Origin of the sequence: Actinophytocola sp. (assembly GCF_009379765.1) — a bacterium.
In the GTDB taxonomy this organism is placed as follows: domain Bacteria; phylum Actinomycetota; class Actinomycetes; order Mycobacteriales; family Pseudonocardiaceae; genus Actinophytocola.
On record NZ_WHTD01000030.1, the window covers coordinates 1 to 57451 of the forward strand.

Annotated in this window: 53 protein-coding genes and 4 pseudogenes (1 of these 57 cut by a window edge); 36 read left to right on the forward strand and 21 right to left on the reverse strand. The window is 69.4% G+C overall.

Annotated elements, in window-relative coordinates:
* Positions 1-14 precede the first annotated feature (14 nt).
* From GEV28_RS42250 to GEV28_RS11875, 9 genes are all read left to right on the forward strand, one after another.
* On the forward strand, positions 15-119 hold the full coding sequence (locus GEV28_RS42250; protein ID WP_367115091.1) for a hypothetical protein: 105 nt from the start codon (positions 15-17) through the stop codon (positions 117-119).
* A gap of 107 nt (positions 120-226) precedes the next feature.
* A complete protein-coding gene (locus GEV28_RS11840; RefSeq protein WP_291411632.1) occupies positions 227-970 on the forward strand; it encodes a hypothetical protein in 744 nt (247 codons plus the stop codon).
* A gap of 1084 nt (positions 971-2054) precedes the next feature.
* Positions 2055-2627 carry a nucleotide exchange factor GrpE gene (gene grpE, locus GEV28_RS11845; protein WP_291411634.1) on the forward strand — a complete coding sequence of 191 codons (573 nt, stop codon included), beginning with the start codon at positions 2055-2057 and terminating at the stop codon, positions 2625-2627.
* Positions 2628-2643: 16 nt separating this feature from the next.
* Positions 2644-4230 (forward strand): Hsp70 family protein, encoded by a 1587-nt coding sequence (locus GEV28_RS11850; RefSeq protein WP_291411636.1) that lies wholly within the window; start codon positions 2644-2646, stop codon positions 4228-4230.
* Between the two features lie 21 nt (positions 4231-4251).
* Positions 4252-6927 (forward strand): hypothetical protein, encoded by a 2676-nt coding sequence (locus GEV28_RS11855; RefSeq protein ID WP_291411637.1) that lies wholly within the window; start codon positions 4252-4254, stop codon positions 6925-6927.
* Between the two features lie 4 nt (positions 6928-6931).
* Positions 6932-8086 carry a hypothetical protein gene (locus GEV28_RS11860; protein ID WP_291411640.1) on the forward strand — a complete coding sequence of 385 codons (1155 nt, stop codon included), beginning with the start codon at positions 6932-6934 and terminating at the stop codon, positions 8084-8086.
* A 2-nt stretch (positions 8087-8088) separates the two neighbouring features.
* A complete protein-coding gene (locus GEV28_RS11865; protein ID WP_291411642.1) occupies positions 8089-10335 on the forward strand; it encodes a hypothetical protein in 2247 nt (748 codons plus the stop codon).
* Between the two features lie 14 nt (positions 10336-10349).
* The gene (locus GEV28_RS11870) at positions 10350-12143 is read left to right on the forward strand and encodes a hypothetical protein (RefSeq protein ID WP_291411644.1); all 1794 of its coding nucleotides are present in this window, start codon (positions 10350-10352) and stop codon (positions 12141-12143) included.
* Complete coding sequence (locus GEV28_RS11875) at positions 12143-13576, forward strand: toll/interleukin-1 receptor domain-containing protein (RefSeq protein WP_291411646.1); 1434 nt, start codon at positions 12143-12145, stop codon at positions 13574-13576. Before GEV28_RS11870 ends, GEV28_RS11875 begins: the two co-directional genes overlap by 1 nt.
* A 278-nt stretch (positions 13577-13854) precedes the next feature.
* On the opposite strand, the gene GEV28_RS11880 is transcribed toward GEV28_RS11875, so the two are convergent.
* Together GEV28_RS11880 and GEV28_RS11885 are read right to left on the reverse strand one after the other, a co-directional pair.
* The gene (locus GEV28_RS11880) at positions 13855-14232 is read right to left on the reverse strand and encodes a zinc-binding dehydrogenase (RefSeq protein ID WP_291411647.1); all 378 of its coding nucleotides are present in this window, start codon (positions 14230-14232) and stop codon (positions 13855-13857) included.
* The gene (locus GEV28_RS11885) at positions 14229-14768 is read right to left on the reverse strand and encodes an alcohol dehydrogenase catalytic domain-containing protein (RefSeq protein ID WP_291411649.1); all 540 of its coding nucleotides are present in this window, start codon (positions 14766-14768) and stop codon (positions 14229-14231) included. The genes GEV28_RS11880 and GEV28_RS11885 overlap by 4 nt, the downstream gene beginning before the upstream one ends.
* Before the next feature lie 408 nt (positions 14769-15176).
* Here GEV28_RS11885 and GEV28_RS11890 point away from each other — a divergent pair, with 408 nt between their 5' ends.
* The 6 genes from GEV28_RS11890 to GEV28_RS11915 all read left to right on the forward strand — a co-directional run bounded on the left by GEV28_RS11890 (position 15177) and on the right by GEV28_RS11915 (position 19589).
* Positions 15177-15824, forward strand: coding sequence for an ABC transporter permease (locus tag GEV28_RS11890; protein ID WP_291411651.1), 648 nt, complete (start codon positions 15177-15179; stop codon positions 15822-15824).
* Positions 15817-16818 (forward strand): ABC transporter ATP-binding protein, encoded by a 1002-nt coding sequence (locus GEV28_RS11895; protein ID WP_291411653.1) that lies wholly within the window; start codon positions 15817-15819, stop codon positions 16816-16818. The genes GEV28_RS11890 and GEV28_RS11895 overlap by 8 nt, the downstream gene beginning before the upstream one ends.
* Positions 16815-17591 (forward strand): ABC transporter permease, encoded by a 777-nt coding sequence (locus tag GEV28_RS11900; protein ID WP_291411655.1) that lies wholly within the window; start codon positions 16815-16817, stop codon positions 17589-17591. The genes GEV28_RS11895 and GEV28_RS11900 overlap by 4 nt, the downstream gene beginning before the upstream one ends.
* Before the next feature lie 57 nt (positions 17592-17648).
* Positions 17649-18611 carry a glycine betaine ABC transporter substrate-binding protein gene (locus tag GEV28_RS11905; RefSeq protein ID WP_291411656.1) on the forward strand — a complete coding sequence of 321 codons (963 nt, stop codon included), beginning with the start codon at positions 17649-17651 and terminating at the stop codon, positions 18609-18611.
* Between the two features lie 56 nt (positions 18612-18667).
* On the forward strand, positions 18668-18910 hold the full coding sequence (locus GEV28_RS11910) for a response regulator transcription factor (RefSeq protein ID WP_291411734.1): 243 nt from the start codon (positions 18668-18670) through the stop codon (positions 18908-18910).
* Between the two features lie 76 nt (positions 18911-18986).
* A complete protein-coding gene (locus GEV28_RS11915; RefSeq protein ID WP_291411658.1) occupies positions 18987-19589 on the forward strand; it encodes an FAD-binding protein in 603 nt (200 codons plus the stop codon).
* Between the two features lie 237 nt (positions 19590-19826).
* On the opposite strand, the gene GEV28_RS11920 is transcribed toward GEV28_RS11915, so the two are convergent.
* The 3 genes from GEV28_RS11920 to GEV28_RS11930 form a co-directional block, all read right to left on the reverse strand.
* Positions 19827-20681 (reverse strand): alpha/beta hydrolase, encoded by an 855-nt coding sequence (locus GEV28_RS11920; protein ID WP_291411660.1) that lies wholly within the window; start codon positions 20679-20681, stop codon positions 19827-19829.
* Between the two features lie 406 nt (positions 20682-21087).
* A complete protein-coding gene (locus tag GEV28_RS11925; protein ID WP_291411662.1) occupies positions 21088-21459 on the reverse strand; it encodes a hypothetical protein in 372 nt (123 codons plus the stop codon).
* Positions 21447-21656 (reverse strand): hypothetical protein, encoded by a 210-nt coding sequence (locus GEV28_RS11930; protein WP_291411663.1) that lies wholly within the window; start codon positions 21654-21656, stop codon positions 21447-21449. The genes GEV28_RS11925 and GEV28_RS11930 overlap by 13 nt, the downstream gene beginning before the upstream one ends.
* Before the next feature lie 315 nt (positions 21657-21971).
* Between GEV28_RS11930 and GEV28_RS42255 the strand changes: the two are divergent.
* A pseudogene (locus GEV28_RS42255) lies at positions 21972-22106 on the forward strand (transposase); the annotation flags it as partial.
* Between the two features lie 171 nt (positions 22107-22277).
* Positions 22278-22730, forward strand: coding sequence for a hypothetical protein (locus tag GEV28_RS11935; RefSeq protein ID WP_291411665.1), 453 nt, complete (start codon positions 22278-22280; stop codon positions 22728-22730).
* Here GEV28_RS11935 and GEV28_RS11940 read toward each other — a convergent pair.
* Positions 22634-23176, reverse strand: a complete 543-nt coding sequence (locus GEV28_RS11940) for a hypothetical protein (RefSeq protein WP_291411667.1) — start codon at positions 23174-23176, stop codon at positions 22634-22636. The genes GEV28_RS11935 and GEV28_RS11940 overlap by 97 nt on opposite strands.
* 52 nt (positions 23177-23228) lie before the next feature.
* On the opposite strand from GEV28_RS11940, the gene GEV28_RS11945 reads away from it, so the two are divergent.
* Together GEV28_RS11945 and GEV28_RS11950 are read left to right on the forward strand one after the other, a co-directional pair.
* The gene (locus GEV28_RS11945; protein ID WP_291411669.1) at positions 23229-23501 is read left to right on the forward strand and encodes a hypothetical protein; all 273 of its coding nucleotides are present in this window, start codon (positions 23229-23231) and stop codon (positions 23499-23501) included.
* A gap of 763 nt (positions 23502-24264) precedes the next feature.
* Entirely contained in the window at positions 24265-25644 is a 1380-nt protein-coding gene (locus GEV28_RS11950; protein ID WP_291411671.1) for an alkaline phosphatase PhoX, read from the forward strand.
* A gap of 276 nt (positions 25645-25920) precedes the next feature.
* Here GEV28_RS11950 and GEV28_RS11955 read toward each other — a convergent pair whose 3' ends face one another.
* A complete protein-coding gene (locus tag GEV28_RS11955; protein WP_133804965.1) occupies positions 25921-26190 on the reverse strand; it encodes a helix-turn-helix transcriptional regulator in 270 nt (89 codons plus the stop codon).
* Between the two features lie 88 nt (positions 26191-26278).
* Between GEV28_RS11955 and map the strand changes: the two genes are divergently transcribed.
* A complete protein-coding gene (gene map / locus GEV28_RS11960) occupies positions 26279-27103 on the forward strand; it encodes a type I methionyl aminopeptidase (protein WP_291411676.1) in 825 nt (274 codons plus the stop codon).
* Between the two features lie 318 nt (positions 27104-27421).
* Here map and GEV28_RS11965 read toward each other — a convergent pair whose 3' ends face one another.
* The 4 genes and pseudogenes from GEV28_RS11965 to GEV28_RS11980 form a co-directional block, all read right to left on the reverse strand.
* The gene (locus tag GEV28_RS11965) at positions 27422-28276 is read right to left on the reverse strand and encodes an enoyl-CoA hydratase-related protein (RefSeq protein WP_367115089.1); all 855 of its coding nucleotides are present in this window, start codon (positions 28274-28276) and stop codon (positions 27422-27424) included.
* Between the two features lie 2 nt (positions 28277-28278).
* A complete protein-coding gene (locus tag GEV28_RS11970) occupies positions 28279-28605 on the reverse strand; it encodes an acyl-CoA dehydrogenase family protein (RefSeq protein WP_291411678.1) in 327 nt (108 codons plus the stop codon).
* Positions 28606-28832: 227 nt separating this feature from the next.
* A pseudogene (locus GEV28_RS42260) lies at positions 28833-29165 on the reverse strand (acyl-CoA dehydrogenase family protein); the annotation flags it as partial.
* Positions 29062-29481 carry a hypothetical protein gene (locus tag GEV28_RS11980; RefSeq protein ID WP_291411683.1) on the reverse strand — a complete coding sequence of 140 codons (420 nt, stop codon included), beginning with the start codon at positions 29479-29481 and terminating at the stop codon, positions 29062-29064. The gene GEV28_RS11980 and the pseudogene GEV28_RS42260, both read right to left, overlap by 104 nt.
* A 124-nt stretch (positions 29482-29605) precedes the next feature.
* On the opposite strand from GEV28_RS11980, the gene GEV28_RS11985 reads away from it, so the two are divergent.
* The 8 genes from GEV28_RS11985 to GEV28_RS12020 all read left to right on the forward strand — a co-directional run bounded on the left by GEV28_RS11985 (position 29606) and on the right by GEV28_RS12020 (position 37350).
* Positions 29606-30754: an FAD-binding oxidoreductase gene (locus GEV28_RS11985; protein ID WP_291411685.1), complete on the forward strand. Its 1149-nt coding sequence runs from the start codon at positions 29606-29608 to the stop codon at positions 30752-30754.
* Positions 30755-30974: 220 nt separating this feature from the next.
* A complete protein-coding gene (locus tag GEV28_RS11990; protein ID WP_291411687.1) occupies positions 30975-31235 on the forward strand; it encodes a (2Fe-2S)-binding protein in 261 nt (86 codons plus the stop codon).
* On the forward strand, positions 31225-32586 hold the full coding sequence (locus tag GEV28_RS11995) for an FAD-dependent oxidoreductase (RefSeq protein ID WP_291411689.1): 1362 nt from the start codon (positions 31225-31227) through the stop codon (positions 32584-32586). Before GEV28_RS11990 ends, GEV28_RS11995 begins: the two co-directional genes overlap by 11 nt.
* Positions 32583-33557 (forward strand): dihydrodipicolinate synthase family protein, encoded by a 975-nt coding sequence (locus GEV28_RS12000; protein WP_291411691.1) that lies wholly within the window; start codon positions 32583-32585, stop codon positions 33555-33557. The genes GEV28_RS11995 and GEV28_RS12000 overlap by 4 nt, the downstream gene beginning before the upstream one ends.
* Positions 33558-33600: 43 nt before the next feature.
* The gene (locus GEV28_RS12005) at positions 33601-34602 is read left to right on the forward strand and encodes a proline racemase family protein (protein WP_291411693.1); all 1002 of its coding nucleotides are present in this window, start codon (positions 33601-33603) and stop codon (positions 34600-34602) included.
* Positions 34599-35474 (forward strand): ornithine cyclodeaminase family protein, encoded by an 876-nt coding sequence (locus GEV28_RS12010; RefSeq protein ID WP_291411695.1) that lies wholly within the window; start codon positions 34599-34601, stop codon positions 35472-35474. Before GEV28_RS12005 ends, GEV28_RS12010 begins: the two co-directional genes overlap by 4 nt.
* Positions 35471-36160, forward strand: a complete 690-nt coding sequence (locus GEV28_RS12015) for a GntR family transcriptional regulator (RefSeq protein ID WP_291411696.1) — start codon at positions 35471-35473, stop codon at positions 36158-36160. The genes GEV28_RS12010 and GEV28_RS12015 overlap by 4 nt, the downstream gene beginning before the upstream one ends.
* Entirely contained in the window at positions 36157-37350 is a 1194-nt protein-coding gene (locus GEV28_RS12020) for an amidohydrolase family protein (protein ID WP_291411698.1), read from the forward strand. Before GEV28_RS12015 ends, GEV28_RS12020 begins: the two co-directional genes overlap by 4 nt.
* Before the next feature lie 314 nt (positions 37351-37664).
* Here the strand turns inward: GEV28_RS12020 and GEV28_RS12025 are convergent, their stop codons facing one another.
* Positions 37665-38588, reverse strand: a complete 924-nt coding sequence (locus tag GEV28_RS12025; protein ID WP_291411743.1) for a hypothetical protein — start codon at positions 38586-38588, stop codon at positions 37665-37667.
* Here GEV28_RS12025 and GEV28_RS12030 point away from each other — a divergent pair.
* Positions 38589-38750, forward strand: a pseudogene (locus GEV28_RS12030) (glyoxalase); the annotation flags it as partial. It abuts the gene before it with no gap.
* A 43-nt stretch (positions 38751-38793) separates the two neighbouring features.
* Here GEV28_RS12030 and GEV28_RS12035 read toward each other — a convergent pair.
* Entirely contained in the window at positions 38794-39546 is a 753-nt protein-coding gene (locus GEV28_RS12035; protein ID WP_367115090.1) for a Clp protease N-terminal domain-containing protein, read from the reverse strand.
* 407 nt (positions 39547-39953) lie between these two features.
* Positions 39954-40472: a hypothetical protein gene (locus GEV28_RS12040; protein ID WP_291411700.1), complete on the reverse strand. Its 519-nt coding sequence runs from the start codon at positions 40470-40472 to the stop codon at positions 39954-39956.
* 236 nt (positions 40473-40708) lie between these two features.
* Between GEV28_RS12040 and GEV28_RS12045 the strand changes: the two genes are divergently transcribed.
* On the forward strand, positions 40709-41626 hold the full coding sequence (locus GEV28_RS12045; RefSeq protein ID WP_291411701.1) for a nuclear transport factor 2 family protein: 918 nt from the start codon (positions 40709-40711) through the stop codon (positions 41624-41626).
* Positions 41627-41663: 37 nt separating this feature from the next.
* Here the strand turns inward: GEV28_RS12045 and GEV28_RS12050 are convergent.
* Positions 41664-41860, reverse strand: a pseudogene (locus GEV28_RS12050) (transposase family protein); the annotation flags it as partial.
* Between the two features lie 83 nt (positions 41861-41943).
* The gene (gene ligA / locus GEV28_RS12055) at positions 41944-43932 is read right to left on the reverse strand and encodes an NAD-dependent DNA ligase LigA (RefSeq protein WP_291411703.1); all 1989 of its coding nucleotides are present in this window, start codon (positions 43930-43932) and stop codon (positions 41944-41946) included.
* A 759-nt stretch (positions 43933-44691) separates the two neighbouring features.
* Between ligA and GEV28_RS12060 the strand changes: the two genes are divergently transcribed.
* The 3 genes from GEV28_RS12060 (at position 44692) to GEV28_RS12070 (ending at position 50414) form a co-directional block, all read left to right on the forward strand.
* The gene (locus GEV28_RS12060; RefSeq protein WP_291411705.1) at positions 44692-49224 is read left to right on the forward strand and encodes a TIR domain-containing protein; all 4533 of its coding nucleotides are present in this window, start codon (positions 44692-44694) and stop codon (positions 49222-49224) included.
* A 195-nt stretch (positions 49225-49419) separates the two neighbouring features.
* Entirely contained in the window at positions 49420-50154 is a 735-nt protein-coding gene (locus tag GEV28_RS12065) for a terminase TerL endonuclease subunit (RefSeq protein ID WP_291411707.1), read from the forward strand.
* Positions 50151-50414 carry a hypothetical protein gene (locus tag GEV28_RS12070; protein ID WP_291411709.1) on the forward strand — a complete coding sequence of 88 codons (264 nt, stop codon included), beginning with the start codon at positions 50151-50153 and terminating at the stop codon, positions 50412-50414. The genes GEV28_RS12065 and GEV28_RS12070 overlap by 4 nt, the downstream gene beginning before the upstream one ends.
* Before the next feature lie 199 nt (positions 50415-50613).
* Here the strand turns inward: GEV28_RS12070 and GEV28_RS12075 are convergent, their stop codons facing one another.
* A complete protein-coding gene (locus tag GEV28_RS12075; RefSeq protein ID WP_291411711.1) occupies positions 50614-51054 on the reverse strand; it encodes a hypothetical protein in 441 nt (146 codons plus the stop codon).
* 279 nt (positions 51055-51333) lie between these two features.
* Positions 51334-51897 carry a dihydrofolate reductase family protein gene (locus GEV28_RS12080; protein ID WP_291411713.1) on the reverse strand — a complete coding sequence of 188 codons (564 nt, stop codon included), beginning with the start codon at positions 51895-51897 and terminating at the stop codon, positions 51334-51336.
* Between the two features lie 593 nt (positions 51898-52490).
* Here GEV28_RS12080 and GEV28_RS12085 point away from each other — a divergent pair.
* Positions 52491-53783 (forward strand): tyrosine-type recombinase/integrase, encoded by a 1293-nt coding sequence (locus GEV28_RS12085; RefSeq protein ID WP_291411715.1) that lies wholly within the window; start codon positions 52491-52493, stop codon positions 53781-53783.
* 363 nt (positions 53784-54146) lie between these two features.
* Positions 54147-54383, forward strand: coding sequence for a hypothetical protein (locus tag GEV28_RS12090; protein ID WP_291411717.1), 237 nt, complete (start codon positions 54147-54149; stop codon positions 54381-54383).
* A 59-nt stretch (positions 54384-54442) separates the two neighbouring features.
* On the opposite strand, the gene GEV28_RS12095 is transcribed toward GEV28_RS12090, so the two are convergent.
* From GEV28_RS12095 to GEV28_RS12105, 3 genes are all read right to left on the reverse strand, one after another.
* A complete protein-coding gene (locus GEV28_RS12095) occupies positions 54443-54889 on the reverse strand; it encodes a nitroreductase family deazaflavin-dependent oxidoreductase (protein ID WP_291411718.1) in 447 nt (148 codons plus the stop codon).
* 60 nt (positions 54890-54949) lie between these two features.
* Complete coding sequence (locus tag GEV28_RS12100; RefSeq protein WP_291411739.1) at positions 54950-55387, reverse strand: VOC family protein; 438 nt, start codon at positions 55385-55387, stop codon at positions 54950-54952.
* 657 nt (positions 55388-56044) lie between these two features.
* Positions 56045-56983 carry a helix-turn-helix domain-containing protein gene (locus tag GEV28_RS12105; RefSeq protein ID WP_291411720.1) on the reverse strand — a complete coding sequence of 313 codons (939 nt, stop codon included), beginning with the start codon at positions 56981-56983 and terminating at the stop codon, positions 56045-56047.
* 173 nt (positions 56984-57156) lie between these two features.
* Between GEV28_RS12105 and GEV28_RS12110 the strand changes: the two genes are divergently transcribed.
* Positions 57157-57451, forward strand: the 5' portion of a protein-coding gene (locus tag GEV28_RS12110; protein ID WP_291411722.1) for a hypothetical protein. The gene runs 125 nt beyond the window's last position; 295 of the gene's 420 nt are visible here — the first part of the coding sequence; it begins with the start codon at positions 57157-57159; its stop codon lies off the right edge, out of view.

Here is a 57451-nt window from a genome sequence, read left to right on the forward strand (position 1 = left end):
CCACCGGCATCGAGATCAGCAACAAAGAAATGAAAGAACTCCCGATCACCCGCGACCCCTGGCATGGCGACTGGAACTACACCCTGCACCCGACGCACGACACGCCCGAGCCGCACTGACTTGATTCGCTACGAGCCCTTAGCTGAAATGGTTCACACCATTCTGCCGCAAGTTCTACGCTTGGCTAATGATCCAGTTGCGACTGGCTGCCGGCGACCTGGAACGGATGCGGTTCGACGTCTCGCCGATGGTCGAGGTGGTCCAGAGCGGTCGCATGCTGAACTCGGGCAGGTGGCGTCCGCCCTATCGGGAGTGGTATGCCGAGGCGCGTGCCCGGGTCCGCGCGCTTGACACGCAGCTGCTGGCCTTGCTGCTGCCGGACCGTCCGTTCATCGCCGACTTCCTGGTCGCGCGGCCGGGCCATGCGTCCACGATCGACGAGCACCTGCGAGCGATCGCCGAGTACCCCGCGGATCGTCTTCGGGACGACCTGCTGGTGGTGTGGCCCGACCGGCGGCCACCGCGGCTGGTCGAGTTGCTGGCCGACCCGGTCGGCGCTTCTCGGCGGATTGCCGACCTGCTGCATGGGTACTGGACGCTGCTCATCGAGCCGCACTGGCGGCGGATCCACGCTGTGCTGCGCGACGACGTGGCCTATCGCGCGACGCGGCTGGCGTCCGACGGCGTCGACGGCATGCTTGCCGACCTGCACCAGGAGCTCAGCGTTGCCGACGGCACGTTGTTGATCGACAAACCGCGGCACAAGGGGGCGCTGACCGCGAACGGACGATTCCAGGTGGACAAAATCGTCATATCGGGCGGTCGTTTAAGTCTCCGTCGAACAGAACCAACGGCCTCCAAGATCACCGGGGTGGTCCAGCTGCTGCGATCTGGGTTTTGGTGTTGTGTTGGGCGCTGCCGTGCGGGGTCGGGTCGTAGGTGGTGTCGTCCTGCCAGCAGCGCCAGATGACGCGGACCCAGGCTCGGGCGAGGATGCGGACGGCGTGGGCGTGGTCCTTGCCGGAGGCTCGGGCTCGGTTGTAGATGTCGGCGACCCAGGGCCGGGTCGGTGACCCCGGCCGGTGCCGTGCGCAGTCGGGTGAGCAGGACCGCGCCCTTCGGCAACGTCTGTTCGATCTCCCGAGGGAGCCTGGGTTTCCTGGCTGTGCGGGCGATCTTCCGGCGCGTCGGTGGTCGGCGTTCGTAAACGGGCCTGCTTGATGCGCCGCCATATCGCGGCGATCTTCCCGGGAAGCAACGTCATCACGCCGGTCGGCCGGCGGACATATCCCTTTTCGTAGAGCAACGTCGCACCTGCTGGACGAAGTCGCAGGGCGCCGACACCGCGCTCGGGTCGGTCAATGATCTCGTCGTGGGCGTTGAATGTCTGCCATCGCTCTATCTTCACCACTTTGTGTCCGTATTTGTAGCGCCTCGAACGGTTGTGGTGCCGGCACCGGGCCCACTCGCCAGGAACCCAGTTGCGACACGGCCAACCTTTGCTCGTCCGGGGGTACAAGCACTGCGCCGGCCACACGCGGCCTCGGAGCATCCACCGGATGACGGATACCGAGGCGACGTAGAAAGGAAACACGCCGCCGATCCACAACGGCCATGGGACGCTGGAGATGGAAGCGAGCCAGTCGAGATCCACTGCAGCGTCGCCGGAAGCAGCGACAAGTAGTCGTTCACCGGAACCCCCGCCCAGAGCGCGACCGACAGTATGGGAAGCATGCTGTCATCTGGGCAAGTCCATGTCCGCAGGGTGCGCCGTGGACATCCATAACTGAAGCGGTCGTAATGCAGATGCGGTGCCACACCTGGCCAGGTGTGACCGACGCGGGCCGAGCTGGCTCGACGAACCAGGTCAGAAACACCTACAGGCCCGCCGAGTTCGATTAATCCGGCCACGCGTGGCCCGGAGTTTGATTACGCTTCGGACGTTCGCGGCGGGCGCCGCTGGACGGTCCGGTACTGTTGGCCGCCCGGTGTCCAGGGGCGACCTAGGACGAACGTGACCGGGATTGTGACGCATTTCCGATCTGGGCTGGTGGATGGTGGTCGAGCTGCGGGAAGGTGAGGCGCCGGCGTTGAACACGGCGGAATCTGGGGCAGACGACGAAGGCGGCTCGCCCTCTGCCGACATCGAGGGAGCGTTGCGACAGCTCGCCGACCGGATTGGGCGGGAGCATGAGCGGGCAGCGTTTCGAGAGTCGATTATCGATCGGCTTCACGAGGAGAACCAGGAACTGCGGCGGGACCAGCTCACGACGGCGATGGAGCCGGTGAGGGCTCGCCTGTACCAGTTGCACGAGACGCTGCGGCGGGAGGCCCGGCGGTGGGCGTCCGGCGAGGCGCCGGGTGTGGAGCACGTCGCCCCGTTGCTGGACGCGCTCGCCGATGACGTCGTGGACACGTTGGGCCGCACCGGTGTTGAGCCGCTGGACGTCGAGGTGGGGGAGCGTTTCGACCCGAGCCGGCACCGGCCGCGTGAGGCGGCGGGCGACGCGGACACCGTGGTTGAGGTACTGACGATGGGATTCGCCAGCGGGGAACGGGTGGTCAGGCGTGCCGATGTCGCGGTCGGCCGTGCCGCGGAAGCGGACCCGGACACTGAGACGATCTGATAGGAGACACCCTTTCATGGCTGTGTTTGGCATCGACCTCGGGACGACCTACTCGTGTGTCGCGCATCTCGACGATGTCGGCCGTCCGGCCGTTGTGCGCAACGCCGAGGGCGCCGACACCACGCCGTCGGTCGTCTACCTCGAGTCCGTGGACAACATCGTGGTCGGATCCGTCGCGAAGAACACCGCGGTCATCCACCCGGATCTCGTGGTCAGCCTGATCAAACGGGAAATGGGGCAGGACTACGTCACGCCGGAGATCCACGGGCGGACATACGTGCCGGAGGAGGTGTCTGCCCTCATTCTGCGCAAGCTCACCGCGGACGCGGAACTGTTCACCGGCGACTCCGCCAACGACGTGGTGATCACCGTTCCGGCCTATTTCGGCATCGCCGAACGCGAGGCGACCAGGAGGGCCGGGGAGATCGCCGGGCTGAACGTCATCGACATCGTCAGCGAGCCCATCGCGGCGGCCATCGACTACGGCGTTCTCCGGCCGGACGAGGACCGCAGCATCCTGGTGTACGACCTGGGCGGCGGGACGTTCGACACCACGGTGATCACCATCCGCGGCGGTGACATCGAAGTGGTGTGCACCGACGGCGACCACAACCTCGGCGGTGCCGACTGGGACCTGCGGCTCGTCGAGCACCTCGCCAAGGACTTCACCGCGCAGCATCCGGATGCCACGGATCCGTTGGAGGACCGGGAGACCGAACAGGAGCTGCGCACCCTCGCCGAGGACATGAAGAAGGACCTCTCCTCGGCGACGCAGCGCACGGTGCGGGTCGTGCACGACGGCCGCCGGGCCACCGTCGAGGTCAGCCGTGACGTGTTCGAGGAGATCACCCACGACCTCGTCGACCGGACCGTCGACATCACCCGCCGCATCGTGGAGGAGGCCGGCCGGCGTGGTGTGACCACGTTCGACGACGTCCTGCTGGTCGGCGGCGCGACCCGGATGCCCGTGGTGCGCGCGCGGTTGGTGGCGGAATTCGGCTTCGACCCCAAGCTGCACGACCCGGACCTGTCGGTGGCCAAGGGCGCCGCCCGCTACGCGTTCGAGGAGACCTACCGGCGGCTGCTGTCCTCCGGGGAGACCGGCAAGGCGAACGAGATGGCCGACCGGGCCGGCCTGTCCGACAAGGCGCAGGAGGCGATGTCCAACCGGCAGATCCGCACGGTCGCCTCGCGCAGCTTCGGCATCAAGGCGGTACGCCGTGACAACCGCACCGACTTCGTCGCGCACCTGATCCACGCCAACGACCAGCTTCCCGCCGACGTCACCGAGGAGTTCGGCACCATCGACGACGACCAGCGGGCCATCCTGGTCGAGGTCATGGAACAGGCCGGGCCGAGGGAGTCGGACCTGGTGGAGAACAACAACCGGATCGCCGAGGGCGAGATCGAGATCCCGCCGCGGAAGCCGGCCGGCTGGCCCATCGACGTCACGTTCCGGCTTAGCACGAGTGGTCTGCTGCGGGTGGCCGCCGTGGAGAAGGAGACCGGCGTCCGTCTCGAGTTGTCCGTCCAGGTCGGCGGGATGACCGACGAGCAGGTGGAGAGCGCGCGGAAGTCCATCGCGCTGACCCGGGTGAGCTGACCGTGTCCAAGGTGCACCCGAATGGCCTTTGACGACAAACGTTACGTCGCCGAGGTTCTCGAACCCGCCAGAAGGGCGGGTACTCTGCCGGAGCTCGCGCAGCGGTACCAGATCGACGAGACCATGCCACCCGCCGAGGTGGTCGCACGCGTCGACGAGGTTCGCCGTGCCTGGCGCCGGGCCCGGCAGCAGGCCAGGTTCACTACGCTGGTCAACCGGCTGACCGCCGAGCACAGTGAGCTGGAGAAGCTGTTTGAGGCGGCCCGCCGCGATGACGCCGGACCGCTGCGCAAGGAGTTGCGCAACCGCAGGAAGCACGCCGCAGGGCGGGTGGCCGAGCTCGTCGCCGAGGTGGTCGCGATCGCCGGTGAGCTCGGGCGGATCACGCCGCAGGTGCTCGACGACGCGGCCACCCGGCACGGCATCCCGCTCGACGATCTGGAAGCGCTCACCCGCGCCGGTATCGACGGGGTCGAGATTTGCGAGCCGGACGAGCTGCCGGCGAGCGCGCCCATTCGCGCCTTCGAGGCCTATCGCGCTTCCCTGCAGGTGCTCGGACACCGCCACGCCTCGGACTTCCTCGCCGAGAAACGGGTTTCCGGAGCCTCGATCTTCGATCGGTTCGCCGTCGCCGGCGAACCTCGGCTCCGGTTCGACCGTCCTACGCTCGCGGCGCTGCGTGACCGGTGGGCCGAGCGGCCCCGCAACGAGCGCTCCACCAGCGCGGACACAATTCGAACGGCGCTGCAGGGCGTAGTCGGTACTGGCCAGGACGCGGTCCTTCGGCTGCTGCAGTACGAGATCGCCGAACAGCTGAGGGATCGCCGGCGCGGCGGCGTTCCGGACGGCATGCTGGTCACGCACGCGGTCTCGCTGGGGATCGCGCCCGAGGGCGCACGCCGGCTGGTGTTCGCCATCCGCCACGAGGATCTCAGCACCGGCGCCAGCTCGCTGCACCGGCAGCTGAGCGCGCTGCGCGAGGCCGGCCAGATCTACGAGGCCGGCCAACTCGTCGACACGGTGTCGCTCCCGGAGGACACGAAGGAACTGGCCGCCGAAATCGGGCGCCTGGTGGCGGCCGCCGTGGACCTGAGGAACCAGGCCACGGACGGCCCGACGCGGAACCTGGGGCCGGCCGAAGTGGACCGTCGGTGGCGCTCGCTGAGCGAGGCCCGTCGGCTGGTGCCCGACCTGCCGTCGGTCGGCGAGGCGATGCGTCGCCTGGTACCTGCCCCGCCGACGGACGTCCGAGTGGCCGTCAGCGCGGGCGTCGTGTCGGTGAGTTGGCAGGCATCCCGGTCGAATGCCGGAGACCTGACGTACCAGGTGATCCGCCAGCGGGACCGACCGCCGGCGAACGCGCTGGACGCCGAGCTGACGGTGGCGCGGACGGACGGGCTCGCGGCGCGGGACCAGACGCCGAGGGTCAACGAGACGCTCTACTACGCCGTGTTGACCCAGCGGGACGGCACGGCTTCCGCCACGCTGGCGGTCAGTGGGCCGGTACTGGTCCGGCCCGAGCCCGAGGGGATTCGGCTGCACGCCGGCGACGGCGTCGTCGAGGGGCGTTGGCGACTACCCGCCAAGGCCGAGCGGGTCCTGGTCCGTCGGGTCGCGGAGGGCTCGCCCACGGCCACGGCCACGGTCGGTGTGGAGATCGCCGCGGACGCCAACGGTTTCCGGGATCTCGGCGTGCGGAACAACACCACGTACCGGTACTGGATCGGCGCCGTCTACCTGGACCGGTTGGGCTCGGCGGCCACCACGGTCGGGACGGTGCTCTCGGCGACCCCGACCAGGAAGCCCGAACCGGTTCGGTCGTTGCGGGTCCTGCTGGACTCGGGCGACGCCGAACGCCTTCGGCTCGAGTTCGCCGCGCCCGAGCACGGCACGGTGGAGATCGTGGAGCTCGCCGATCGTCCACAATGGCCGATGGGCAAGGAGCTGGAGCTGGCGGCCGCCCGCAAGGCCGGTACGCCGGTCGCCGGTATGCCGACGCCGACCGGGCTGACCGTCCGCCGGCCCGCGCACCCGGTGTTCTACCTGGCGCTCACGGTGGCCGGCGACATGGCGGTGGTCGGCGCGGTCACCGAGTTCGTCTGGGTCGCCCCGCTGACGGGACTGACCGCGCGACGGATGGGAACCGAGGTCACGCTCGGCTGGCAGTGGCCGACCGGTCTCGGCACCGTGGAGGTCGGCTGGTCGCAGGCGGGCGAGGAGCCTCGCCAGCAGCGCGTGACCAAGGCGAGCTACCAGGCCGACGGCGGCGTGCGCCTGCCGGCGGACCCGGCCATCGCGGTGGCGATCGTCGTCCGGCCCGTGGTCCGGGTCGGCGCCGAGGACCGAGCCGGCGTGGAACAGCGGATCAGCGTGCCCGGCCGGCTGTTGGCCCGGTACGGGATCACCTGGCGCGGTCCGCCCTGGCGCCGGTGGGTTCTGGTGGAGGTGTCGGCCGAGCAGTCCGTTCGGATCGAGCGGCTGGTGCTGGGCCTGCGGCCCGGCCGGGTGCTCCCGCTCCGGCTCGACCAGTGCACGCGGCTGGGCGAGCTGTCCGATGTGGAGCTCGCGCCCGACCGGCCCGCCCGGATGGAGATCGCGGCGCCGAGCCAGGCCCGGCCGTACTGGCTGCGCTGTTTCGTCGAGGGCGACGGCGTCGAGTTGCTCGATCCGCCGACGGACCAGTTACGAAGGGACTGAGTGCATGACGGTGGCGGGAATCGCCGGTCGCGGGAAGGACCTCACCTGCCCGTACTGCTTCGAACGGGTGCCGCGGCGGCGCGTGGAGTTCCGTTGCCGCGGCCGGGTCGCCGGCCAGTCGGGATGCCAGGAGGTCCCCGACGAACGACACGCGGCGTTCACCCGGCAACCGCCCGAGCCGCGACCGCCGGTGTTCGCCGCGGACGGCCGGCAACCGAGGGCGACCTGCCCGAAGTGCGAGCTGGAGTCCGCCCAGCGGGTCTGCCCGGCGTGTCACACCCACCTGCCCGGCTCGTACCTCGACGCGACCAGCCGGATCGTCGCCCTGGTCGGCGCCAAGGGCGCCGGCAAGAGCACCTACATCGCCGTGCTCATCCACGAGCTGCAGAACCGGGTCGGCGAAGAGCTGCAAGCCTCCCTCGTCGAGTGCGACGACCGCACCCGTCGCCGCTACCGCGAGGAGTTCCACGCGCCGTTGTTCGGCTCCCACCGGCTGCTGCCGGTCACCCAGTCTGCGGCCACCCGGCTCAACGACCCGCTGATCTACACGCTGACCCTCGGCCGGTCCGGGTTGCTGCGGCGCGGGAACCCGGCGCTCACCCTGGTGCTGTTCGACAACGCGGGCGAGGACTTCACCAGCGACGAGTCAGTGGACCGACACCTCCGCTACCTCGGTGCGGCCGACACGGTGATCTTCCTGGTGGACGCCGACGACCTGCCGGGAGACGCCCCGCAGGACGTGATCGGCCGGGTCACCGAGATGCTCCGCACGCAGCACGGCATCCCGGCCGGCCGCCCGCTTCCGGTGCCGGTCGGGGTGGCGCTGACCAAGATCGATGCCATCGCCGACCAGCTGTCCCCGGCGTCGGCGCTGCGGCGCCCCCGGCCCGCCTCGGGTTCGTTCGACCCGGCCGACCGGGAGGCGGTGCACGAGGAGGTTCGGGCACTGCTGGACAGCTGGCAGTCCCGCGGGCTGGACCTGTTCCTGGAGCACAACTTCCGCACGTACAACCTGTTCGGCCTGTCGGCGCTCGGCAACACACCGCAGGGCGAGGTGGTGGACCCGCGCGGCATCCAGCCGTACCGGGTGGAGGATCTGCTCCTCTGGCTGCTGCATCGGTTCGGGATGTTGCCCACGCGGCGGCGAGGGAGGAGCTGACCGTGGCCCAGCAACTGCACTACACCTCGGCCGAGCGAGGGCTGGCGGGGCACGCCGGGTTCCAGTTCGTGGCGGAGAGCTCGACGGTGACGCCGGACGTGCGGCATGTGGTGATGCCGTTCATGTCCTACCGGCCGCCACCGGACACGCCGCCGCAACCCGACTCCCGACAGTGCGCGGACCTTCCGGTCTCGCTGTGCTACCAGCGGGTCGCCGGGCACGCGATGCTGGTGCGGTGCCGTTACCTCGGCCAGGACTACTCCGGCCGGTACGGCAACTTCTTCGGCCACGCCGTCGTCGCAGGGGACGAGGAGCTCGAGGGGATCCGCCCGATCGAGCTGTGGGGTGCCGCGTTCTGGGCCGAGCGGCCGGCACCGACCGACACGCTCGCGGAGCTGGGTGAGGTCACGCCCGGCCCGGAGATCAGCCCAGACCTCGTGACGCGCCATCTCAGTTCGTTGGGGGAGTGCGGATACGCGCAGCTCGGTGCGTTGCTGGACGCGGTGCTGGACTGCCTGGCCGGCCGCACCGGCCGGGTCATCCTGTCGACCGAGCGGGCCGGCGACGTTGCCGTGTGGATCGCCGCACTGTCCTACTCGCTGCCCTTCGAGGTGGCCGCCGACCTGAGCTTCACCACGTACACCGCGGATCCGGAGTCCGCCCAGCAGCGGCTGGTCGGTACCACCCCGACCGTGCTGTCCGCGATCGCCCGGCCCGGACGGGCGTTCCGGCTGGACGGGGCGGACGGGATCGTCGACCCGCCGGGCCGGTTCGCCGAGATCGTGGTGGGCGCGTGGCGAACGGCGAACCTGGAGACCATCGACGCGCTGAGCGACCTGGCCGGGCGTCTCGACGACGACCTGGCTCTCGCCGGCACGGTGACGGCCTTCTCGCTGGGCAGCGAGCTGCGGCCGGACGAGTCGGTCGCGATGGTCGAGGCGCTGCGTCGGGCGGGGCGCGGGCTGCCCGAATGGCTCTGGCGGAATCTCGCGATGGTGCTACCGAGGGTCGGCGCCGACCTCGCGGCGGCCATCTACCAGGCGGCGGACGAGCCGCGTCGCCCGGAGCTCGCCGGCCCGGCCGGTGAGCCGTTCGCGGCCGCGCTGCTCGCCGCGGACGAGCTGACCGAGGTCGTGCGGTTGCTGCGGCTGGCCGCGACCGCCGGCCTGAGCATCCCCGACGGTGACGTGGTGGGAGCGGCCTCCGGCTGCACCAGAAGGGGCCGCGGCGATGTGCTGGCCGCGCACGGGGCCTGCCCGCGCAGGTACCGGCAGGCCCTGTTGACCGGCATGTTGAGTGGCCTGGCCGCTACCGACGAGGCGATCCGCCGGACCATGCTCACCCCCGCGGTCTGCGACTGGCTCGTCGACGTCCAGTGGCCGGCCGGGCACGAGCTGGTCCCCGCCGTGTGGGTGTCCGTCGGCACCAGGAACCCCGGCCGGCGGGACGAGCTGACGGCTCGGATCGCCCGGGAGGCCGACCGGCCGCCGGTCGAGCGAGCCGAGCTGGTCGTGGCGATGTGGGGCCGCGAGGTGCCGTCACCCAGCCAGGGGTTGGCCGTCGTCGAGACCGTCGGCCGCGCCGTCGCGGCTCAGCCGGCACTGCTCGGGCTGGTCGGCCGGGCCCTGGCGACAGGTCGGCTGGAGGCCCAGGGCACGGCCAAGCTCGCCGTGGCCGTCGCCGAGTTGTCTCCTGTGGACGGTTCGTACGGCGTGGCCGAGACCGGGCGGGCCGCTGCCCGGGCGGTCGCCGACGCGCATCTCGTGATGGACCTCAAGGCCCTGCACGAAGCGCTCACCAACGACCGGGACCTGGCGACACCCTTGGCGCGGCTGCAGCGGAGCCGCACGTCGGGCACTGCCGCCCTCGTCGACACGGTCACCCGGGCCGTTGCGGAGGAGCTGCTGGGAGTGCACCTGAGACTCCTGGTGGGCCTGTACCGCAGGCTCTCGCCCGAGCTGCGGTCGGCGATCGGACTGGCCTGGGCGGACCTGGACTACCGGACGCCGTCCGACGTGACCGTGCTGGCCGAGCTGGTCCTGGCCCTGCGCCGCGATCGGCTGGGCGTACCGGAGCTCGACAGGCGGTTGGTGCGGCTGCTGGACCGCAAGTCGACCCGGCAGCGCGTCGAGCAGGGGCTGCGCCGCCGGGACTCGAAGCTGCTGGACGAGCTCGCCGAACTGACCAAAGCGGCCGGGTCCGAGAAGCGCGGCGTCCTCGGCATGTTCACCCGTAAGCGCGACAGCTGAAGGAGGGTCTCGGTATGCCACTCCTGTGGTTGTTGGGCTTCGGCGCGTGGGCTTTCGGTCTGTATATCCAGATCACGTACGTGGTCCTGCCTGCGGCGGTGGCGTCCGTGGTCGTCTTCGCACTCGTGGTCGTGTGGTTCTACCTGCGCGCGGTCTGGGATGTGCTGACGGACCGGACGCGTAGCGGGATCGCGACGCCGCCGTTCCGGCAGCAGGACGACAGGTCGGGCCCCGAGCCGGCGTTCCTCGCCTACCCGCTCCGCCAGATCTGGATCGACCTGTGGCAGATCGTCCGGGATGCGCTGGAGAGCACCCGCGACGGTGCGAGGAGCGCCATCGGGTGGGTCAGGCAAACCGTCGACATATCGGTCGGCGGGTGGTCGACGATCGGCATCGTCGCGCTGGTCCTCCTGCCGACGTCGGCGGCGCTGGTGTTCGGTGCTGCCGCCGGGGTGCTCGCCGGCCTGGCCGCCTATGTCGGTATCGTCCTCGCCACGGCCGCGCTGATGCTGGTGCTGGCCGTGGTGTGGGCACTCGTCTGGCTCGCGTTGGCCGCGGTCGAAGGCCTGTTTCGGCTGTGGCGCAGGATTCGCCAGTCCTGTCCGTACGCCGGGTGCTACCGGCGGATCGCGCTGCCCACGTACGAATGCCCACGGTGCGGGCAGCGGCACCGGCGGATCGCGCCCAACGAGTACGGCCTGCTCCGGCACGACTGCCGGTGCGGCGCGGCGCTGCCGACCGCGATCGTGCTGGGCCGGCACCGGATGACCGCGTTGTGCCCGCACTGCAACCGCCCGCTGCCGCAACGTGTCGGCCGGGTCCCGGTGGTCACCGTGCCCGTCGTGGGCGGCCCTGCGGCGGGCAAGACCACGTTCCTGTGTCTCGCGGTCAGCGCGTTGCACACCCGGCTGAACGACGTCGGCGCCGCGGTCGGCTTCGCGGAGCCGGCGCAGGAACGGGTGTTCTCCGCGGGTCGGCGCCAGCTCCGCGAGGGCGGGGTGCTGGACAAGACCGTGCAGCGAATGCCGGACGGCGTCATGCTCGACGTGGGCATCGGCGGTCGGTCCGACCGGATCCTCTACCTGTTCGACCCGGCGGGTGAGTCCTATGCCGCGGCGGATGGAGTCGAGGCGCAGGGCTACCTCGACCACGCCGAGGGGTTGATCATCGTGGTCGACCCGTTCGCCGTCGACGCCGTCGTGCGCTCCCTGACTCAGGCCGAGCGCGACGCCACTCGCACGGTCGCCGGTCCGGTCGGCACCGCCGAAGCACAACCGGAGGGTGTCGTCGGCAGGCTGTTCGACCTGTTGCGATCCCGTTCCGGCGCCACGAAGCTGCGCCGCATCGCCGTCGTGGTCAGCAAGACCGACGCGCTCGAGAAGACGGCCATCGGCCGAAGTCTCGGTGCGGACGGCGACGTCCAGTCCTGGCTCAACCAGGTCGGCTGGGGCAACAACGTCCGGCTGCTCGAGCAGAACGCGACCGAGGTCGGCTACTTCAACTCCGCACTCGACCTCGCCGACGATCGTTACCTCGAGCCCCTCCAGTGGCTCGCCGGCATCTCCGTCAACGGCAACGTCCAGCCACCCAAGGAGAATCCGCCGCTGGAGCCGAAGGGCGACAAGGTCACCGTTCCCCACGGCTACCGTCTCGGCCGCGGCGTCACCCTCGTGACGTCGCTGACCGCCGGTGTGGCGGCCACCACCCTCGCCGCCGGCGGGATCATCGGCGGGATCACCGGCGCCTTCGACGAGTCCGCGTCTCCCTCCACTCTGGACTCCTCCCGCGTGGTCGGACGCTCCGACTGATGGGCGGGATCTTCATCAACTATCGGCGAAATGCCCCGGCCGAGGTGGTCGACGGGATCTACCAGCGTCTCCGCGACTACTTCGGAAAGGAGCAGGTCTTTCTCGACCGGGAGTCCATCAGCTTGGGGGCTACCTACTGGGACGAGATCTACAAACGAGTGCCCGACGTCGACGTGCTGCTCGTCCTGGTGCACCGAGAATGGTTCACCGAACGGGACGAGAACGGGACCCGGCTGCTCGACCGCGAACGTGACTGGGTGCGCGAGGAGATCGAGCTCGGCCTGAAGTCCGGAACGAGAATCATTCCGGTGCCCCTCGACGATGCCGACTGGCACGCGAACGCCGACCTCCCGGCGTCCATCCTCTCGATCCGGGGCAACCAGTTCCACCGGGTGTGCCGCGAGTCTGCGGCCACCGACGTGGACACGCTCATCGAGCGGCTCAAGTCCGATGTGGCCCCGACCTGGACGCCGGGCGATGGTGGCGACGCCGAGCCGAGGCGTCCCGGTTGGTGGCTCGGTGTCCTCACCGGCCTGTGCTCGCTGCTCGCGCTCGCCGGGCCGCCGATCCTCGTGCGCGACGACTCGCCCACCGCACCCGGCGAACTGCCACCACTCGTGCCGACCGCCTGGCTGTTCGCGGTCGTGATGCTCGCCGTCCCGATCGTGTTCCTGTTCATCCACGTGCCGTTCGGAAAGGTCATCGGCTCCTGGGAGCGGGAGGTTCACCGCGCCCCGACCGACCGATACAACCGGGTGGTTCTGCTGGCCGCCGGGATGTTCCTGCTGATCCTGGTCTGGCTCACGATCAGCACGGACATGACCGACTCCGGCCGGCTGTTCGTCTTCGTCAGCCTGTTCATCACCGCCCTGTGGGCCTCCGTGACGATGCTGCGCAACGAGCGAAAGGATCGGGATCTCGACGACCGCTGGCCACACACCCTGGGCCGCCCCCTCCGCGCTCCCGCGGTGCGCCGTGCCATGGTCCGGCTCGACCACCGGCTCACCACCTGGCCCCGCAAGCTGTCCCGCGAGCAGGAGGACAAGGCCACCTGGATGCTCGGCCGGCTCACCGAAGCCGCCCAGAACCTCGACGCCGAGACCACGCGGCGCCGACCGCGCTGGCTGTTCGACGACCACCGCTTGGGCCTCAGCGGCTACGCCTTCTGGATCAGCGCCACCACCGGTTTCCTCGCCGCCTCGGCGGTTCCGGAGCTCCGCGCGGGAACGGCCACGCTCCGGCTCTGGCTGCTCCTGGCCTTCGTCTTCGCCGTCACGTGCCTCGCGATAGTCCTGACCGTCGAGCTCGGCTACCGCCAGCATCGCCGCTGGCGGCGACGCCTCGCCCGGGAGGTCACCGAGACCGTCGCGACGTTCAGGGGGCGGCTGGACATCCTCACCTCACCGCCGCCGTGGGACACGCGGCAGAAGTGAGCTGACAACCCGACGCACGGCCGCGGTGTTACTTCCCACGGACGGCGGCGGTCGGTGAGCATCGTCGCGCCTGGCTGTAGGGAGAGCAGAATCGCTGTGCGGCCGGTCATCCGGTCGTTGGTGCGCTGCCTCGGGAAGGCCGCCGGAGCAGCAGGAGCAGTGGCTGCAGGAGAAAGCCGCCAACGGCGCCACCTCAGTCAGTGGGTAGCGGGCGGCGATCTTCGCGGTCAGCACGCCGTCGCGGAGCAGGCCGAAGACGTGTGTGAGGTCGGTGCGTATCAGGCCCGGAACGCCTCGCGCTTGGCCGAGTCCGGCTTGCCCGCGCCCGACCACACGTTGTAGAAGCTCGCGTGCTTGCGGGTGGGCAGGTAGTTCCAGAACGCCAGTTTCGCCATCAGGTGCAGGAAGCTGAGCAGCACCGGAGTGGTGTCGTCGAGCTTGCTGGCGATGCTGTAGGAGACCAGGGTGCCGGTGCGGTTGAGCAGCCGGTGGGAGACGGTGATGCTCTTGCCTGCGAGGTGGTCGAACACGGCGTCCACGCCGTCGGGGGCCACCGCACGGACACGCGCGGCGACGTCGGGATCCCGGTAGTCGATCGGCTCGACTCCCAGCTCGCGCAATGCCTCGTGATGGCGCGGGCTGGCGGTCCCGATCACGCGGACGCCCGCGTGCCGGGCGAGTTGCACCAGGATCGAGCCCACGCCGCCGCTGGCCCAGCACGAGCACGGTCTGCCCGGCTTGCACCTTTCGCGCTGTGGTGCAGCATCTGGTAGGCGGTCAGCCCGTTGACGATCAGGGTCTCCGCCTCGTCGGCGCTGATCCCGTCGGGCACCTCCACCAGGTCGGCGGCGGCCAACAGAACGGCGGTGGCCCAGTCACCCGTCTTGGTCAGTGCGGCGACCCACCGGCCGAGCAGCGCGTGGTCCACGCCGGGACCGACGGCCTCGACGACGCCGACGAGGTCGTAGCCGGGCACGAACGGGAATGCGGGCTGGCCGTAGTAGCGGCCTCGGCGCATCGCGCTCTCGGCGAAGGAAACAGCGGTCGACTCGACGCGCACCAGGGCCTGGCCGGCCGCCGGTGCCGGCAGCGAGCGCTGGACCAACTGCAGTCCGGACGGTTCGACCTTGCCCGGCAGCACCACCTCAGTGGCTGTCACGGTGGCCTCGGTGGGGATGGTCGTCTCAGCCATGGCCGGCTCCTCGAAGGTGGCGGCTACGGAGGTTCCAAGCAGCGATCGCGGCCGGCGTTGATCCGAGCGCGCTCGTGGAGGCGATCAAGTCGGCGCAGGCGGAGATCGACAACGCTCCGGCGCCCGAGCTGATGGACGTGGCCGAGGTGTATGGGCGGATCGACTCGCTCGGCGAGTGCCGGCGACGCTCAACGATGCGTCGGGAGAGGGGCTCGTCGAGGGCTACCGGCTGCGGGTCCTGGGGGATAGGTCGGCGACGAACGGAGCAGTGAACTCCTCGCCTTCCGGCACAGATCGCCTTCGGTCCGGTGTCGAACGTCGCTGTCGGCAGTGCGACCTGACGACGGACCCGGTCGGCCTGGCTCGCTGCTAGTGTTCGATCACCCGCGTGACGGTGAGGAGGCGGTGGTGACCTTTGCGGAGTACGTGCGCGAGAACTGGATCACGATCGTCAACGACACGATCCTGCACGTCGACGTGACACTGGGCGCGGTCGCGATCGCGGTGGTCATCGGCGTGGGGCTCGGCATGCTCACCTACCGGCACTCGACGCTCGCGGCGCTGGCCACGACGACCACCGGCGCCTTCCTGACCATCCCGTCGGTCGCGCTGCTCGGCGTGCTCATCGCACCGTTCGGTCTTGGCGTGCTACCGGTGCTCGTGGCGCTGGTGGTCTACGCGTTGCTGCCGATCACGCGGAACACGATCGTGGGCCTGCAGGAGGTGGACCCGGCCGTGGTGGAGGCGGGGCGCGGCATGGGCCTGAGTAGGACCCGGGTGCTCTGGGACCTTCGGCTCCCGCTGGCCTGGCCGGTGATCTTCGCCGGGGTTCGGGTGTCCACGCAGATCATCATCGGGATCGCGGCCATCGGCGCTTGGGTGAAGGGCCCCGGGCTGGGCAACCAGATCTTCAACGGGCTCGGCCGGTTCGGCGGCGCCAACTCACTCAACCAGGTGCTCACCGGCACACTCGGCATCGTCGTGCTCGCTCTCCTGTTCGACCTGGCGCTGGCTGGCGTCGCCAGGTTCACCACCTCACGGGGGCTACGTGCCTGAATCCACTACCGGCCGCCCTGGCGAGACCATCGAGCTCACCGACGTCACGAAGCTCTATCCCGGTCAGGCAGAGCCGGCCGTCGAAGCAGTGTCGATGGTCATTCCTGCTGGTGAAGTCGTCGTCCTGGTCGGACCGTCGGGCTGCGGCAAGACCACGACAATGAAGATGATCAACCGTCTGATCGAGCCGACCTCGGGCACGATCACGATCGGCGGCACCGACGTGCTCACGCTCGATCCCAACCAGCACCGGCGCGACATCGGCTATGTCATCCAGCAGATCGGCCTGTTCCCGCACAAGCGGATCGAGGACAACGTCGGTCTGATGCCCAAGGTGCTCGGCTGGAGCAGGTCCCGGGTCCGGGCCAGGGTCGCCGAGCTGCTGGAACTGGTCGGCCTTCCCGCGGACTACGCACGGCGCTACCCCCGTGAGCTGTCCGGTGGTCAGCAGCAGCGGGTCGGTGTCGCCAGGGCGCTCGCGGCCGACCCGTCCGTGATGCTGATGGACGAGCCGTTCGGCGCGACCGACCCGATCACCAGGGACCACCTGCAGAACGAATTCCTGCGGCTCCAGCGTGAGGTCCGCAAGACCATCGTGTTCGTCACCCACGACTTCGACGAGGCGCTCAAGATGGGTGACCGGATCGCCGTGCTCCGGCCGCGGTCGGTGATTGCGCAATACGACTCGCCGGAGGCGATCCTGGCTGCCCCTGCCGACGACTACGTCGCCAGCTTCATCGGCGCCGGGGGACAGCTGAAGAAGCTGGCGCTGCTGCGGCTGCGCGACGTCGAGCTGGCCCCGGCACCGCGAGTCGAGGGACTGCCGCGAATCGTGGTCGAGGCAACGGTCCGCGACGCGCTCGATCTGATGCTCGGCGAGGGCAGCGACGTCGTACTGGTCACCGACGACTTCGGAGACGACGCCAAGGTGCTCGGGTCGCTGCACCTGCAGACGGTGATGGGCACGGCCGTGGGGAAAGTCGGGAACCCATGACGGCACCGGTCAAGGCTGCGCGCCCGGCCATGGCCGCACGCGGAACGGGACGGCCCCGCCGGGCAGGCCTGCTGACGCGACCCGCGCTGATCGTGGCCGGCCTGCTGGTGTTGTGGTTGTGGACGCGGGGACAGAGCCTCGACTCGATCGAAGCGCGCAACGTCAACGGCGAGGTGATCGGGTCCCAGGTGCTCGAGCACGTCGAGCTGACGTTGATCTGTACCGCGCTCACGATCGCCATCGCGATTCCGCTCGGTATCGCTGTCTCGCTCTCGCGCAGCCGGGCCGGGCGGCTGGTGGTGCTAAGCCTGGGAAACCTCGGCCAGGCCGTCCCGTCCGTCGGACTGATCGTCCTGCTCGCTCTCGTGATCAGCATCGGCGTCGGCACCGCGGTGATCGCTCTGGTCGCCTACGCCGTGCTGCCGGTACTCCGCAACACCATGGTCGGCATCGAGGGCGTCGACCCGGTGCTGACCGAGGCCGCTCGCGGGATGGGGCTGTCGCGGCTCGCAGTGCTGTTCACGGTGGAACTGCCGCTCGCCGTGCCGGTCATCCTCGCCGGCGTCCGCACCGCCCTGGTACTGACCGTCGCCAGTGCACCGCTGGCCGCCCTCATCGACGGCGGCGGGCTCGGGGAGGGCCTGTTCACCGGCCTCACCTTGAACCGGCCGGTCATCAGCGTCACCTTCGGGGTGCTGGTGGCCGCGCTCGCCCTGTTCGCCGACTGGCTCGGCCTGCTGGCCGAGATGTTCTTGCGACCCAAGGGAATTTGACCCGCACTGTGCCTGATGATCGCTCCGCAAGCTTCACGAATCCGAGGAGGAACTCCCATGCGCGGCTTTTCCGTCGTCGCCGTCGTCGTCAGCCTTGCGGTGCTGGCCGCCGGCTGCACGCTGGAGGACGAACCCACCAAAGCCGAGACCGGAGCCGGTTCCATCGAGAAGATCGATGAGCTCGGCGGGGTCACGATCACCGTCGGGTCGAAGGAGTTCGACGAGCAGCTGGTGCTCGGCCAGATCGCAATCCTCGCTCTGCAGGCCGCCGGTGCCGATCCGGTTGACGAGACGAACATCACCGGGACGGACGCGGTCCGTCGGTCGCTCACTACTGGTCAGATCGACCTGTACTGGGAGTACACCGGCACCGCCTGGGTCTCCTTCATGAAGCAGACCGAACGGGTGACCGACCCGGAGCAGCTGTTCGACAAGGTCAAGACGCTCGACGCCGAGAACGACATCACCTGGTGGGCCCGCGCTCCAGGCAACGACACCTACGCCATCGCAGCCAACCGCGAGGCCGCCAAGGAAAATGGCATCGAGACGATCTCGGACTACGCGGAGCTGGCGAACTCCAACCCGGAGGCGGCATCGACATGCATGGGCCCGGAGTTCAACAGCCGTGACGACGGGCTTCCCGGCCTGGCTGCGATGTATGGCTTCACGCTGCCCGACGCGCAGCGGCACGAGGTCAACGACGCCGTCGTCTACACCGAGATCGGCTCGGGAAAGACCTGCGACTTCGGCTCGGTGGCGTCCACCGACGGCCGGATCCCCGCGCAGGACCTGGTCGTACTGGAGGACGACAAGTCGTTCTTCCCGATCTACAACCCGGCGATCACGATCCGCACCGAACTCGCGACGAAATACCCCGACCTCGAAGACGTCTTCACCCCGATCGCCGACGCACTCGACGACAAGACGCTGCTCGCACTGAACGAACGAGTCAGCGTCGAGGGCGCCGCACCGGACAAGGTCGCGGCAGACTGGCTGCGGGACAAGGGCTTCATCGGCTGAGATCGTGGATCACGGGTTTCAAACCCCGTCGGCTCCACCGAAGCCGGCTGCGCGACCTGGGTGCTGCTACGCCTCGCGGACGAGCCAGCACTACCCGTCGCAACCCCGGTGGGCTCACCGACCGACAGCTGGAGGTGGTGCGATTGCTTGGGCGAGGCCTGTCCAACGCCGAGATCGCCCGCGAGATGGTGCTGTCGCCGAAGTCGGTCGAGCACCATGTCGGAGCGGTGCTGACCAAGCTCGGAGCCGCTTCCCGGCTCGAGGCCGCGCAGCGTCTCGGGATCAGCGACTCCGCCTGATCTGGGGGTCGGCGACGCAGAATTGGGGGCGCTGTCCCGATGTCGGCGGGGTTGGGCGGCTCCTAGCGTCACCGGCATGACCACCGACACCACTCCGAAGACCGAACCGAGCGGGCGGATCGACGTGCCCGGTTTCCGCGGGGAGCTCATCGAGCCCGGCGATTCCGGCTACGACAAGGCCCGTGCCGTCTACAACGGCGCGATCGACCGGCGCCCGCGCGTCATCGCTCGCTGCATCGACGCCGCCGACGTGATGGCTGCCGTGTCCACGGCACGTGCCCTTGGCCTGACCATCGCCGTCCGCGGCGGCGGTCACAATGCCGGCGGTCTGGGCGTGTGGGACGACGCACTCGTCATCGACCTCTCGGCGATGCGCGCCGTCCACGTCGACCCGGCCGAGCGAATCGTCCGGGTCGAGGGCGGCGCCGTCTGGGGCGATGTCGACCACGCGACTCATCCGTTCGGACTGGCTGTGCCGAGCGGCTTCATCTCCTCGAACGCCTCCGCCTCCACGGTGCCTAGTGTCGTGAGTCCGAGGAACGTAGGAATTTGCCGTCGACTTCCTGAGCGCCGTCGGTGCGGTCGGCCAACGCGGTCAGTGCAGGCAGGAGAAAAGACTGCGCTGTGGCGTTCAGGTCGTCAATCGCGGCGCGGACTTCGTGCTTTTGGCGGGACTTGACGAGGCGGGGCGGGAGCCCGCGGCCCCGCCGAGCGCGTTGGTGACGAGGCCGGAGATGACGCTGGACGAGATGGGCTCCATGGTCACCTCCCCGGTTCGTTCCACGAGTAGGCCCCTCCTGGGACAGTTGGAGACTCTCGGGCCCTCGGCAAGTCAAGGATCCCTCGGCCTGTCCGCGTCCGCAACGATGATCAAGAGCGTGCCACCGCCGCCCGCACGTGCGTGATCAACGACCGCCTACAGCGCGAGCATCGCCGTGGCGACCTCATCGGCGGCCGCGTCGGGGATCGCGGTCGCGGCCTGTTCGAGCACGAGCAGCCGCGCGCCAGGGATCTCGCGCGCGAGCGCCTCGCCGTTGCCGACCGGGAAGAACGGGTCGCGACGACCGTGCACCACGAGCGCCGGTATCGCGAGCTCGGGCAGGCGCTCGCGCCAGCGCGGCTTGCAGTCGAGCTTGGAGAACACCATGCGTATCTGGTTGGCCATCCCGACCGCGGGCTCCGCGCCCGGCGTGCGGTCGAAGATGCGCTCGGCGGTCGCGCGTGCCGCGGCGGGGTCGTCGCCGAGGACCTCCGCGCCGGCGGCGGCGAACTCCGCCACGGCCGCGCGGTCGGACCAGTCGGGCATCGGGAGCGCGAACCGCCGGTCCATCGTCGCCGCGTCGTGGTCGGGCAGGTCGTCGTCGACCGGGCCCGGTGCGACGGGCCGCGTCCCGGCGAGGGTGAGTGCCGAGAACGCGTCCGGGTGGTCGAGCGCGGCGACCTGGGCGACCATCCCGCCGACGCCGATGCCCGCCAGGTGCGCCGGCCGGCCGTCGAGTCCGCGGGCGAGCGCGACGGCGTCGGCGGCGAGGTCGCGCAGCGTGTACGCCGGCGCCTCGGGGTCGACGGTCGTCGACGCGCCGGAGTCGCGCAGGTCATAGCGCACAACATGACGTCCACCGTGACGTCCGCCGCGAGCGAGCGTCTCGCAGAGCGCGTCGGGCCAGGAGAGCATGGTCGTGCCGCCCGCGAGCAGCACGAGGGGCGCCGCCGCATCGCCGAAGTGCTCGACCCCGAGCGTGACGCCGTCGGGCGTGCGGAACGAGTGCATCGTCAACCTCCAGGACAGCTGCGTGACCGCGGCACATGCTACGCGCGAACGTCGCCCGCCGCTTCGGCACCAGCACCGACTCAGGGATCCGGTCAGAGGGCAGTTCGGAGCCGTGGCCAGTCGCTGCGACTCCGCCGGCTCCAACTCGCGAACGAACACCTCCGGCTGTCGAGGTGGGCGATCAAGGAGACACGGATTAAGACGCAAACGTTCCTCGGACTCACGACACTAGGTCCGCCAACTCCTCGGCTGACAATCGAGGAGCCAATTGCCCCGCTGACAGCGGCTACCGAATACCGCGCCCCGTATCGTTTCCGGAGCGCTTAGCGGCGTCTGAACGGTTCGATGCTGTGGTCGAACGGAGCGTTGGCCGCGGCAATCGCAGCGGCAAGCGGCCGATCCGAGGTCAGTCCGTCAGTCCGTCGATGGCTTGAGCTGCTTGGAGCAGGCAGATCGCGACGAGCACCAGGTCGGGTCTTGCGGGTTTGTCGGCGTGGTTGTGAAGTTCCAGGGTCTCGCGATCGACGTAGGCTTCGGCGCCCTTAGCGCTGGGATAGACGTGGGCGGAAAGCAGCCGGTAGGGGATGTATAGGACCTTGGCGTCATAGCGGGCGAAGAGCGAAGCGAAGTCGAGCATGGTCTGCCTGGTCGGCTCTGGGCGAGTGATGTCGTCGGGAATGGTCCAGCCCTGCGCCGTCGCCTCGTCGAACAGTTTCCGGCGGCTGTCCGCGGCCTTGGCGGCAGTGGCCGCTTCTCGGTCGTCGATCACCCACTGCATGACCATGGCGTGTTCGAGGATGGATCGGATGCTCGGCGACGCTTCGCGTTCCAGCGCGGCGTCATGTGCGAGGAGGACGAGTTGCTGCTGTTGTTAATCCAGACCCACCACCCGAACACGTCGTTGAACAGCTGCTCGTGCGCGGCCTGAACGTTCACCGCGCCCCCGTTGGTGAGCATGTCGAACGCGTCGATCAAGGTGCGGATGGCTTCACGGGCCTGCTCGACGGTGACCCGCTGGCTCGGTTTCGACGGTGCGGTAGCCGGCGGTGGTGAGCGCGTGGAGGCGGCTCGGGCAGCGGGTTGGAACGACGACGATGTGCGCGTCGTGCTCGGTCGTTATGTAGTGCGCTCTGATGTCGTGGTGCCACGTTCCGTTGATGTCGCTGTTCGAGCCGGTTGCTATGACCGGGATCGTAGCTTCGTTCGAACGTATATTCGAGTCGAAGAAGCTCTGGTGAGTCAGGCTTTCTGTCAGGGTCCCCAGGTTGGGTGCCGGGGAGGATGGCGGTCATGAGCAGGTCACCGAAGCCGGGGCGGACGGTGCCGGTGGATGAGCGGTTCCGGGTGGTGTTGGCGGTGTTGCAGGGTGAGATGTCGGTGGCGGAGACGGCGCGTCGACACGGGGTGACGGCGACGACGATCTCCAACTGGCGGGACGGTTCATCGAGGCGGGCAAGGGTGGGTTGGAGAACAAGATCTCCGGGCCTGCGCATGGTGGGACCGTGGCCGAGCGGCGTCTGCGGTCGGAGAACGAGCAGCTCAAGCTCGCGCTCGCCGAGCAGATGGTCCAGCTGCGGCTGTGGCAAGGAGCCGCCCGTGATCACGGACCCAACAATCATCCGGATCGGCGAAGCGGTGCAGCTCAGCCACCAAGGCGAACGGGAAGCCGCTCGCCTCCTGTTCGCAGAGATCTGGAACGAGATCGGCGGCGAGCAAGGGGACCCTCTGCACCGTTGCACGCTCGCGCATGCGATGGCCGACGTGCAAGACGACGTGAACCAGGAACTGGTCTGGGACCAGCGAGCGGTGGCGGCTGCCGACCTGCTGACCGATGCACGGGTGGCGGAGGCCGGGGTGACGCTTCCGGTGGCCGGCTTGTACCCGTCGTTACACCTGAACCTGAGCGAGTGCTATCGCAAGCTGGGCGATCTCGGCCGTGCTCGTGAGCACCTTCAACAGGCGCAGGACACGATCGGCGCGTTGGGCGACGACGAGTATGGCCAGATGATCAGGGATGGCCAGGAGCAAGTGACCGAACGGCTGCGCTGACGCGACAGCGGCGACGCCAGAGCAGCTGCCTGCCGATGTGACACGTAACGCGCGACCTCTCCGGTGATCGCATCGTCGAGGTTCCTGCGGTTCTTGCGGCTGCGCAGGGTGAACTTCTTGCCGCGGCGTGCGTCGAGCACAACCGGCCGCGCTCCCGGTATCAGTCGGTCAATTGACTGTTCGATGATCCAGCAAGACATCGGCGTCTGCCTGCCGGAGTTCGTGGCCGCCGAGTAGGGAAGGACTGCCAACGTGCTGCCAGATCTCAGGCGCAGCCCGAACATGTCGCGAAGGGTCACGGTCAATTCGTCACGTGCATGCAGGGACAGCAGCACCGTCTCACCGAGACGGTGCACGCCCTGTACGAGGCGCAACCCGAGACTGATCCGGCGGTGGTCGCCGCCGAGCGTAAGGTCAAAGCGTGTGATCAGAAGTTGCTCCAGCACCGTCCGAGGCCGGAGTTGCACACTATCCCTACGCCTCACGCTGTGAAACCTGATGGCGTCGATCGGTGTCCGGGTGGCCGCCGGATCCAAGGCCGCGACCCACATGCCCGCCACGGGAACCGACTCGTGCGCCAACTGCTGCGGGACAGTCGACGCTGAGGAGCGGGAGCTGATGCTCGGCGAGGATCGCGTGTGCCAGACCGGGTTCGCGGTTGCCGTGTGTGGCGAGCACGGCGCTGCGCCAGCGATTCCCGCCTCGGACGAACGCCGGCACGACCTCCGCGACGTCGGTGATCCGGTGGTGGCCGGATGGGTGGCTCTCTAGGCCCGTCCAGTTCAGGGCGTCGACCACGACACAGCCGCCGGTGGTGGCGTGCCGGGACGGTCGCGGTCCTGCAGCGCGGTGAGGAACCGGAACCGCAGGGATGGGGTCAGGACCACGTGGGTGTAGCCCGCGAGCAGGTCGCCGTCGTCCTGGCGCGCAGGCAGCGGGAAGGCCAGCGAACGGCACTGCCCACAACCAGCCCGTCGGGATCACGGCGGCCGGCCTCTTCTTCTGCGCTCTCGCCGCCATGATGTTTCCCCTCCCGGCGCCATCGCCTGTCGGGCGTAGCCATCGACGGCGCCGGGGTCTGGTGGTACCGCGATCGGCGCGCGACCCTCGTCCCTTGGCTCGATATCGCGGGCGTCGGCGTCGGCTACCTCCAAGCACCCGCGGCGGCCGTCGTTGGCGGTTCGTCACCCGGTCAGCGCAAGAATATCGCGCTGGAAGTCTTTTTGCGCACCCCGGACCTGCCGGAGGGTTCCGCCCTGCGGACGTGGTCTGCGACCGAACCTTCACCACCCTCACCCTTCCCGCCGACCGTCTCCGCTTCGTGATCCCTACCGGGGGCGACAAGCACGACCTCCACGCCGCGGTCGGGCGCTAGGCCCCGGAGCTGTGGGTGGGCACGTTCGGGAAACGACGTCGATCGGCTGACCCCCCGTGACGATTTCGGCCGTACTGCTTGGTGGTGCTCGTGGGCCGCGATGCTGTTAACTCGTGTTCACCGCGCGTTCACGTTCGTCCGACCGCCTGAGGAGACGCCATGACATCGTCGCGCCGCCAGTTCCTGAGCCGTGCTGGAGTCGCCGTCGTCGTCGCCGGATCCGTCGAGGCGCTGTTCGCCGCGCAGCCGGCGGCGGGGACCTCCGGGCCGCCGGCCGGGTACGGCCCGCTGATCCCGGACCCCGACGGGATCTTGGACCTGCCCCGCGGCTTCCGCTACACGATCCTGTCTCGTGAGGGGACCGTTCGGCCGGACGGTTTGAAGGTGCCAAGCCGGTTCGACGGCATGGGCGCGTTCCCCGCCCGCCGGCGGGGCTCCCGGCTGGTCCGTAACCACGAGTGCTCGCCGACGTCGCGGATCAAGGTGCAGGCGCCACCGGAGCGGACGTACGACCCGGCCGGCGGCGGTGGCACCAGCACGCTGGAGATCGACCGGCACGGCGAGGCCGAGTCCGAGTACATCAGCCTCGGCGGTACCGCGATCAACTGCTCCGGCGGCATCACGCCGTGGCACACGTGGCTGACCTGCGAGGAGACCGAGGGCAAGGCCGGCACGAGTGGCTACACGAAGGACCACGGCTTCATCTTCGAGGTCGAACCGTACGACGACCGGCGCAACGAGAACCCGACGCCGCTGAAGGCGATGGGTCGGTTCCAGCACGAGGCTGTCGCGGTCGACCCGCGCACCGGCATCGTCTACGAGACCGAGGACGCGTTCGTCGCACCGCTGGGCAGCTTCTACCGCTTCCTGCCAGAGCGTCCCCGCGGCGGCTGGGGGAGTCTGCGCGCGGGCGGCGAGCTGCAGGCGTTGTACGTGCCGGACCTGCCCGACCTGTCGGTGGTGCAGGAAGTGGGGGAGGTGTTCGGCGGGGTCGAGTGGATGACCGTGCCCGATCCGTTGGCCGCTACCGAGTCGGTCCGGGCGCAGGACTACCCGAAGCCGATCACGGGCGGCTACAAGATCGAGGGCGCCTGGTGGGGCGAGCGGGACCGGTGCGTGTACTTCGTCTCGTCGTTCGCCCGCACCGAGCTCGGCCCTGCGAAGGACCACGACGGCCAAGTCTGGAAGTACGACCCGCGGCGTCGGACCCTGCGGCTCGAGGTGATGTTCACCCGGCCGACGCCCGCACCGGAGAACCCGGAGTTCGACGCGCCCGACAACATCTGCATGTCGCCGTACGGCGGCCTGATGATGTGCGAGGACGGCGTCGGCGACGCGTACATGCTCGGCACCACGCGCGACGGCGAGGTCTTCCACTTCGCCCGCAACCGAGTGAACAATGGCACGCCCGAGGAGCCTTCGTACGGCGAGCTGGCCGGGGTGGGGTTCTCCGCTGACGGGAGGACGATGTTCTTCAACATCTACGACCCCGGCATCACGTTCGCTGTCACTGGTCCGTGGAACCGCCGCCACGGCTGATGACTGATCCGCCGGCAGCGCTCGTTCGAGGGAGCCACCGGCGGCGACGGCCAGGTCGTACCCACCGGAACGCCGGCTGGCGGCCGGGCCGAGATCGCCCGCCAGTAGCGGGTGTCGACCAACTCGGTGTACTGGTGGCGGGCCGCGCTGGCGTCCCGGGGACCGGGCGGATCACGCTGCTGGCTCGACCAGCAGTGGCTGGATCGACAGGCACAGGCGCTGGATGAGGGGACCGGCCGGTGTCCACCGGGACTACGTGGACGGGCGAAACAACGGCTACGAGACGGCTTCCAGTGGTAGGTCGTTGCCGCGCCAGGTGGCTGCCAACTCCTGAACCGGCATGTTGAGCGCCTCGCCGAGGCAGACAATCGTGCCGAATCCGGGGGAGGGCAGTCGTCCGGTCTCGATCTTGCGCAGGGTCTCTGGCGAGATACCGGCCGCGTGCGCGACTTCCGCGAGTTCGCGTCCCGCCCGCGCGCGGCGCAGCAGGGCGCCGAGACGCCTGCCGGCTTCGACCTGCTCGGGCGTGAGCGGTTGACGGACCATGCCCTCAGGATACGACTGGTATTTCTATACCGACAAGCGCTAGAGTGTCGGTATAGAAATACCGACACTCCACGTACGTGAGGTACTCGTGATCGAACTCAAGACGCCTACGGAGATCCAACGCATGCTCGTGGCCGGGCGTTTCGTCGCCGAGGTGCTCTCCGAGGTCGGCCAGCTCGCCGACGTGGGCGTCAACCTCCTGGACCTGGAGCACCACGTGCGCGGCATGATCAAACGGCGCGGGGCGGAGTCGTGCTACTGGGACTACGCGCCGTCCTTCGGCAGGGGCCCGTTCCGCAACGTCATCTGCCTCTCGGTCAACGACGCCGTCCTGCACGGCTTGCCCCACGACTACACGCTGCGCGACGGTGACGTGCTCAGCGCGGACCTCGCGGTCAGCATCGACGGCTGGGTGGCCGACTCGGCGCGCACGGTCGTCGTCGGGACCGCTGCCGAGGAGGACCTGCGGATCATCCGCGCCACCGAGGAAGCGCTTGAGGCGGCGATCGAGGTGGCGCGTCCGGGCAACCGCCTGGGTGACATCTCTGCGGCGATCTGGGCGGTGGCCCGGGACTACGGCTATCCGGTCAACAACGAATTCGGTGGCCACGGCATCGGCCGCACCATGCACGAGGGGCCCCACGTTTCGAACAAGGGCCGGGCAGGGCGCGGCCTTACGCTCCGGCCGGGCCTGACCCTCGCGCTCGAACCTTGGTTCGCCCGTACGACCGACCGGATCGTCTACGACGCCGACGGCTGGACCATCCGGTCGGCGGACGGCTCGCGCACGGCCCACTCCGAGCACACGGTGGCCATCACCGAGAACGCCCCTTTGGTGCTCACCCGGCGTGAACCGGAGAACCCGGCAACGCGGGGTGATTCCGCCAGTCGGCTATCCACAAAGGACGCCTAGGTCGCCCTGTTCAACCGATGTCGGCCCGATCGAACGGTCGGGCAGCGGCGGGAAGTCGGGCAGGGCCGAGATGTTGGGCGCTCTGACCAGCTCCTCGTGCTCGGCCTGCCCTGCTCGGTCGTTCCCATGACCGCGAGCTCACAAAGGCCGAAGTGGACAGTCGCGGGAGAGTTCGATGAAAGCAGTGACCTGGCACGGCAAGAGGGCCGTAGGGGTGGACACGGTCGCCGATCAGCCGGACCCGCACCGAGTAGCGGTAGGTGCGGATACCGATCTGGCTGAACCGGTCGGCTGGATGTCGGGACCGGAGGCCACACCTCAGATCGGGTCGGAGCGGAACGCCGGCTCGGGCACGCCAGGGAACAGGTCCAGGGCGTGCTCGGACACCCGCATCGGGAAGTCGGCGGAGCGCTTCTCCAGGAACGCCCCCACCCCTTCGGCCGCGTCCGCGCTCCGCGTGCGCTCGTGCAGGGCGCGGGACTCGGCGATGTGCGCCTCCATCGGATGCGCGGCGCCGAGCATCTGCCACAGCAGGCGGCGGCTCACCGCCACCGACACCGGGGCGGCGTTCGCGGCGATCTCGGCGGCCAGGGTGCGTGCCGCGGGCAGCAGCTCGTTCGGCGAGAGCACCGCGCGGACCAGGCCGGCGGCCAGCAGCTCGTCAGCCTCGATCATGCGGCCCGTGTAGACCCACTCGGCGGCCGTGCTGATGCCGACCGCGCGGGGGAGGAACCAGCTCGCGGCGCCGTCCGGCGTGATCCCCCGTCGCGCGAAGGGAAAGGCCATCCGGGCCGACGACGACGCCAGGCGGATGTCCATCGGCAGGGTCATCGTCGCGCCGATGCCCACCGCCGGCCCGTTCACCGCGGCGATCACCGGCTTGCGCGAGCGGAAGATCCGCATCGTCACCACGCCACCCGAGTCTGGGAGCGGGGTCTCGGCGGCATGCTCGGCCGACTCGAAGCCGCCACCGGACAGGTCCGCGCCGGCGCAGAACGCGCGGCCCGCGCCGGTCACGATCACCGCGCGCACGGCGTCGTCCGCGTCGGTCACGTCGAACGCGGCGACGAGCTCGTCGCGCATCACCGACTGGAACGCGTTCAGCTTCGCCGGCCGGTTCAGCGTGACCGTCGCGACGCCGTCCTCGACGTCGAGCACCAATGTCTCGAACACTCTCAGCCCTCCCGTGGCAGACCCAGGATCCGTTCGGCCAGCATGGTCTTCAGTACCTCCTCGGTGCCACCCGCGATCCGGTACCCGAGCGCGCCGAGCATCCACTTCGTCCAGCCGAACGTGCCCCACTCGCCGGTGTCCGCGGCGAACGCCGGCCCCAGCAACTCCGCGACCAGCTCGCCGATGTCGCGCAGGTTGGCCGCCACCACCAGCTTGTCGATCGTCCCGCCCGCCCGGTCGAGCTGCTGCGACGCGGCGGACTGGGTGCGCAGCTGGTGCAGCCGTGCCACCCGCAGCCGCACGTGCAGCTGCGCCAGGCTGTCCCGCACCAGCGGGTCGTCCGCCCGCCCGGCCCGGGTCGCGAGGATGCCGAGCAGCCGCTGGGCCCGTGCGACCGGTCCGAGGCGTCCTGCCGTTCGGTGGCCACCGCGGCGGTCGCCACCCGCCAGCCCTCGCCTTCCTCGCCCAGCCGCAGTGCGTCCGGCACCGCCGCGCCGTCGAGGAACACCTCGCAGAAGCTCGTGCCGCCGGTGAGCTGCCGGATCGGCCGGACGTCCACACCGGACTGCCGCATGGGGACCAGGAACGCGGTCAGCCCGCGGTGCTTCGGCGCGTCCGGGTCGGTGCGCACGAGTGCGAGGCCGAGATCGGCGAACCGTCCATTGGAGGTCCAGATCTTCTGCCCGGACAGCCGCCACCCGTCGCCGTCGCGCACGCCCCGGGTCCGCACGGACGCCAGGTCCGATCCGGCGTCCGGCTCGGACAGCAACGCGCACGCGACCAGCTCACCCCGGTGCAGCCCGCGCGCGTAGGACTCGAGCTGCGCCGCCGAGCCGTACCGGACGATCGTCGGCGACACCCAGCCGAGCCCGATCCGCAGCGCACCCATGTCCGGCACGGCGAAACTCCGCCTCGATCCGCCGGTACAGCCGGTCGAACGCCGGTGGCAATGCCCGGCCGCCGTGCTCCGCCGGCCCGGTGATCCACCCGAACCCCGCGTCCCAGCGCCGTCGCTGCCACGTCTTCGCCACGTCGGCCTCGGCTCGCTCTTCGGCACCGCTCGTCTCATGGAACAGCGCGAGCCCCTCGTCGCCCACGCCCCACGACACGTCGGCCGCGGGCCGGCGGGTCGTCGCACCGTCGAGGAACTCGACCGCGGACGCGGCGAACTCCTTGTCCTCCGGCGTGGTCGCGAACGCGGTCATCGCGCACCGCCCAGTGCGGCCCGGCGCGCGCCGCGGCGCCGGCAGCTTCTGTCACGGCACGTGAGAGTCGGGCACGAGCGTCCGCAGTGTTGGCCGAGCGGGTGCAATGTGACATCGTACTGACGTGGACGTGCTGGTGGTCGGCGCCGGAATGGTCGGTGCCGCGTGCGCGTACTACTGCGCGGCGGCCGGGCTGCGGGTCGGCGTGGTGGAGCGGGGCGCGGTGGCGAGCGGCACGACCAGTGCCGGCGAGGGCAACATCCTGATGTCCGACAAGGAGCCCGGCGCCGAGCTCGACCTCGCGTTGCTCTCGGTCCGGTTGTGGGCGGAGCTGGGGGAGCGGCTCGGCGCCGACCGGTTCGAGCTGCACGCCAAGGGCGGCGTGGTGGTCGCGCGGAGCCCGGAGGCGGAGGCCGGGTTGGCGGTTCTGGCCGAGCGGCAACGTGCGTGCGGGGTCGCCGCGGTCGACGTCGGCGCGGCGGAGCTCGCCAGGCTGGAGCCGCACCTCACCCGCGACGTCGCCGGTGGCGTGTACTACCCGCAGGACATGCAGGTGCAGCCGATGCTCGCGGCTGCCGAGCTGTTGCGTGCCGCCAAGTCCCTCGGCGCGACCGTGCACACCGGCACCTCCGTCGAGGAGTTCCGGCGGGACCGGAGCGGCGCGGTCACGGGTGTGCGGACGAGCGCGGGGGAGCTGTCCGCGCACTGGGTGGTGAACGCGGCCGGCACGTGGGGCGGCGAGGTCGCGGCACTGGCCGGCGCGCCCGTGCCGGTGTTGCCGCGACGCGGGTTCGTCCTCGTGACGGAGCCGTTGCCGCCGCTGATCCGGCACAAGGTCTACTCCGCCGACTACGTCGCCAACGTGGCGAGCGACGATGCCGGGCTCGAGACGTCCGTCGTCGTGGAGGGCACCCGCGCCGGCACGGCACTGATCGGCGCCAGCCGCGAACGGGTGGGGTTCGACCGGCGGATGTCGTTGCCGGTGCTGCGGAAGCTCGCCGCGCAGGCGGTCGGGTTGTTCCCGTTCCTCGCGGAGGTGAACCTGCTGCGGAGCTATCTCGGGTTCCGGCCGTACTGTCCCGACCACCTGCCGGTGATCGGGCCGGATCCGCGCGTGCCCTGGCTCGTGCACGCGTGTGGTCACGAGGGCGCCGGCATCGGCCTGTCCGCCGCGACGGGTCACCTCATCGCGCAGACGTTGACGGGTGTGGCGCCGGACCTGGACCTCACGCCGTTCCGTCCCGACCGGTTCGCGCGGGAGGCGGTCGGATGAGCGAGCTTGCGAGCGAACCAATGTCACAGGGCGACCGCGAGCGGCGAGACCGAGCCTGCGAGGGGTCGTCACCTCGCGAGCTTGCGAGCGAACCAATGTCACAGGGCGACCGCGAGCGGCGAGACCGAGCCTGCGAGGGGTCGTCACCTCGCGAGCTTGCGAGCGAACCAATGTCACAGAGCGACCGCGAGCTGCCGGGCCGAGCCTGCGAGGCGCGGTCGTGAGCACGTTTTCCTTTGCCGGCAAGGAGATCGTCGCGGAACCGGGGCAGAGTGTCGGTGCGGCGTTGCTCGCGGCGGGGTACCGGTCGTGGCGGACGACCCGGCACGGCGGGGCGCCACGCGGCATCTTCTGCGGGATCGGGATCTGCTTCGACTGCCTGGTGGTCGTGAACGGCCGGCCCAACCAGCGGGCGTGTCTCACCGAGGTCCGCGACGGCGACCAGGTCGAGCCGCAGGAGGGCACCGGCCATGGCAGCTGACAGTGTCGTCGACGCGGCCGTCCTCGGCGCCGGGCCGGCCGGGCTCGCCGCCGCCGTCGCCGCGCACCGGGCCGGGGCGCGGGTCACGCTGGTCGACTCGGGTCCCCGTGTCGGCGGTCAGTACTGGCGGCACCGCGACGGTGACCACGGCCGCGGCCATCGGCTCTGGTCCACATTGGACCGTCTACGTGACACTCCGCTGGACTTCCGGCCCGACCACGCCATCTGGCACGTCGAGCGCACCGGTGACGGCTTCACCACGCACACGTCCGCCGGGGAGATCCGGTCCCGCACGGTGATCGTGGCGACCGGCGCCCACGACCGGCAGCTGCCCTTCTCCGGTTGGACCCTGCCCGGCGTGTTCACCGCCGGTGGCGCGCAGGCACTGCTCAAGGGACACGGCGTCGTCGTCGGTGATCGCGTCGTCGTCGCCGGCACCGGGCCGTTCCTGCTGCCGGTCGCCGTTGGCCTCGCCGAGGCGGGGGCACGTGTGCCCGGCGTGTTCGAGGCCGGCAGCCCGGTCGGCTTCGCCCGCCATCCGGCCGCCGTGCTGCGCAACCTCGGCAAGCTGACCGAGGGTGCGTCATACCTGCGGGCACTGCGCCGGCACCGGGTCCGGACTCATACCCGGTCCACTGTGGTCGCCGCGCACGGCGACGACCGGGTCCGCGCGGTGACCGTCGCGACACTCGACCGGGAGTGGCGTGTCGTCGCGGGCACCGAGCGGGAGATCGAGTGCGACGCGGTCGCCGTCGGGTACGGCTTCACGCCACAGTTGGAGCTCCCGCTCCAGCTCGGCTGCGACACACACCTCGACGCCGACGGCAGCCTCGTGGCCACGGCCGACGACCGGCAGCGCGCTTCCGTCCCCGGCGTGTACCTCGCCGGCGAGGTCTGCGGTGTCGGCGGCGCCCAACTGTCCCTTGTGGAGGGTGAGCTGGCCGGCCGGTACGCCGCCGGCGCGGTGCCCGGCAAGCGGCTCGTGCGCCGGCGGGCCGCCCTCAGGGCGTTCGCCGCCGCCCTGCACCGCACCTACCCCGTCCAGCCTGGCTGGCAGACCTGGCTGGCGGACGACACCCTGGTCTGCCGCTGCGAGGAGGTCCCGGTCCGCGACGTCCGGAGGTCCATTGTGGATCTCGGGGCGACCGAGCCGAGGGCCGTCAAGCTGCTCGCCCGGCCCGGCATGGGACTGTGCCAGGGTCGGGTGTGCGGTTATCCGACGGCATGCCTGGTCGCCGAAGCCCGCGGCCGGCCGGTCACCGCGCCGGACCTGCTCGGCATGTCGGCCCGTCCGATCGCCCAACCGGTCACCCTCGGAAGTCTCGCGGAACAGCACGTGGAGGAACCATGACCAAGCCGTGGCACGGAGTCCTGGTGGCGACCGCGCTGCCACTCGACGAGTCCCTTGCCGTCGACTACGACCGGTACGCCGAGCACGTCACGTGGCTGGCCGCGCACGGCTGCCACGGCGTCACCCCCAACGGCTCGCTTGGCGAGTACCAGACCCTCACCTCCACGGAGCGGGCCCGCGTCGTGACCACCGCGGTCGAGGCAGCGCCAGCGGGGTTCACCGTGATGCCCGGCGTCGCCGCGTACGGCGCCGCCGAGGCCCGGGGGTGGGCCGAGCAGGCGGCGGAGGCCGGCTGCCAGGCCGTGATGTTGTTGCCGCCCAACGCCTACCGCGCCGACGAGCGTGCCGTGCTCGCGCACTACCGCGAGGTCGCCAAGGCCGGCCTGCCGGTCGTGGCCTACAACAACCCCATCGACACCAAGATCGACCTGGTGCCCGAGCTGCTCGCGCGGCTGTACCAGGAGGGGCTGATCGTCGGTGTGAAGGAGTTCACCGGCGACGTGCGGCGACCCTACCGGATCGCCGAGCTGGCACCCGGTCTGGACGTCCTGTGCGGCGCCGACGACGTGACGCTGGAGCTGGCGATCGCCGGCGCGCCGGGCTGGATCGCCGGCTACCCCAACGCACTGCCCGAGTCCACTGTGGAGCTGTGGCAGGCCGCCTCGTCGGGTGACCTGGCCAAGGCCCTGCCGCTGTACCGGCTGCTGCACCCGTTGCTGCGCTGGGACTCCCGCACCGAGTTCGTACAGGCGATCAAGCTCAGCATGGACATCGCCGGCCGCTACGGCGGCCCGTGCCGCCAGCCCCGCGTGCCGCTGACCCCGGAGCACGAGGCGGCCGTTCGGCAAGCCACCGAACACGTTCTGGCGGGGAGCGGAGCGACGGAGCGTGCGCCGTCTGGACTGACGAGCAGCGCAGGCCCGCGAGGAACGAGCCGGCCGAGCAGCGCAGGAGGGAAGACGGCGAATTAGCGGAGGAGCGGAGCGACCAATCCGACACAGAAGGGCTGTCCTGATGCGCGCCAAACGGGTCTTCCACGCGGTCGACTCCCACACCGAGGGCATGCCGACCCGCGTGATCACCGGCGGGGTCGGCGTCATCCCCGGCGACACCATGTTCGACAGGCGGCTGCACTTCATCGAGCACCTCGACCACCTCCGCAGGCTGCTCATGAACGAGCCACGCGGCCACTCCGCGATGAGCGGCGCGATCCTGCAACCACCCAGTCGCGCCGACGCCGACTGGGGCGTGGTGTTCATCGAGGTGTCCGGCTGCCTGCCGATGTGCGGGCACGGCACCATCGGCGTGGCCACCGTGCTCGTGGAGACCGGCATGGTCGAGGTCACCGAGCCGGTCACCACCATCCGGCTGGACACGCCGGCGGGGCTCGTGGTGGCCGAGGTCGCCGTCACCGACGGGGTCGCACGTTCGGTCACCTTCCAGAATGTGCCGTCGTTCACGCTCGGGCTGGACCGCGTCGTCGACGTGCCCGGCTTCGGCGACGTGCGGTACGACATGGCCTTCGGCGGCAACTTCTACGCCATCCTCGGCCTCGACCAGCTCGGACTGCCGTTCGACCGCGCGGAGAAAGGACGGCTGCTCGACGCCGGACTGTCCATCATGGACGCGGTCAACAAGCAGGACCGGCCCGTGCACCCGGAGAACCCGGACATCGCCGGCTGCCACCACGTCTACCTCGCCGCGCCCGGCTCCACCGCCCGTCATTCCCGGCACGCGATGGCGATCCACCCTGGCTGGTTCGACCGCTCGCCGTGCGGCACCGGCACCAGCGCGCGGATGGCCCAGCTGCACACGCGTGGCGAACTGCCACCGCACACCGACTTCCGCAACGAGTCGTTCATCGGCACGCACTTCATCGGCCGGCTGGTCGAGGAGACGACGGTGGGTGACCTGCCGGCCGTGGTCCCGACGATCACCGGCCGCGCATGGGTCACCGGGACCGCGCAGTACTTCCTCGACCCGGACGACCCGTTCCCAGAGGGGTTCCAGCTGTGATCCCGCTCGCGCCCATCCCCGACGCCGTCGCGGCGCTCCGCACGGCACTGCGCGACGGGCTCGACCCGGAGGCCGACTGGGCCCGCGCCGTGGTCCCGGTCGAGCACGGCCAGCTGCTGCTGATGCCGGCGGAGTGGGGCCGCTACGCCGGCATCAAGGTCGCGACGGTGGCGCCGGGCAACCCGGCCAGGGGGCTCCCGCGGATCCAGGGCAGCTACCTGCTGCTCGACGCCGAAACCCTGACCCCGCTCACCATGCTGGACGCCGCGGCGCTGACCACGCTGCGGACCGCGGCCGTCTCGGCGCTGGCCGTGGACGCGCTCGCCGTACCGGACGCGTCCCGGCTGGTGGTCTTCGGCACCGGGCCGCAGGCGCGGAGCCACATCGCCGCGATCCGCGCGGTCCGGCCGGTCGGCGAGGTCGTCGTCATCGGCCGGAATGCCGACCGCGCCAGGACATTCGCATCCTCTGTGGACGCCAAGGCCGGCTCGGCGGCGGACGTGGCGATGGCGGACGTGGTCGTGTGCGCGACAACGGCTCGCACACCGCTGTTCGACGGCGCCGTGCTGCGTCCGGACGTCACTGTCGTGGCGGTCGGTTCGCACGAGCCGACCGCCAGGGAGGTCGACGACACCACGGTGTGTTCCTCGACAGTGGTGGTCGAGGCCCGCTCGGCGGCACTCCGCGAGGCCGGTGACGTCGTCCGACCCATGGCGGCCGGCCGGTTCGATCCGGACACACTGGTCGACCTGGCGAGCCTGGTACGCGGCGCGGCCACCTTCGACCGGGACCGGCCGAGGTTGTTCAAGAGCGTCGGGATGGCGTGGGAGGATCTGGTGATCGCCGCGAGCAGCTGGGAGAAACGGGCATGACAGGGGACGAACAGGCCACCCTCACCCTGCCCGCGTTGGGCACCCGCCGGAACCTGCGCGAGGAGATCACCCAGACCCTTCGGGCGGCGGTGATCTCCGGTGAGCTGCGGCCAGGTGTGGTGTACTCGGCGCCCAGCCTGGCCGCGCAGTTCGGCGTGTCCGCCACCCCCGTGCGTGAGGCCATGCTCGACCTGGTCGGCGAGGGTCTCGTGGACACCGTGCGCAACAAGGGTTTCCGCGTTACCGATCTGTCCGAAAAGGACCTCGACGAGCTGAGCGAGCTGCGCGCGCTGATCGAGGTGCCGACCGTGCGGCGACTCGCGGAGGCCGGCGTGGCACCGGAGGTGCTCGACGAGCTGCGCCCGCTGGCCAAGGAGATCGAGGCGGCGGCCGCCCGCCGCGACCTGATCGCACACGTCGCCGCGGACATGGAGTTCCACCTGAGGCTCCTCGCCCTGGCCGGCAACCAGCACCTGGTGGAGACGGTGCGCTCGCTGCGGGCGAGGTCACGGATCTACGGTCTACGCACCCTCGCCGACCGCGACGCCCTCGTGCCGTCCGCCCACGAACACGCCGAGCTGCTGGATCTCCTTGCCGCCGGCGACGCGGACGGCGTCGAACGACTGATGCGGCGCCACATCGCCCACGTACGCGGCATCTGGGCCGAGAACGGGGAGGGTTCATGAGCAGCTTGTCGATCATCAACACCGCGGTGTTCGACGGCGAGTCCGGTGAGCTGGCCGACGGCCCGGTGCACGTCGAGGACGGTCGGATCGTCGGCGTCGGTGGACGTTTCGCGGCCGAGCGGGTCATCGACGCACGCGGCGGCACCGTCCTACCCGGACTGATCGACGCGCACTTCCACGCGTACGGCATCTCCCTGGACATGCTCGGCATCGAGGGCCGGCCGCTCAGCTACGTCACGCTGGTCGGGGCGCGCCGGCTCGCCGCGGCGCTCGGTCGCGGGTTCACGACCGTGCGCGACGTCGCGGGCGGGGACGCCGGCCTGGCCAAGGCGATCGACGAGGGCCTCATCCCGTCGCCGCGGTACCTCTACACGGGCGCGGCGCTCAGCCAGACCGGCGGGCACGGCGACCCGCGCGGCGTGGACATGGACGTGTGCGGCTGCCACGCGCACGGCACCGAGGTCGTCGACGGAGCGGACGCGGTGCGGGTCGCGGTCCGCGACCGGTTCCGGCGCGGCGCGCACGCCATCAAGCTGATGACCTCGGGCGGGGTCATGTCGCTGGCCGACCCCATCCGCGTGCCGCAGTACTCGGCGGAGGAGATCCGCGCGGCCACCGACGAGGCCGGCCGGCGGGGTAGCTACGTCGCCGCGCACGCGTACTCGCCGGAGGCCATCCGGCACTCGGTGCTGAACGGGGTGCGCTCCATCGAACACGGCAACCTGATGGACGCGGAGACCGCCGCGTTGATGGCCGAGCACGGCGCGTTCCTCGTGCCGACGCTGGCCACCTACGACGCGATCAGCCGTCGCGGCGCGGAGGCCGGGTTGGCGCCGGTCTCGGTGCGGAAGAGCCTCGAGGTACTCGACGCCGGGGCCAAGGCCGTGGCACTCGCCCGCGCCGCGGGTGTCCCCGTCGGCTTCGGCACCGACCTGATGGGCGAACTGGAAGACGAGCAGCTGCAGGGCATCCGGCTGCAGACCGAGATCGACGGACCGGTGACCGCACTGCGCTCGGCGACGTCGGTGAACGCGGACCTGATCGGCCGCCCCGACCTCGGCCGCGTGCGGGTCGGCTGCGTGGCCGACCTGCTCGTCATCGACGGCGACCCGCTCACGAACCCGTCGCTGCTGTGGGGCGGGCCGGAGCACCGCACGGTCATCCAGGCGGGTGTGCCGGTCAGCGGCTGACCGGCACACCTAGGTGGGCCGATCGAGTTTCGCGCCGGACCGCATTGCCCCGACGCGGTGTTCCAGTGCGGTGATCTCGGGGGCAGGTCCCAGTGCGGTGAGGCGTCGCAGGCACCGAGTCAGTTCGCGGTCGTCGTGGACATGGTAGTGCGGCCTGGTGATCGTGTAGGTCAACCGGTCCGCGACTGCCCGAATGCCCGCTTCCCGGTATCGCGGGGACAGCTTGGCCAGCGCGCCACACACGGCGGTGCAGAGCTCGACCGGTACGCGGTACTCGTGCGGCGGTCGTTCCAGCAGTACGGGGATCAGCTGGCTCAGTGCCTCTGCCGGCCGGCCGAGGCCGGTGAGGAGGTTAGCCGTGCGCGACGGGCGACCGCCCGTCGGCGAGTGCGGCGTCGACGTCGATGGTCGCGAAGGTCGTGCCGGTGACGCGGTCGGGCTCGGTTTCGTCGGTGATCCCGTCCGGTTCCAGGGGTCGCGGATCGTGGAGCGCCCAGCCTTCCACGAGCAGGCGCATGGTGCTGTCGGAGTAGCTGGGCGTGGGCGTCGAGTTGGTGGGCTCGGGTATCCGGTTCGGCTGGCTGACCCAGTACGAGCGAAGCACCTTGTTTCGTGTGGTCCTCGATGCTGAGGACGGCCATGCTGTTCGCGTCGATGTCGACGGTCAGCTCGACCTGGACCTCGTGCCCGGGTAGGGGAGCGTGCACGGTCCCGACCGCGTGGATCGAGCCGTCGGTGCGCGATCGCTCCACCAGTTCCACGGTGAGTGGCTCGTCGCGCGCACCGACGAACGTCACGGCACGGGTCACCTTGGTCGGGATGGTGACCGAGTGGTCCAGCAGGACTTCGATGGTCGCGTTCGTCGAGGTGGTCGACTTGCGGTACCGGCCAGGGCCCACCCGCTCGGCACGGAGCCCGAAGGCCCGGTGGGTCAGGTCGAGCAGCAGGACGTCCTTGTTGTGTCCGGTGAGGATGCCCGCTTGCCCGGCCAGACCGTGCACCACGCCGAGCTCCTGGTACTTCTCCAGGAACTCGCCGCGGATCCCGGCGGCCCGCACCGCCTCGCGGACGGTGAACATCTTCCCGCCGAAGCCGCTGAACACGACACCGTCGATCGAGTCCGGCGCGACCGGGACCCACGTGCCGTCCCGGTCGCGCCCACCGAGCACGGCGTGGACCAGCCGGACGATCACCTCGTCGAGGTGGCCGACCGCGGCCCGGACCTCGTCCCTGGTCACGCCGCCATCGACGCCGGCGCCACGCCACTGAAGCCGGCCGAGAAGTCGCTCTGGGGCTACGGCGGCGCCGTACGGGCCCCGGACGGGACGATCTGGACGGTCGCGTCCTCGTCGAAGAAGGACACCGGTCCGGCCACCCGGGAGATCGACGAGGTCCTGCTCTGTTTCGGGAACTCGCGGCTGTTACCAACGTCTGTGGACAGATTTAGACGGTTCCGCCACGGGTTGACGGCGGTTCGTCGGCGGCGTCCGCGACGAACCTCTCGGCCGCCGCCGCGTCGACGCCCAGCGAGGACTGCACCCCGGCGCCGTTCTCCTCCTCCAGCAACCCCAGCAGAACATGGCCGGTGCTGACACCGTCGTCGTCGAGCCGCAGGGCCGCCCGGAACGTCAGTTCGATCGCCTTCTTCGCGCGGGCGTCGTACGGAATCAGCACCGGATCGGCGTCGCTGCGCGCCGGCAGGGTCGTCAGTACCGTGTCCCGCGCCTGGCCGAGGTCGACACCCTGCGCACGCAGGGCGTCTGCCGCAGTGCCCTCGGTGCCGAGCAGGCCGAGGGCGAGATGCGCGGGGACTATCTCGGCGTTGCCGGCCAGCTTGGCCTCGTTCATGGCGGCGACGATCGCGTTGTGGGCTGGCTTGGAGAACTTCTCGAAACTGTGCGACGGGTTGGCGTCGGGCTTGCCGACGAACCGTTTCTGCGCGGCCTGCTTGGTGACGCCCATGCTGCGGCCGATGTCGGTCCAGGACGCGCCGGAACGACGGGCCCGGTCGACGAAGTGACCGATGAGATGGTCGGCGACCTCGCCGATGTGGTCGGCCATCAGCACCGCGTCGGCCAGCTGGTCGAGGGCGTGGGTGTGGTTCTTGGTGATTGCCGTGATCAGGTCGTCGAGCCTGACCGGCGGAGTAGTCTGCGTCATGCCGTCAACCTTAGGTTGACACTCTGTTCCCGTCAACCCGGAGTTGACCCTTCGTCGCACCCTCCACCCGTGCAGCAGATAATCCTCTCGGTCCGGCAGGTTGAGGCCCGTACCCGCGTCGTCCTGGCCCGGTCCCGAGTTCGGGGGACGGCTCGTCGCCGGCCCGTGCTCGGTGTCCGGCTCGGCCAGGGCCCGCCGGATACGGGCACATGCTCGCCGCGACCGGCGCGGTCGTGCGCATCGGCGACCTCCTGATCGGTCCCTCCCCGTGGTGCTGACCTGCGGTGCGCTGTCCTGCTAACCGAACTGCGCCACCGCGAGCAGACCCCGAGGGAGGAGCGGCGCTGCGTGAACGCCCACCGTCGGGCATGGCACGGTCCACATCGGCCACTGGTAAGACCGCCGCGCCCGCTACCGAGGCACGCGTGCGGCGGCCGGCACTCCTACCAGGTAACCGGCATTTCAGCCGGACCGAACGCCTGAATCGAGTGGTATTTGTACGTCAGCTCCGTCTCAGGCACAGCCAGCGCGAGCGTGGGAGCCCGCTCGAACAGTGTCGTGTAGACGATCTCCAGCAGATTCGGCACCAAGCGATTCGCCGGGCGCTGGTGCGGCCCGTGGCCGAACGCCATGTGCCTGGCGGGCTGTTCCCGCATGAGATCGAGCTCATTGGGAAACGGACACACCGACGGGTCGCCGTTGACGGGCAACGTCGGCACTGCCAAGCCATCACCGGCCTTGACCAACGTGTCGCCGATGCGCACGTCTTCCAGAGCCAGCCGCATCGGGGTTCCGTCGTTGACCGAGAAGAACCGGAGCATCTCGTCCACTGCGACCGTCAACCGGTCCGGCTGGGCGAGCAGCTTCGCCCGCTCTTCCGGGTGGTTCAGCAAGGTGAGCACGCCCAACGAAATCATCGTGGACACCGAGTTGTGAATGCCCTGGGCGTTCGACAGCATCATGGGCGCCAACCTGAACCAGTCGACCTCGCCGTGCTCGGCGCGTTCCTTCAGCTGCTGTTCTTGCGACTACCACGCCGACGGCGTTCGACATACAGCAGGTGGCTAGCGTACTGGGCGAGTTCGCGCAGCACGTCAGAACCATCAGCTTCAAGCTGATCTTGGTGAGATCAGCTGAATGTCGTAGTATTTCCGCGCTGGGTCGGGGAGATCCATTTGGGATTGGGGGAAGGACTTTGGTGAATAAGTATCGTATTACTCTGTTCAGCCTATTGCTGGTTGGTCTGCTTGCCGCTCCCATCGCGGCGAATGCGGCGGGTAACGGCTCGATGCCGAACCAGGGCAGAGCCGGGAACTGGTGCGCGCAGGAGTTCGACGAAACCGTGCGCAGTTTCGACGAGGCGTTCCTGGACCGTGACCTGGATCGGTTCATGCCCTATTACCACGAAGACGCCACGTCGGTCGGCACGAACGGCGCGGTGAAGTACACGAAAAGCGAGCTCGAGGCGGGCTTCCGGAACCTGTTTTCCTATGATGACCTCACAGCTGAGTTCCCGGTGCTGAAGAAGAGCGTCGTGGACTGTCACACCGCCGTGCTGGTCATCGACTTCACGCTGACCGTGCCGTCACTGGATCTGGTGCAGCACTTCGTCAATACGCTGACCTGGGTGCGGGACGACGGTCGATGGCAAGTGCTCGCCGGGGTCAGCACCGCCATACCGACAGAGGAAGCCGCGCCGATGACGGCCACCACGAGCGACCAGGTTTCCAGTTCTGGCACGACGAGGGACAACTGCGCGCGGAAACTCGAGCGGACGGTGGCCGACTTCGACGACGCGTTCCTCGCTCGCGACCTGGACCGGTTCGTCGGCTTCTACCACAGGGACGCCAGTTCGGTCACCTCGTCCGGCGTCATTCACTTCACCAAGGCCGACATCAAGACCAGCGTCGAGGGGCTATTCGGCTACGAGTTTACCGCACAGTTCCCGCTGCTGAAACAATCGATCGTGAACTGCCGCACCGCGGTTCTGGTGCGCGACTTCTCCATGCAGATTCCCGAACTCGAGGCGAACAGCAACTTCATCAACACACTTGTCTGGGTACGTGACCACGACCGCTGGCAGGTACTCGCCGACATCAACACCCCGATCGCGTAACGCCGGTCCGCTCGGGTGCGCGCGCGGCGCACCCGAGCGCGGCCAACCGGTGGTCCCGGGTCGGCACGAGCGTGCCGTCCACGATCGTCACTTGGTCGACTCGACGTCTGCGGGCCGGCTCAAGGGCCAGCAGTGGTCCAAGGTGTCGATCACGCGGTGGGCCGCGGAGTGCGACACCCCGAACAACGGCCCGATCTGGCGCATCGTCAGGTTGGTCCGCCAGTACGTCGCCACCGTTCCGTATCGGTATGGAACCGACACGAACTGGATGTCGGAGGGCCAGCTCGAGCTTTCCTACCGTCGGCCTCGGGGTGGTTCTAGGTGATGCCGGCTGTGATCAGCTGTTGCCAGATCTCGCCCTGGTCGACGACCTGGACGCCGTGTTTCTCGGCTTTGGTGAGTTTGCTGGCGCCGACCTCGGCGCCGGTGATGAGCAGGTCGGTGCTCGCCGAGACCGAGGATGCGGTGGTGGCGCCGGCTTTCTCGCACAGCCGTTGGAAGGTGGGGCGGGGGACCTTCTCGCCGGAGCGCGGATCGCTGATCGCGCCGGTGATCACCACCGTTGTGCCGGCCAGTGGCGCGTCAGAGGCGACGACGGGTGGGAGGTCCTCCTGGCGTACGTCCAGGGAGACGCCGCACTGTCGTAGCCGCTCGAGTTCGGGCCGCAGTCGGGTGAGGTGCTCGACCAGGGAGGTGGCGACCTTCGGCCCGATGTCCTCGACGGCCACGAGCCGTTCCTCGCCGGCGTCGGCGACCTGTTCGAGTGAGCCGAACCCCGCGCGGCACAGCCGTGTGGCGGTGCCCTCGGAGGCCATGGGGATCGCGAGCCCGATCAGCGCCCGACGCAGCCCCACTTGGCGACTGGCGTCGATCGAGTCGATCATGCGCGCCGCGGAGACCTCGCCGATGCGGTCGAACTCCAGCAGTTTCTCCTTGGTCAGGCGGTAGAAGTCCGACGGGTGCTCGAGGATCCCGGCCTCGGCGAGCCGTTCGATCCACACCGGACCGACGGCCTCGATGTCCGCCGCCGCCCGCGACGCCCAGTGGGTCAGCCGCCGCACGGTCTGGGCGGGGCAGGCGACGTTGGTGCAGAACAACTCGCGGCTGTTGCCCTGCTCGGTCAGCGAGTGCCCGCACGACGGGCACGCGGTGGGCGGCTCGATCTCCCGCTCGCTGCCGGTGCGTTTGGACGCGTCGAGCACGCCGGCGACGAACGGGATCACGTCGCCCGCGCGGCGCACCAGCACCGTGTCCCCGATCCTGATGCCGCGGGCGCGGATCACCTCCTGGTTGGCCAGGGTCGCGCGGGTGACATTGCCCCCGCCCACGAACACCGGCTCCAGCCAGGCGACTGGGGCGATCTTGCCCGTCTTGCCGACGTCCCAGACCACGTCGGCCAGCACGGTCGTCTTCTCCGCGGCGGCGAACTTGTACGCCAACGCGCCGCGGGGCGAGCTCGACCGGGTCCCGGCGGCCGCGTAAGCGTCGCGGTCGGCCAGCCGCAGCACGGCGCCGTCCAGGTCGTAGTCCAGGTCGTTGCGCTGCTGTTCGATCGCGGTGATCACCGCCTGCGCGGCGGCCGCGTCGGCGCAGTGCCGCATGTCGGCGACCGTGAACCCGAGCGTGGCCAGCCCGTCCTCCAGGTCGGTCGGGGCGCCGTCAGTGGTGGCCAGATCGAACGCGAAGAACTGTAGACGGCGCCCGGCGACCGTGGCCGGGTCCTTGGCGCGCAGCGTCCCCGCGGCGCCGCCGCGCGGGTTGATCAGTGGCCGGTCCGGGTGCGCGGTGTTGTAGGCGGTGAACGTGGAGCGCAGCATCAGCGCCTCGCCGCGCACCTCGACCCGACCCCGTGCGGCGACCCGCTCCGGCACCCCGTCGCCGAGCGCCCGCACCAGGATGGTCACGTCGTCGCCCGTCGTCCCGTCGCCGCGGGTGATCGCCCGCGTCAACCACTCGTCCTCGTAGACCAGCGCCAGCGACAGCCCGTCCAGCTTCGGCATGACCACCACCGGCTGACCGGGGAAGCGGTCGAAGAACGCCGCGACCTGCTCGGGCCGGCTCGCTTTCTCCAGCGACAGCATCGGCCGCGAATGCCGGACTGGCACGTGCAGCACCGTTGGCGCGCCCACCCGCTCCAGTGGATTCGGGTCCGGCGCCAACCCCGGGTTGGCCTCGATCAGCCCGCGCAACTCCTCCTCGATCGCGTCGTACTCGGCGTCCGCCACCAACGGCGAACCCCGGTAGTACGCGTCACGCAGCACCATCACCCGGTCGGCGAGTTCCTGGATCCGTTCCCCAGCGTTCACAGCGCACCACGCTACCCGCGCCCACCGACACACCACCGCACCCGCGATACACAGCATGCTCCAGCGCTCACCGTCGTCGGCCCGGACCGAGGACCGTGCGTGGCCGCTGCGCTGCGGCCACGTCGCGTCGAACCCCTCGGCGAACTCGGCGGGATCAATGCGACGCCCAGCAGCGCCGAGCTGTGCCCAAACACCCGCAGCTCGTCACGCGCGCCGGTCGGGGCGGAGCCGGGCGCGGCATCGTCGCGGCGGCCCGCGAGATGCCCGCGATGGACAGCACGCGACAGCGAGGAACGGTACGCAGCCGCCGCGGCATCCTCCTTCGGGTGCCGCCAACCGATACGGCAACGGCCTCGGGTCTCATACGAACTACGAAAGCCACGTCCTGTTCAGCCGAGGTGTCGCCGAGCACCGCGGGGGCTGTGCGGTTGCACCGGATCGCACCGATCATCGGCGCTGTCGAGACGGCGGCGCCGGTGGTCCGCGGGAGCGTCTTTCATGAAATCTCCTCGTGTCTCTCGGGTGTTTCCGCAAGCCATGGCCACTCTCGTTGCTGGAAGCCGAGCGCACAGCGGACAAATGAGGCTGCGTCCTGCGAGCCGCAAAGCGCCGAGGCTGCGACGCACGCACCTGCCGCATCCATTTCCGATCCATGACGAATCATCCGGACTCGGCGACGATGACCGATCCACAGTGCACGGGCGGGATCGTCTACTGTGATCGGCCGAGAGTTGTGGTGGGATTAAAACGGGGGTTTTGATGGATGTTGAGGCGGGCCGTGTCGAGGGTGCCGCGACGCTGGTTTTCATCAACTACCGCAGTAGTGACGCGGCTTCTTCGGCGGCGTTGCTCCATGCGGAACTGTCCGACCGGTTCGGCTCGAACGCGGTGTTCCTGGACTACGAGTCCATGCCGCTGGGCGAGGATTTCGAGCAGGCGCTCCTGGCCAGGGTGTGCACCAGCGCGGTGTTGCTGATCGTCGTGGGAGATCGCTGGCTGGACGGTGAGTTCGGACAACGGCCGATCGACAGCGCGGGCGACTGGGTGCGGCGGGAGATCCTGACAGCTCTGGAGCATGGCGTTCCGGTGGTACCCGTCCTGTTCGGCGGCGAGGTGGACCCCGAAAGACTTCCGCGTGAGTTGGCGGTGTTGTCTACGTTCCAGTACTTCAAGATCCATCGCCGGCAGCGAGCGGACATCACCGCTTTGGCTGAATATCTGACAAGCCACATCCCCCGTCTGGACGACTCCTACCGCCGGGTCCGTTCACACGCGGTACTCGACCACTATCACGACGTTCTCGATCCTCTGGACGACATTCACCTGACCCGGCGTCCCTGGCTGGTCAGCAGAATCGAGGCATTCCTCGACAAGGAACCACGCGGCTATTTCTTCATCGAGGGCAAGACTGGCGTCGGCAAGACGACGTTCGTGGCCCAGTTCGCGGTCGAGCACGACCATCCGCACCACTTTGTGTCGAACACCGGTGAGCGGCGCACGGCAGCGGGCGCGCTGCGCGGTCTCGCCACCCAGCTCATCACCCGGTACGAGTTGGAGCTGGACCCGGAGGTCGCGGGCGACGCGGTCGGGTTCCAGGCCGTGCTGCGCTTGGCCGCCGCGGCGGCGGCTGACCGGGGACACAAGTTGGTGCTGGTCGTGGACGGGCTCGACCTGGCTGTCGAGCACGGCGACCTGCCGCTCGCCCTGCCGGCGACGTTGCCGGACAACGCCTACGTGGTCGCGACCGCGCGTGAGGGCGTCGCGCTCTACGCCAGGGAACGGCCCTACGACCACGTGCGGATCGAGCCGGGCTCTGCGGACAATGAGGACGACATCCGCCGCCACATCGATGAGACACTGCGTGCGGACGCGCCGCTGCGGGCGCTGGTCGAGGCGAAGCTGCCGCTGCAGGAGTTCCGGGACGCGCTCGCTCGGCGCTGTGCCGGGGTGTGGATCTACCTGCGGCACGTGCTGGCGGACGTGCGCTCCGGCCGGGTCGCTCCGGACGACCTGCAGTCGCTGCCCCCTGACGTGTGGACCTTTTACAGCCGCACCCTGAACGAACTGACCAGCACCAACGACATGGTCCTGCCCGCGTTGAGCACGCTCGCCTGCGCCGCCGAGCCGTTGCCCCTGGACACCCTCGTGGCACTCACGGGGATCGAGGACTCTCCGGAGCGCGTGCGGGAACTGCGGGCCGCCATGACCGGGCGGGTGCGGGCCTTCCTCGTCATCGTCGGGGACGGGGACGACCGCTACTTCACACCATTGCACGACAGCGCTCGCGAGTACCTGCTCGGTGAGCGTCCGGACGACACGATGACCGGGGACGACCAGCAGTTGGACCTCCTGGCGACCCACGACCGGATCATCGCCCGCTACCTGGCTGCGCTGTTCGGCACGGCGGAGTCCATCCCCGCGGTGGCCACCACCGATCCGACCCGTCTGGGTGACCTCGACGGCGGCTACGGGCTGCGGAACCTGCCTGGGCACCTGGCTGCTGCCGGGTACGTCGAGACGCTGCACGAACTCCTCACCGCCGAGCTCGCGCGGCCGGGCGAGGCGCCGGCAAACGCGTGGTTCCGCGCACACGAGAAGCACGGCGCCTTCGCCGAGTACAAGGCGTCGCTCGCGCTGGGGCGTCGGCTTGCGACAGAGGACACCGACATGGGCCTCGCCGAGGGTGGCATGGCCGCGACGGTGGCCAGGGAGGTCCGCTACGCACTCATGACGGGCAGCGTCGAGTCGATCGCCGCGGGCCTGCGGCCGGGGTTGGTGCGGGCACTGGTCGAAGGCCGGGTGTGGTCCCCTCGGGTGGCTCTCGGGTGGATCCGCGCGATCGAGAACTACGCGACCCGGGTCGAGCTGGTCGCGGCGCTGGCCGAGGCCCAGCGCGCGGGTGACGGATTCTGCCTGGCAGGCGGAGAGGCCTGGGACGCGTGGCAGCTGGTGTTCCCGCCTCTGTCGAAACGCGCGATCGCTGTCGCGGGCCGCGTGCTCGCTCGCCTGCCACGGCACGTCCGGGAACCGATCGTTCGGGAACAGCTCGCGCTCGGCCTCGCCGCCGAGTTCCCCTACCGGGCCGAGTCGCTCGGCATGGTAGGCGGCGCGCTCGACACGACGGATCTGGAGCGGGCGGTGACCGCCGCACTGGAGTTGCCCGACGAGTCCGGCATCGGCACCGCGCTGCTGGGGCTGATCCCGCACGTCCCGGCGTCGGACCTGGTCCGCATCCACCACGCCGTCGCGGGGCGGCCCACGCCGGTCCACCGATGGCGCCAGGTTCACCGAGCGCTCGCGCTGCGCTTGGCGGAGGAACGCCTGCTCCCGGACGCGGTGGCCGCCTACCTGTTCGGCGAACTCGTCATGCTCGCGACGTTCGGCGACCCCGAGGGCAAGGTCGACGCCACCCGCAGGCTGGCCGGCCTGGTCGACGAGGAGCGGCGCCTCCCGGTGCTGCACGCCGTGCTCGACCGGATCACCACCCAGCCTGGACAGGTCGACTCCGCGCGACTGGTGCCGCTCTGCGAGTTCCTGCACGGGCCGCCCGTGGATCGGGCGCTGGGTCTTGCGCGCGGCATTGGTGCGGCCTGGGCGCGGGCCTTGACGTTGGCCGCGCTGGTCCAGGCGGTCCCGGACAGGCAACGGCCGGTCCTGGCCGAGGAGGCGCTGAAGGCCCTGCCCGAACCGGGTTCTCGCATGGACCTGGAGCGCGATCAGTCGCTGCGTTTCCTCGCTGGCCACGCCCGTGGCAAGACGGTGGACGCGGTGCGGAAGGCGGCTCGTGGACTAGAGGACTGGGAGCACGCGGTTGTGGTGGCTGTGCTGTCTGGCGCGGTGGCGGCAGGCGAAGCGGTCGCACTGCGAAATGAGGCGGTCGACCTCGCCGCGGCCTGTTGGGGATGGCGGCGTGCGAAGGCGCTGACCGGGATTGCCCCGCACCTGGACCACCACAGCAGGTTGCGGGCAATGGACCTGGTGTCGGACATTGGTTTCGGCCTGGGCCAGGCCCGATACCGCGCGGACGCGCTGGACGCACTCGCCGCACATACCAGGGACGAGGAGGAGCAGAGGCACGCCGCCCGGGCTGCGGGACGGGTCGGCGACCTGCGTGTACAGGCGGACGTGCTGGCCGCGATGACCGGTGAGGTGTCCTGGGACGCGCGAGCCGCACTGCGTGCGCGGGTTGAGGAGCTGACTGCCGCGCTTCCCGCGCCGGAGCGCATCGAGCCACTGATCTCCCTGGCCGGGCACAGCCCCGAGGAGGATCGCGCGGGCGTGTTGCGCCGCGCGGCCGATCTCCTCCCCATGCGACCGGAGGCGGGGCACCACGGGTTCGCGGCACAGCTGGCCGCGGTCCGGCCGGTACTGACCGAGCGGGAGATCCACGGCTGGCTTGCCGAGGCCGTGCACCTCGTCGGCGACGAGGACGCCATGGACGTTTGGCGCGTGCTCGGACGGAGCTTGGCACCGGGTCGCGCCACGGACAAGTTCTGGAAAGCACTGCGGAAACGGATGCGTGCCGCACCGGAGAACCGGTTCGGCCGGTACCTGGCCATGATGGCTCCCCTGGTAGACGCGGACGAGGTCGACACCCTTCGTTCGAGGGCGACCGAACTCGACGCACGTCACAGGCTGCTTCCTCTGGCTGCGGTGGCGTGCCGCCTCGACGGCCCTGACCGGCGACGTCTCGTGGGGGAGTTGCAGGCCTACCTTCCCACTCCCAGTCTGGCTGGTCACCCCGGTCCTCGGCAGGCCGCTAACCTGCAGCCGTACACGGTGGGGTTCCTCGCCGAGGCCATGACCGACACCGAGCGGGACCGCCTGCTCGACCTCGCCCTCGAGGACACCGGCCTCGCGTCCCGGTTCTTCGACGTGCTCGCCGCGCTGCTGCCTCACCTGTCGGAGTCCCAACGCGCCCGGGCCTCCGCGGCAGGCATGGCGGTGCTGCCGACACAGGCCGCCTTGCCCGGGCTGGACTTCACGGCGGTGGCCAGACACGCGACCCCGCAGTTCCTCTACGCCCTCCTCGCCGCCACCCGGTTCGCTCCGGAACACCCCAAGAGCCGTGCGATCACTGCGACGCTGGCCGCGCGCCCGGACGCGTCCGTGTACTGGCATAAGAACATCGACGGCCTCGGATCCGTGCGCGAACTGCTGTCCGGACTCGGCAGGCCAGGCCTGCTGACAGTTCTGGCCGCGGCGGCACCCGTCATCGCGAGGGAGGGCGGGCGCCGGACTAGCGACGAATGCGTCACGGCGATCGACGACGTGGTGCGATGGTGGCCGTGACCGTGTCGCTCGGACGGTCCAGCGGCCTGATGCCCCGACATCACTCGCGCCGAGGCGTACGCGATGATCGACTACCTCGGAACGTTGGGGTTGCCCTGCCGATCATCTACCACGCTGATCAGACGGCTGCTGACGTAGCCATCCGGCGAAGGATTATAACGTGTCCGAGGCCGGAGTCGCGCCCTATGGGACGCGATGCTCACCGACATGGGCACCCGAGCCCAACCGCTCATGGTCGCCGCCACCACAGCCGGCGACGACCCCGCCAGCTTCGCCCGGTCCGAGCATGACGAGTGCGCCCGGATCATCGACGACCCCCAGCGCGCGGCGCACCGGTTCGCCTACATCCGTAACGTCCCCGAAGACGCCGACCCCTGGGACGAGAAGCTCTGGCCGCTGGACAACCCAGCGCTCGGCGAATTCCTGTTGATCAAGTCGCTGCGCCAGGAAGCCATCGAAGCCCAGAACGACCCGTCGAAAGAGAACGCGTTCCGGCAATACCGGCTCAACCAGTGGGTCGCGCAGTCCCACCGCTGGATGCCGATGCACCTTTACCGGCACCGGCACCGTCGCCCCTGCCCCGGACTGGCTGCGCGCCGAGCTGGCCGGCCGCCGCGTCTACAGCGGACTCGACGTGGGCACGGCGTCGATGCTGTGGCGGTTCTGGCTCCCGCAGGCCGCCGTGGACTTCCTCGACCAGCGCACGAACGGCGAGGTCTCGCTGCGGCCGACGGCGGCTGGATCACCGTCACCCCCGGCGACGTCATCGACTACGACACCATCTACGCCGACATCGCCGAGGACTGCGCCACCTATCCGCGTCATGGCCGCCGGCTACGACGAGTGGTGCGGCGAACCGGTCCGCCAGGCCATCCAGAAGCAGACCCGGCTCGACCTCGCGCCCATCCCGCAGAACCTACCGCGGCATGACCTACGGCATGACCGAGCTGATGGCGCTCACCAAGTCCCGCAGCTGGGCACACCACGGCAACCCGGTCGTCGAGTGGTGCTTCGACGCCGTCGAGGTCCGCCACCCACCCGGCGACGCCGACCAGCTCCGCCCCGACAAGCCCGACCGCGCCGCCGTGGGCCGGCGCATCGACGCCGTACCCACCGCGGCAATGGCCGTCACACGCTGGCGGGAGCTGGCTCAGAAGCATGCCCGGTCGGGACGGATGGTTGTGCGATAGGCCGGCTCAGCTGTCCCGGTGGGAGAACTGGTGCCCGCCGTGGTCCTTGTACTCGTTGTCAACCAAGCGTGGGGCTGGCCAGCCGTCAGCTGGAGCGGGTGCCGGCTTTGGCGCTGGCTGATCCGCTCCGGTCGGCGCTGCGGGACCTGTGGATGCCTGAGGTTGCGGGGAGGCGTTCCCGCCCTGCTCATCGCTCATGTCACGCAGTCAACATGATGCAAGCGACCGAGCACAGGAAACCCGCCGACAGGACCCACACCGAATGCCACCAGACCCGCGCGCGCTTCGCGTTCGGCCCGTTGTTCCGCTTGTAGACCTCGACCCGCGAGACGATCAGCCGTTGCAGTACCTGCGCCCGGGTCAAGTCGGCTCCCCGCGCTACGCGGGTGACCCAGATCGAGCAGCCCGCGGTGACCACGTAGCAGGCGAACGCGAGCACGCCCAATAGCGTCGACCAGGACGTAGCGAACGGGTGTCTCGTCGCGAGGAACTGACCTCCCGCAAGAGCAAAAGTAGCGACGACTCCGGGCTTCGTTTCGATCCGAGCGAGCGACTGACCCTGGCGATCCAGGCGAGTCGCTTGCTCGGCGTTGATCAGCTCCCACTTGGCCTCGCGCGGGTCCTTCTCGGGCTCAGGCACCCACGGAGCGTAGCCCGATACCAGTCCAGAGTGAGGTGACGCACGTGGCCCTCGGCAACGAGCCAACCCTCGCGGACCGGCAGTGGCTCTGGCGGCTGACCAACGCGCACAACGCCGAGCTGCAGGAGCTATGGCGGTGCTGAACTTCCTCGCCTGGCTGACCCTGGCCACCTCCTACCGCGACGCGACTTCGCCCAGTGGCTCATCGACGAGGCCGAGTACGTCGACGAGCTGTTCGTCCGACCGGTGATCGAGGTCGGCTGAGGGTCTGCTGGCACGTCAGCGCCCCGTCTCGTAACGCAGCAGGACCGCACCGGACGGGAACGTCCTATTCTCCACGAGCCTCAGGTCCGCCCAGTTGTCGAGCGGCGGGAAGAACCGGGTGCCCCCGCCGACCAGCACCGGGTACACGACCACCTGGTACACGTCGACGAGCCCGGCCCGCACGAGCGGCGCGGCCAGCGTCGCCCCGCCGACCTCCAGCAGGCCGTCCTCCTCCGCCTTCAGCCGCCTCGCCACCTCGATGAGGTCGCCCCGCTCAAGCCGCGAGTTCCAGCCGACCTCCGTCAGGGTCTTCGAGAACACCACCCTCGGCGTCTCCCGCCAGACACGGGCGAAGTCGACGGTCACCGGTGTGGCGTCCGGCTGCTCGTCCGCCGTCGGCCAGTACGCCGACATCAGCTCGTACAGCTTCCTGCCGTACAGCGACATGGAGATCGAGCGTGCGTGGTCGTTCCAGAACTGGTGCAGCTCGTCGTCCGGTTCGCTCCAGCTGATGTCGTCACCCACCGCCGCCGTATAGCCGTCCAGCGAGGCGCTCATGCCGTAGATCAGTCTGCCCACAGGTCCTCCCGAGGTTCGTTGGTCCGCAAGGTAGACCGGGGGACCGACGAAAACTCATCGGATGCGTGCCCGCAGGTACTCCTCCTGCTCACGCAGCGTCGGCGACCCTCTCGACGCCACCTGGCGCAGCTCCACCTCCGCGCTTCGTGGGAGTCCTGGCTGACGTCCGCAACGCCATGCCCCTGACCCGTTGCAGCTGACTATGGGGGAGTGGGCCTTGTCGGAGGCGACGCAGACAACGGCGGGGGTGGCCAACCTGCTGAGCAGAGTGGATCCGGCGACCTGGTTGATGGCGTCATCACCCATGGCGGAGCGGACCGTCTCGGTGCAGGTGGGTCCTGGTGCGACGGTGATGACCCGGATGCCAGCCGGGCTGAACTCGGCCGCCATGTGCGGGCGTGATCGATCCCCAGCTTAACTTACTGCCGGGTATCGCACTCGACTTTGGCACTTTTGGTGGGAGCCCGGTCAGGCGGTGGCCGCCGAGGATGTTGACCGAGTGCCGGCGCGTCGTGTGGATCTTGCGGGGCTGGTAGGTGGAGCATCGGCGGTTCCGATAACAGCTCTGTCGTATACGAAAGAGTGTTCCGCCGATGCTCCGGGTTCCCACCTTATCGGGCGCGCTTGCGCGCGTCCTGGCCACCTTCCGGCCGTGTTTCACCGCTCCAACATTCCAGACGTTCACGATGCTGGTCGCGGGGTTGTTTGCGCAGCCGGTGGGGCGGACAGTCTGCGGGATGATCACCGGGGCAGGCTTGACTCGGATCTGGCGCCACGGCCGGGCACACCGGTTCTTCTCCACCGCACGGTGGTCTCCTCAACAGATGGGACTGGTGGTAGCGCAACTGATCGTGACGCACCTGCTGCCAGCCCACGCGCCGATCACGGTCGCGATCGATGACACCGCTGCCGAGAACCTCGCCTTCTGGGAGTTCGCCGCGGTGGAAGTCCTTCGCCACGCGGGCATTCGCATCGAAGAACTGCTTGAGCTCACCCACCTGAGCATCAGGCAGTACCAGCGTCCCAACGGCGAGGTCATCGCCTTGTTGGTGATCGCACCGTCCAAGACAGACCGCGAGCGCGTCATCCCGATGTCGGCGGAATTGTTCGCCGTGATCGCCGCGATCATCCGGCGGCATACCCAGCATGGCCGTCCCATTCCCCTCATCCAACGCTACGACAACCACGAGCGGCGAATGAGCGATCCCATGCCATTCCTGTTCCAACGGCACACCGGCGCGGTCCCGCGCGTGATCTCGCCCGCGACGGTGCTCGTCATGCTCCGCCGCCGCTGCGCTGAACTGGCCGAGCAGCACCCCGGCTTCCGGGCAACGAGTTTCACACCGCACGACTTCCGCAGGCTGCTGGCCACGGACCTGGTGAACAACGGCCTGCCCATCCATATCGGCGCGGCACTACTCGGACACTTGAACCTGCAGACCACTCGCGGATATGTCGCCGTGTTCAACGAGGATGTCGTGCGCCACTACCAAGAATTCCTCGACCGCCGACGACAGGCGCGGTCAGTTGATGAGTATAAGCCTGTCACCGACAGCGAGTGGTCCGAATTTGAGGAACACTTCGATCGACGAAAGGTCGAGCTGGGCGGTTGCACGCGACCATACGGTTCCGCTTGCCAGCATGAGCATTCTTGTTTGCGTTGCCCAATGCTTGCCATAAACCCGAAAATGCTGCCCCGGCTCGACGAGATCGAGGACGACCTGCTGGCCCGCCGCGCTCGGGCCGAGCACGAGGCTTGGCTCGGTGAGGTCGAGGGCATCGACCTCACGCTCACCTTACTCCGGCAGAAACGGCAGGAGACCAAACGCCTCGCCCGCGTCGCGCCGGTCGAGCTGGGCATACCGGTCGTCGCAGCGCCGCGATGACATGAGTTCCGGCCGAACCTGAATTGGCGAGACGCGCGCATCGCGGCATGTGCGAATGTTGTTCGATCGCTGCTTATACGCCGACGTCGCGGTCTCGGTCGGCCGAGGCGCGCCCCTGCCCGGCTCCCGCGTCACAGACCACCCTCACGGGCTCTCGCCCGCTGGCTGGATTCAGGAAGTCGTCCTCGGTGAACGCCAACCGCTGCAGGACTACGGCTGCTTCCTTCCCGACGACCCTTTCGCCCTGCCTGCGGACCACGCCAAGGATGACTGACGGGCAACCGTCTTCCCCGAAAACCAACGCTCATCGGCAATACACCACGTTGACGCAGCCCGGTCCGCCTCCACCCAGCGCCGCCGCTGATGCAGAGCCTGGTGATCATCTGGTACCACCTCGCCGGACACTCGCCGGGCGTTGTCGCCGCGCACCGTGCTCGCGCTCCGTGGTACGCGACCAAGACCCAGCCCAGCTACCACGACATGATCACCAAGCTCCGACGCGTCCTCATCGCCGCCCAATATCGTGCAGACCCGCAGGTCGAACCCACCCCCGAACAAATTCGTACCATCCGCCTGGCCTGGGCAGATGCCGCGGCGTGATTGCGAAACACGAGAGTTCCACAGTCTGATCGAACAGGCGTTCGCGGCGGTTGCCAGGGTCAGTCCTGCGGAGTGAGCAGGACGATCGGGATTTCGCGGGCGGTCTTCTGTGCGTACTCGTCGTACAGCGGGAAGATGCGCGCCATCTGGAGCCAGAGGGGCTCACGTTCGGCCGGGGACGCGACCCGGGCGCGAGCGGTGAACCGGCGGGTGCCGACCTGTACCCCGACGCTCGGGTCCGCCTGGAGGTTCTTGAACCACGCCGGATCCTCGTCGGCACCACCTTTGGAGGCGACGACGACGAAGTCCTCGCCTGCGGTGCCGTAGATCAGGCACGTGCGGCGCGGAATGCCGGTCCTGCGTCCGGTCGTGGCGAGCACGAGCGTGTAGACGCCGTTCGACTCGTATCCCTCGGTGCCACCCGAGGCCAGATACGTACGAGTCTGCTCAGCGACCCAGTCCCATTGCGAGTCGGTGGCGTGGTCAAGGTCATCGGCGACAGCCATGACGGACGGTCCTTTCTGGAACGGAAGTCTGGTACGGAACGTGCTTACTGGCGATCTACTTCAGTTGAGCCTCTCGGACAGCGCAACGATGATGCCCTCGGGGCCGCGGACGTAGCAGAGTCGATGGCTGTCCTCGTACCGCTCCAGCTCGCCGATGAGTTCGGCGCCATGTGCGCGCAGCCGGGCCAGGACGTCCTCGATGTCCTGGACGGCGAACATGATGCGACGAATACCGAGGGTGTTGACCGCCGCGTTCGGCTCGGCGGTGGTGGCCACCGGCGTGTGGAACTTCATCAGCTCAAGCCGTCCGTGGCCGTCCGGAGTCCGCACCATTGCCACGTCAACCCGGACGTCGTCGAGCCCGACGACGCGGTCCACCCACCGCCCCTGGACCGGTGCCTGACCCTCGAGCTCCAGGCCGAGCTCGAGGGAGAACGCGGTAGCAGCCGCGAGGTCGTCGATAACGACGCCGACGTTCTCCATCCGCCGGATCGTCATCATTCCTCCCGTGTCACGCGGCCCGTCGTGGCCGCTCGTGCCCCTGGGACGGAACTGACGCAATGTTCTCGACAGAATAACTTCTGTGATGGCCGTCACAGTCCCTACCGGGCGCGGCGAGGCGTACGGACGGACCATCAGCAGGTACTCGTCGATCAGGCCGGCCGCCATCAGCGACCAGACCGGCTCGCCACGGCCCACGAGCACGAGATTCGATCGGAATGCGTGGTCTGGTATCACGTCGCCGACCACGCGCACACAGTGATCACCGAGAACCACAACCGGGCACGCTGACTGGCCGGCGATCGGCATCGAACGGAGGGAATCGGCGGATGCCGACCGGATGCGTATCGCCAGGTCAGACTACTCGTCGAGGCGGGCCTGCTGGACGTCGTCCACGAGCGGCGGTACGCGGCGTTGTCGAGCACCACTACCGGCCGCGTCGGGAGCGGACGGCGATCGACACCGAGGTGGGCGCGTCGATGCCACTGGACGATCACCGACACCGCAACTGCCACGGTCTCATCGAACGGGTGTTCGTTGACTGATCGCACTCACCGCGGCACGAGAGTGCGTTCGTCAGAGGCTGTGTACTCGGTGGTTTCGTGCACTTGAACAACGGAAGAGCTTTCCCAATAGGCGAGCAGCGGTCACCGGCTAGCTCGGGTTTCGTTGGTAGAGAACGTAATGTCCCTCGCGGCGCCGGATGACCAGGCCGGCCTGATGCAGCACACGCAGGTGATAGGACACCGTCGAGGGCGCTATGTCGTGCCGGACGCTCAACTCGGCGGTTGAACACGCGCGGTCGAGATCAGCAAGCAAACCGGCCCTGGTGTCGCCGTAAAGCCGGGCAAGGACGCCCGGATCGCGGCGGCGGTTCGCAACCAGTCCCGTCGCCGGGTAGTTGATGACCGCCGAGTCCTTGCCGCATACCTGCAGGGCGACATTCGGCCAATTGAGCACGCTCGGCGACAGCACCAGTTCCCGCGTGCCCAGCGTTACGTTCTCCTCGTGCCCGCCAAGGGCAATCCGCAGCGACTCACCGGTCCATCTGATGTCCGGGTGCAGCGATCCGAGCAGCGCCGACAACCCGTGGTCGGCCATCGTACGTGTGCGCCCAGCGAGATCGGCCTCCATCGAGTCCTGCAGCGAACCCCAGCCGTCCGCGAGAACATGTCGCCAGAACACCCGCAACCCGTTCGCCGCACGGCGTCCGAAAGTACCGGCATCAACCGCATCCCTAACTGTCGTGGCCACCTGCCCGCTGTAGCAGGCGATGTGGCCGACCTGTTCGGCAATGGCTTCCTGCGCCGCACCGCTGATCTTGTCCAACTGGTCGTCGAGCACCGACAGTGCCCGTCCCAGCGTGGGAGCGGGAGTCAGCAGATCCGGTGCGTAGCCCCGGGACAGCGTGCTGGCGACAAGGGCCACATCGCGGTGGCACAGGACCGAGCGCGCGACCGGACCAACATCCCCGAATAGCGGGTGGCGGCGCCCCAGGACAAGCAACCACAGCCACACGGTGACCTCGGCCACCGGCGATAACGCCAGTCTGGTTCGCGCCATCCCGCCGGCCGTCATACGCAACGTGATCACGGCGTGATTCTATCACGGCCAAATCTGCGAATCGGATGATTCGACCGGGCTCGAATCAATTCTCTTCCCTCTGTGATCCTGATTTGCTCATCAGTACCCCGCCGTATCACGCGGAATGCCACGCCCCTGAGAAGGAGAATTCTGTGCTAGCTCCACGCAAACCACGGGTCGCCGTGCTGAGCCTGTTCTTGGTCGCCCTGATCGCTCTCGGCGGTTCGACGGCCACCGCGTCCACGACCTCTGCCGGCTCCGCGCCGACGGCGACGGCCGGTAAGCCGGAGGCAAGAGCTGCAGGCGATATCGGCGCTCAGGCCTGCACCGACGCGACCAGCTCTGGCGGCGCAAAGGTGCGATTCTGCTGGACATACGGAGAGGGACGAGATTTCTACGGTAACCGCCTGCCCATGTGGCGCGTCGACGGCGAGGTGTACGGGGCAAGCTTCGGCCAGATCCTGTGGGTGACGACGG

What these genes read in the sequence shown, in the direction of transcription:
- GEV28_RS11980 (WP_291411683.1), bottom strand. Translation starts at nt 29,481, where the DNA reads ATGACCGCGTTCGCGACCACGCCGGAGGACAAGGAGTTCGCCGCGTCC.
- GEV28_RS11850 (WP_291411636.1), top strand. Translation starts at nt 2,644, where the DNA reads ATGGCTGTGTTTGGCATCGACCTCGGGACGACCTACTCGTGTGTCGCG.
- GEV28_RS12095 (WP_291411718.1), bottom strand. Translation starts at nt 54,889, where the DNA reads ATGGCTGTCGCCGATGACCTTGACCACGCCACCGACTCGCAATGGGAC.
- GEV28_RS12040 (WP_291411700.1), bottom strand. Translation starts at nt 40,472, where the DNA reads ATGATGCTGTCGAACGCCCAGGGCATTCACAACTCGGTGTCCACGATG.
- GEV28_RS12000 (WP_291411691.1), top strand. Translation starts at nt 32,583, where the DNA reads ATGACCAAGCCGTGGCACGGAGTCCTGGTGGCGACCGCGCTGCCACTC.
- GEV28_RS12085 (WP_291411715.1), top strand. Translation starts at nt 52,491, where the DNA reads ATGCTCCGGGTTCCCACCTTATCGGGCGCGCTTGCGCGCGTCCTGGCC.
- GEV28_RS12070 (WP_291411709.1), top strand. Translation starts at nt 50,151, where the DNA reads ATGACCTACGGCATGACCGAGCTGATGGCGCTCACCAAGTCCCGCAGC.
- GEV28_RS11885 (WP_291411649.1), bottom strand. Translation starts at nt 14,768, where the DNA reads ATGGCTGAGACGACCATCCCCACCGAGGCCACCGTGACAGCCACTGAG.
- GEV28_RS11955 (WP_133804965.1), bottom strand. Translation starts at nt 26,190, where the DNA reads ATGGTCCGTCAACCGCTCACGCCCGAGCAGGTCGAAGCCGGCAGGCGT.
- GEV28_RS11840 (WP_291411632.1), top strand. Translation starts at nt 227, where the DNA reads ATGCGGTTCGACGTCTCGCCGATGGTCGAGGTGGTCCAGAGCGGTCGC.
- GEV28_RS12065 (WP_291411707.1), top strand. Translation starts at nt 49,420, where the DNA reads ATGCTCACCGACATGGGCACCCGAGCCCAACCGCTCATGGTCGCCGCC.
- GEV28_RS11995 (WP_291411689.1), top strand. Translation starts at nt 31,225, where the DNA reads ATGGCAGCTGACAGTGTCGTCGACGCGGCCGTCCTCGGCGCCGGGCCG.
- GEV28_RS11860 (WP_291411640.1), top strand. Translation starts at nt 6,932, where the DNA reads ATGACGGTGGCGGGAATCGCCGGTCGCGGGAAGGACCTCACCTGCCCG.
- GEV28_RS12090 (WP_291411717.1), top strand. Translation starts at nt 54,147, where the DNA reads ATGCAGAGCCTGGTGATCATCTGGTACCACCTCGCCGGACACTCGCCG.
- GEV28_RS11915 (WP_291411658.1), top strand. Translation starts at nt 18,987, where the DNA reads ATGACCACCGACACCACTCCGAAGACCGAACCGAGCGGGCGGATCGAC.
- GEV28_RS11905 (WP_291411656.1), top strand. Translation starts at nt 17,649, where the DNA reads ATGCGCGGCTTTTCCGTCGTCGCCGTCGTCGTCAGCCTTGCGGTGCTG.
- GEV28_RS11870 (WP_291411644.1), top strand. Translation starts at nt 10,350, where the DNA reads ATGCCACTCCTGTGGTTGTTGGGCTTCGGCGCGTGGGCTTTCGGTCTG.
- GEV28_RS12100 (WP_291411739.1), bottom strand. Translation starts at nt 55,387, where the DNA reads ATGACGATCCGGCGGATGGAGAACGTCGGCGTCGTTATCGACGACCTC.
- GEV28_RS11920 (WP_291411660.1), bottom strand. Translation starts at nt 20,681, where the DNA reads ATGCACTCGTTCCGCACGCCCGACGGCGTCACGCTCGGGGTCGAGCAC.
- grpE (WP_291411634.1), top strand. Translation starts at nt 2,055, where the DNA reads ATGGTGGTCGAGCTGCGGGAAGGTGAGGCGCCGGCGTTGAACACGGCG.
- GEV28_RS11925 (WP_291411662.1), bottom strand. Translation starts at nt 21,459, where the DNA reads ATGCAGTGGGTGATCGACGACCGAGAAGCGGCCACTGCCGCCAAGGCC.
- GEV28_RS11855 (WP_291411637.1), top strand. Translation starts at nt 4,252, where the DNA reads ATGGCCTTTGACGACAAACGTTACGTCGCCGAGGTTCTCGAACCCGCC.
- GEV28_RS11900 (WP_291411655.1), top strand. Translation starts at nt 16,815, where the DNA reads ATGACGGCACCGGTCAAGGCTGCGCGCCCGGCCATGGCCGCACGCGGA.
- GEV28_RS11950 (WP_291411671.1), top strand. Translation starts at nt 24,265, where the DNA reads ATGACATCGTCGCGCCGCCAGTTCCTGAGCCGTGCTGGAGTCGCCGTC.
- GEV28_RS12060 (WP_291411705.1), top strand. Translation starts at nt 44,692, where the DNA reads ATGGATGTTGAGGCGGGCCGTGTCGAGGGTGCCGCGACGCTGGTTTTC.
- GEV28_RS12015 (WP_291411696.1), top strand. Translation starts at nt 35,471, where the DNA reads ATGACAGGGGACGAACAGGCCACCCTCACCCTGCCCGCGTTGGGCACC.
- GEV28_RS11875 (WP_291411646.1), top strand. Translation starts at nt 12,143, where the DNA reads ATGGGCGGGATCTTCATCAACTATCGGCGAAATGCCCCGGCCGAGGTG.
- GEV28_RS12005 (WP_291411693.1), top strand. Translation starts at nt 33,601, where the DNA reads ATGCGCGCCAAACGGGTCTTCCACGCGGTCGACTCCCACACCGAGGGC.
- GEV28_RS12020 (WP_291411698.1), top strand. Translation starts at nt 36,157, where the DNA reads ATGAGCAGCTTGTCGATCATCAACACCGCGGTGTTCGACGGCGAGTCC.
- GEV28_RS11945 (WP_291411669.1), top strand. Translation starts at nt 23,229, where the DNA reads ATGGCGTCGATCGGTGTCCGGGTGGCCGCCGGATCCAAGGCCGCGACC.